Source organism: Limnobacter sp. (genome assembly GCF_036405155.1).
Classification (GTDB): Bacteria; Pseudomonadota; Gammaproteobacteria; order Burkholderiales; family Burkholderiaceae_B; genus Limnobacter.
In genome coordinates this window covers 115343-173013 of record NZ_DASWYD010000006.1, presented here as the reverse complement: position 1 = coordinate 173013, position 57671 = coordinate 115343, and the positions used below count along the sequence as shown (strand labels likewise).

General features: G+C 55.8%; 48 protein-coding genes (2 of these 48 running past the window's edge). 13 read left to right on the top strand and 35 right to left on the bottom strand.

From position 1 onward, the window contains the following. The 3 genes from VGE55_RS07100 to alr form a co-directional block, all read right to left on the bottom strand. Nucleotides 1–436, bottom strand: the 5' end (the start) of a protein-coding gene (locus VGE55_RS07100; protein WP_331131017.1) for an efflux RND transporter periplasmic adaptor subunit. Its footprint begins 740 nt before the window's first position; 436 of the gene's 1176 nt are visible here — the first part of the coding sequence; its start codon is at nucleotides 434–436; its stop codon lies beyond the left edge, outside the window. Nucleotides 437–497: 61 nt separating this feature from the next. Continuing rightward, nucleotides 498–1877: a DNA repair protein RadA gene (gene radA / locus VGE55_RS07095; RefSeq protein WP_331131016.1), complete on the bottom strand. Its 1380-nt coding sequence runs from the start codon at nucleotides 1875–1877 to the stop codon at nucleotides 498–500. Between the two features lie 6 nt (nucleotides 1878–1883). Then, nucleotides 1884–2993, bottom strand: coding sequence for an alanine racemase (gene alr / locus VGE55_RS07090; protein WP_331131015.1), 1110 nt, complete (start codon nucleotides 2991–2993; stop codon nucleotides 1884–1886). Between the two features lie 146 nt (nucleotides 2994–3139). On the opposite strand from alr, the gene lplT reads away from it, so the two are divergent. Then, nucleotides 3140–4420 carry a lysophospholipid transporter LplT gene (gene lplT / locus VGE55_RS07085; protein ID WP_331131014.1) on the top strand — a complete coding sequence of 427 codons (1281 nt, stop codon included), beginning with the start codon at nucleotides 3140–3142 and terminating at the stop codon, nucleotides 4418–4420. A gap of 12 nt (nucleotides 4421–4432) precedes the next feature. Here the strand turns inward: lplT and VGE55_RS07080 are convergent, their stop codons facing one another. The 5 genes from VGE55_RS07080 to ispD are packed head-to-tail and all read right to left on the bottom strand — an operon-like array spanning nucleotide 4433 to nucleotide 7601. Beyond that, nucleotides 4433–5140, bottom strand: coding sequence for a uracil-DNA glycosylase (locus tag VGE55_RS07080; protein ID WP_331131013.1), 708 nt, complete (start codon nucleotides 5138–5140; stop codon nucleotides 4433–4435). After that, nucleotides 5137–5607 carry a ribosomal protein S18-alanine N-acetyltransferase gene (gene rimI / locus VGE55_RS07075; protein WP_331131012.1) on the bottom strand — a complete coding sequence of 157 codons (471 nt, stop codon included), beginning with the start codon at nucleotides 5605–5607 and terminating at the stop codon, nucleotides 5137–5139. Before rimI ends, VGE55_RS07080 begins: the two co-directional genes overlap by 4 nt. After that, nucleotides 5594–6367, bottom strand: a complete 774-nt coding sequence (gene tsaB, locus VGE55_RS07070) for a tRNA (adenosine(37)-N6)-threonylcarbamoyltransferase complex dimerization subunit type 1 TsaB (protein ID WP_331131011.1) — start codon at nucleotides 6365–6367, stop codon at nucleotides 5594–5596. The genes rimI and tsaB overlap by 14 nt, the downstream gene beginning before the upstream one ends. Continuing rightward, nucleotides 6364–6876: a 2-C-methyl-D-erythritol 2,4-cyclodiphosphate synthase gene (gene ispF, locus VGE55_RS07065; RefSeq protein WP_331131010.1), complete on the bottom strand. Its 513-nt coding sequence runs from the start codon at nucleotides 6874–6876 to the stop codon at nucleotides 6364–6366. The genes tsaB and ispF overlap by 4 nt, the downstream gene beginning before the upstream one ends. Then, entirely contained in the window at nucleotides 6873–7601 is a 729-nt protein-coding gene (ispD, locus tag VGE55_RS07060) for a 2-C-methyl-D-erythritol 4-phosphate cytidylyltransferase (protein WP_331131009.1), read from the bottom strand. Before ispD ends, ispF begins: the two co-directional genes overlap by 4 nt. 70 nt (nucleotides 7602–7671) lie before the next feature. Between ispD and mfd the strand changes: the two genes are divergently transcribed. The 3 genes from mfd to serB all read left to right on the top strand — a co-directional run bounded on the left by mfd (nucleotide 7672) and on the right by serB (nucleotide 13150). After that, nucleotides 7672–11139 carry a transcription-repair coupling factor gene (mfd, locus tag VGE55_RS07055; protein WP_414674975.1) on the top strand — a complete coding sequence of 1156 codons (3468 nt, stop codon included), beginning with the start codon at nucleotides 7672–7674 and terminating at the stop codon, nucleotides 11137–11139. Beyond that, entirely contained in the window at nucleotides 11136–12260 is a 1125-nt protein-coding gene (locus VGE55_RS07050) for a tetratricopeptide repeat protein (RefSeq protein ID WP_331131007.1), read from the top strand. Before mfd ends, VGE55_RS07050 begins: the two co-directional genes overlap by 4 nt. A gap of 104 nt (nucleotides 12261–12364) precedes the next feature. Further along, nucleotides 12365–13150, top strand: coding sequence for a phosphoserine phosphatase SerB (gene serB, locus VGE55_RS07045; protein ID WP_414674998.1), 786 nt, complete (start codon nucleotides 12365–12367; stop codon nucleotides 13148–13150). Here serB and VGE55_RS07040 read toward each other — a convergent pair. From VGE55_RS07040 to VGE55_RS07005, 8 genes are all read right to left on the bottom strand, one after another. Next, nucleotides 13147–14328, bottom strand: coding sequence for an acetyl-CoA C-acyltransferase family protein (locus tag VGE55_RS07040; protein ID WP_331131005.1), 1182 nt, complete (start codon nucleotides 14326–14328; stop codon nucleotides 13147–13149). The genes serB and VGE55_RS07040 overlap by 4 nt on opposite strands. Nucleotides 14329–14433: 105 nt before the next feature. Beyond that, nucleotides 14434–15801 (bottom strand): 30S ribosomal protein S12 methylthiotransferase RimO, encoded by a 1368-nt coding sequence (gene rimO, locus VGE55_RS07035; protein WP_331131004.1) that lies wholly within the window; start codon nucleotides 15799–15801, stop codon nucleotides 14434–14436. A gap of 8 nt (nucleotides 15802–15809) precedes the next feature. Next, complete coding sequence (gene phaR / locus VGE55_RS07030; RefSeq protein ID WP_331131003.1) at nucleotides 15810–16391, bottom strand: polyhydroxyalkanoate synthesis repressor PhaR; 582 nt, start codon at nucleotides 16389–16391, stop codon at nucleotides 15810–15812. A 156-nt stretch (nucleotides 16392–16547) separates the two neighbouring features. Beyond that, nucleotides 16548–17291 (bottom strand): acetoacetyl-CoA reductase, encoded by a 744-nt coding sequence (phbB, locus tag VGE55_RS07025; protein ID WP_331131002.1) that lies wholly within the window; start codon nucleotides 17289–17291, stop codon nucleotides 16548–16550. A gap of 55 nt (nucleotides 17292–17346) precedes the next feature. Further along, a complete protein-coding gene (locus VGE55_RS07020) occupies nucleotides 17347–18525 on the bottom strand; it encodes an acetyl-CoA C-acetyltransferase (RefSeq protein ID WP_331131001.1) in 1179 nt (392 codons plus the stop codon). Between the two features lie 37 nt (nucleotides 18526–18562). After that, nucleotides 18563–20428, bottom strand: coding sequence for a class I poly(R)-hydroxyalkanoic acid synthase (locus tag VGE55_RS07015; protein ID WP_331131000.1), 1866 nt, complete (start codon nucleotides 20426–20428; stop codon nucleotides 18563–18565). Nucleotides 20429–20791: 363 nt separating this feature from the next. Further along, nucleotides 20792–21622 carry a polyphenol oxidase family protein gene (locus tag VGE55_RS07010; protein WP_331130999.1) on the bottom strand — a complete coding sequence of 277 codons (831 nt, stop codon included), beginning with the start codon at nucleotides 21620–21622 and terminating at the stop codon, nucleotides 20792–20794. Continuing rightward, entirely contained in the window at nucleotides 21622–22833 is a 1212-nt protein-coding gene (locus VGE55_RS07005; protein WP_331130998.1) for an RluA family pseudouridine synthase, read from the bottom strand. The genes VGE55_RS07010 and VGE55_RS07005 overlap by 1 nt, the downstream gene beginning before the upstream one ends. A 110-nt stretch (nucleotides 22834–22943) precedes the next feature. On the opposite strand from VGE55_RS07005, the gene VGE55_RS07000 reads away from it, so the two are divergent. After that, nucleotides 22944–23795, top strand: coding sequence for an outer membrane protein assembly factor BamD (locus VGE55_RS07000; protein ID WP_331130997.1), 852 nt, complete (start codon nucleotides 22944–22946; stop codon nucleotides 23793–23795). A 51-nt stretch (nucleotides 23796–23846) separates the two neighbouring features. On the opposite strand, the gene VGE55_RS06995 is transcribed toward VGE55_RS07000, so the two are convergent. From VGE55_RS06995 to VGE55_RS06985, 3 genes are all read right to left on the bottom strand, one after another. Then, nucleotides 23847–25814, bottom strand: coding sequence for an ATP-dependent DNA helicase (locus tag VGE55_RS06995; RefSeq protein ID WP_331130996.1), 1968 nt, complete (start codon nucleotides 25812–25814; stop codon nucleotides 23847–23849). A 42-nt stretch (nucleotides 25815–25856) separates the two neighbouring features. Then, nucleotides 25857–26066 carry a YdcH family protein gene (locus tag VGE55_RS06990; RefSeq protein ID WP_331130995.1) on the bottom strand — a complete coding sequence of 70 codons (210 nt, stop codon included), beginning with the start codon at nucleotides 26064–26066 and terminating at the stop codon, nucleotides 25857–25859. Between the two features lie 124 nt (nucleotides 26067–26190). After that, nucleotides 26191–26541, bottom strand: coding sequence for a hypothetical protein (locus VGE55_RS06985; RefSeq protein WP_331130994.1), 351 nt, complete (start codon nucleotides 26539–26541; stop codon nucleotides 26191–26193). A 57-nt stretch (nucleotides 26542–26598) separates the two neighbouring features. On the opposite strand from VGE55_RS06985, the gene VGE55_RS06980 reads away from it, so the two are divergent. Beyond that, complete coding sequence (locus VGE55_RS06980; RefSeq protein WP_331130993.1) at nucleotides 26599–28935, top strand: Tex family protein; 2337 nt, start codon at nucleotides 26599–26601, stop codon at nucleotides 28933–28935. 145 nt (nucleotides 28936–29080) lie between these two features. Then, on the top strand, nucleotides 29081–29551 hold the full coding sequence (locus VGE55_RS06975) for a hypothetical protein (protein ID WP_331130992.1): 471 nt from the start codon (nucleotides 29081–29083) through the stop codon (nucleotides 29549–29551). A 67-nt stretch (nucleotides 29552–29618) separates the two neighbouring features. Here VGE55_RS06975 and zapE read toward each other — a convergent pair whose 3' ends face one another. The 9 genes from zapE to VGE55_RS06930 form a co-directional block, all read right to left on the bottom strand. Beyond that, nucleotides 29619–30710 (bottom strand): cell division protein ZapE, encoded by a 1092-nt coding sequence (zapE, locus tag VGE55_RS06970; protein ID WP_331130991.1) that lies wholly within the window; start codon nucleotides 30708–30710, stop codon nucleotides 29619–29621. A gap of 140 nt (nucleotides 30711–30850) precedes the next feature. Continuing rightward, nucleotides 30851–32287, bottom strand: coding sequence for a dihydrolipoyl dehydrogenase (gene lpdA / locus VGE55_RS06965; RefSeq protein WP_331130990.1), 1437 nt, complete (start codon nucleotides 32285–32287; stop codon nucleotides 30851–30853). A 12-nt stretch (nucleotides 32288–32299) separates the two neighbouring features. Beyond that, nucleotides 32300–33577: a 2-oxoglutarate dehydrogenase complex dihydrolipoyllysine-residue succinyltransferase gene (gene odhB, locus VGE55_RS06960; RefSeq protein ID WP_331130989.1), complete on the bottom strand. Its 1278-nt coding sequence runs from the start codon at nucleotides 33575–33577 to the stop codon at nucleotides 32300–32302. 80 nt (nucleotides 33578–33657) lie between these two features. Then, on the bottom strand, nucleotides 33658–36516 hold the full coding sequence (locus VGE55_RS06955; protein ID WP_331130988.1) for a 2-oxoglutarate dehydrogenase E1 component: 2859 nt from the start codon (nucleotides 36514–36516) through the stop codon (nucleotides 33658–33660). A gap of 870 nt (nucleotides 36517–37386) precedes the next feature. Then, nucleotides 37387–38205 (bottom strand): CDP-diacylglycerol--serine O-phosphatidyltransferase, encoded by an 819-nt coding sequence (pssA, locus tag VGE55_RS06950; RefSeq protein ID WP_414674974.1) that lies wholly within the window; start codon nucleotides 38203–38205, stop codon nucleotides 37387–37389. A 5-nt stretch (nucleotides 38206–38210) separates the two neighbouring features. Next, a complete protein-coding gene (locus tag VGE55_RS06945; protein ID WP_331130987.1) occupies nucleotides 38211–38855 on the bottom strand; it encodes a phosphatidylserine decarboxylase in 645 nt (214 codons plus the stop codon). A 202-nt stretch (nucleotides 38856–39057) separates the two neighbouring features. Next, on the bottom strand, nucleotides 39058–40074 hold the full coding sequence (gene ilvC, locus VGE55_RS06940; protein WP_331130986.1) for a ketol-acid reductoisomerase: 1017 nt from the start codon (nucleotides 40072–40074) through the stop codon (nucleotides 39058–39060). Between the two features lie 41 nt (nucleotides 40075–40115). Next, nucleotides 40116–40607: an acetolactate synthase small subunit gene (gene ilvN, locus VGE55_RS06935; protein ID WP_331130985.1), complete on the bottom strand. Its 492-nt coding sequence runs from the start codon at nucleotides 40605–40607 to the stop codon at nucleotides 40116–40118. A 19-nt stretch (nucleotides 40608–40626) separates the two neighbouring features. Continuing rightward, the gene (locus VGE55_RS06930; protein WP_331130984.1) at nucleotides 40627–42339 is read right to left on the bottom strand and encodes an acetolactate synthase 3 catalytic subunit; all 1713 of its coding nucleotides are present in this window, start codon (nucleotides 42337–42339) and stop codon (nucleotides 40627–40629) included. Between the two features lie 398 nt (nucleotides 42340–42737). Between VGE55_RS06930 and VGE55_RS06925 the strand changes: the two genes are divergently transcribed. The 4 genes from VGE55_RS06925 (at nucleotide 42738) to VGE55_RS06910 (ending at nucleotide 44790) form a co-directional block, all read left to right on the top strand. Continuing rightward, nucleotides 42738–43298 carry an RNA polymerase sigma factor gene (locus VGE55_RS06925; RefSeq protein WP_331130983.1) on the top strand — a complete coding sequence of 187 codons (561 nt, stop codon included), beginning with the start codon at nucleotides 42738–42740 and terminating at the stop codon, nucleotides 43296–43298. Further along, the gene (locus tag VGE55_RS06920; protein WP_331130982.1) at nucleotides 43295–43798 is read left to right on the top strand and encodes a DUF3619 family protein; all 504 of its coding nucleotides are present in this window, start codon (nucleotides 43295–43297) and stop codon (nucleotides 43796–43798) included. The genes VGE55_RS06925 and VGE55_RS06920 overlap by 4 nt, the downstream gene beginning before the upstream one ends. Before the next feature lie 17 nt (nucleotides 43799–43815). Beyond that, nucleotides 43816–44241 carry a DUF3106 domain-containing protein gene (locus tag VGE55_RS06915; RefSeq protein WP_331130981.1) on the top strand — a complete coding sequence of 142 codons (426 nt, stop codon included), beginning with the start codon at nucleotides 43816–43818 and terminating at the stop codon, nucleotides 44239–44241. 78 nt (nucleotides 44242–44319) lie between these two features. After that, nucleotides 44320–44790, top strand: coding sequence for an RDD family protein (locus VGE55_RS06910; protein ID WP_331130980.1), 471 nt, complete (start codon nucleotides 44320–44322; stop codon nucleotides 44788–44790). An 18-nt stretch (nucleotides 44791–44808) separates the two neighbouring features. Here the strand turns inward: VGE55_RS06910 and VGE55_RS06905 are convergent, their stop codons facing one another. The 6 genes from VGE55_RS06905 to VGE55_RS06880 all read right to left on the bottom strand — a co-directional run bounded on the left by VGE55_RS06905 (nucleotide 44809) and on the right by VGE55_RS06880 (nucleotide 55161). Then, on the bottom strand, nucleotides 44809–45816 hold the full coding sequence (locus VGE55_RS06905; RefSeq protein WP_331130979.1) for an aminotransferase class I/II-fold pyridoxal phosphate-dependent enzyme: 1008 nt from the start codon (nucleotides 45814–45816) through the stop codon (nucleotides 44809–44811). After that, a complete protein-coding gene (locus tag VGE55_RS06900; protein WP_331130978.1) occupies nucleotides 45806–47272 on the bottom strand; it encodes a SpoVR family protein in 1467 nt (488 codons plus the stop codon). The genes VGE55_RS06905 and VGE55_RS06900 overlap by 11 nt, the downstream gene beginning before the upstream one ends. 18 nt (nucleotides 47273–47290) lie before the next feature. After that, the gene (locus tag VGE55_RS06895) at nucleotides 47291–48544 is read right to left on the bottom strand and encodes a YeaH/YhbH family protein (protein ID WP_331130977.1); all 1254 of its coding nucleotides are present in this window, start codon (nucleotides 48542–48544) and stop codon (nucleotides 47291–47293) included. An 11-nt stretch (nucleotides 48545–48555) separates the two neighbouring features. Next, a complete protein-coding gene (locus VGE55_RS06890; protein WP_331130976.1) occupies nucleotides 48556–50520 on the bottom strand; it encodes a PrkA family serine protein kinase in 1965 nt (654 codons plus the stop codon). 242 nt (nucleotides 50521–50762) lie between these two features. Further along, nucleotides 50763–52550, bottom strand: coding sequence for an MFS transporter (locus VGE55_RS06885; protein WP_331130975.1), 1788 nt, complete (start codon nucleotides 52548–52550; stop codon nucleotides 50763–50765). Between the two features lie 115 nt (nucleotides 52551–52665). Next, nucleotides 52666–55161: an acyl-CoA dehydrogenase gene (locus VGE55_RS06880; protein WP_331130974.1), complete on the bottom strand. Its 2496-nt coding sequence runs from the start codon at nucleotides 55159–55161 to the stop codon at nucleotides 52666–52668. Nucleotides 55162–55557: 396 nt separating this feature from the next. Between VGE55_RS06880 and VGE55_RS06875 the strand changes: the two genes are divergently transcribed. Next, a complete protein-coding gene (locus VGE55_RS06875) occupies nucleotides 55558–56022 on the top strand; it encodes an SRPBCC family protein (RefSeq protein ID WP_331130973.1) in 465 nt (154 codons plus the stop codon). Nucleotides 56023–56088: 66 nt separating this feature from the next. Then, nucleotides 56089–57144 carry a saccharopine dehydrogenase family protein gene (locus tag VGE55_RS06870; protein WP_331130972.1) on the top strand — a complete coding sequence of 352 codons (1056 nt, stop codon included), beginning with the start codon at nucleotides 56089–56091 and terminating at the stop codon, nucleotides 57142–57144. A gap of 86 nt (nucleotides 57145–57230) precedes the next feature. On the opposite strand, the gene VGE55_RS06865 is transcribed toward VGE55_RS06870, so the two are convergent. After that, on the bottom strand, nucleotides 57231–57671 hold the 3' portion of the coding sequence (locus tag VGE55_RS06865; protein ID WP_331130971.1) for a L,D-transpeptidase Cds6 family protein. It continues 390 nt past the right edge of the window; the window shows 441 of its 831 coding nt (coding positions 391–831); the start codon falls outside the window, past its right edge; the stop codon is at nucleotides 57231–57233.

Genomic DNA, 57671 nt, shown 5'->3' with positions numbered 1-57671 from the left:
CGAGTTGCCGACGGTCCAGCTCCGCTTGGCTAATAAAATTTTGTTCGCGCAGGGTTTTAAACCGGGCCAAGTCGGTTTTGTTCTGCAGGTATTCGGTGTTTGCGGCGGCGAATTGGGCCTGCGCAGCCTGCAAGGCCAGTTTGAGGTCTTGCGGGTCCACTCGGGCCAGAACTTGACCTTTTTTAACACGGTCCCCCACATCCGCCAGCCGTGCAATCAATCGACCACCCACCTGAAAACTGAGGCTGGCGCTGTAACGGGGTTCAATCTGGGCAGGAAAGGTATCCTCCGACTCCGTGCCATCGGCTTTCAACGCCATCACACGCACTGGGCGAATGACTTCAGACGTGTCGGGGGCAGAACGGGAACAGGCGGTCAGCGACAGCGCCAGTGCGGCCATCAACAACCAAGGCTTAACCGGGCAGAGGGGAACCATACTTCACTCTTCATGGTGAGGAATCAGAATCCGGCAATTGTGGTGTCAAATGACCAATTAGTCAAAAACAGTGCAGCGTGTCACGAAGTGCAGACAAGGCCTGCTCAATCCGTTCAACACCAATGACTTGCAAACCATCAATGGCCTGTTTGGGCACATTGCTGGCGGGCACCAGGGCATGGGTAAAGCCCAATTTGGCCGCTTCTCGCAACCGGTCCTGCCCCCGGGGCGCAGGCCTTAGTTCACCCGACAGACCAATTTCGCCAAACACGGCAAGCTCACGCGGCAAGCGTTTGTTTTTCAGGGACGACACCATGGCCAGCACAATGGCCAGGTCGGCTGCCGGTTCGGAAATGCGTACACCGCCCACTGCATTGATGAAAATATCCTGATCAAAAAACTGCAAGCCGGCGTGGCGGTGAAGCACCGCCAGCAACATGGCCAGGCGGTTTTGCTCCAAACCCACCGACAAACGCCGAGGCGCAGGCGAATGCGACGAATCAACCAAGGCTTGAATTTCCACCAGCAAAGGGCGAGCCCCTTCCTGCGTGACCATGACACATGAGCCGGGCACCCAATCCGTTTGTTGCGACAAAAACAGCGCAGAGGGATTGTTGACCCCTTTGAGCCCACGGTCTGTCATGGCGAACACGCCGAGCTCATTCACGGCACCAAACCGGTTTTTGAAGGCGCGCACCAGTCGGAATGAGGATTGGGAATCGCCTTCGAAGTACAGCACGGTGTCCACGATGTGTTCCAAGACGCGGGGGCCGGCCAGGGTGCCTTCCTTGGTGACATGGCCCACCAAAATGGTGGTGATGCCGAGGCTTTTGGCCACACGGGTCAGCTGGCTGGCACACTCACGAACTTGGCTGACCGACCCTGGTGCAGCCGACAGTTCTGCGGTGTACAGGGTCTGGATGGAGTCGATGACCAGCACTTGGGGCTTGATGACTTCGATTTGCGCCAGGATTTGTTCCAGCTGGATTTCGGTGAGAACACTGAGGCTGGCATGTTCAAGGCCCAGGCGCTGGGCGCGCAGCGCAATTTGACCCGCCGATTCTTCACCGCTGACATACAAGGTGTTGGCATGCTGGGCCAGGTGAACCATGGACTGCAACAACAAGGTTGATTTGCCGATGCCTGGGTCGCCGCCCAACAACACCACCATGCCCGGCACCAGACCACCACCCAGCACCCTGTCAAACTCGCCCACCCCGCTGGAAAATCGGGGATACTCCTGGGCCTGAATATCGGCCAGTTTAATAACCTGACTGCTTTGGGCAGCCAGCGCTGTGAAGCGGTTGGTTTTTGCAGTAACCGGTGCAACCACCGACTCCACGACGGTGTTCCAGTTGTTGCATTCGCCACATTGGCCCTGCCACTTGGCAAACACCGCACCACACTCGGTGCATTGGTACTGGCTTTTTGCTTTGGCCATTGGGGCTTAACCTTCAACCACGGTGACCGGCACGCGGGGCGCCAGTGCACACATCAATTCGTAACCAATGGTGCCGGCATGCTCAGCCACCTCGTCAATCGACACCGCTTCGCCCCACAGCTCGACCTCGCTGCCCAACTGCACCTGCGGTGCATCGGTGATGTCGATGGTCAGCATGTCCATGGACACTCGGCCTGCCAACGGCACCCGTTGACCCGCTGCCACCACCGGGGTGCCATCGGGCGCGTGACGTGGGTATCCATCTGCATACCCACACGCCACCACACCAATGCGCGCCGCACGGCTGGCCTGCCAACGGGAGCCATAGCCAACCCGCTCACCGGCAGCAACGGTCTGAATGGCAATCACCTGGCTGCGCAGGCTCATCACAGGCTTCAAACCATATTCCTGAGCTTTTTTGGGGCCCGGGGTGGCGCCGTATATCGCAATACCCGGCCGCACAATGTCGCCTGCCCATTGAGGGCAATTCAATACGCCAGCGGAGTTGGCGAGACTACTCAACCAGTGGGCAGGTTTTAAGCGCATCAACGCCGCATGCTGCGCTTGGGCGCTGGGGTTGGCATCAGCCAACTGCGGGGCATCGGCGTTGGCAAAATGGGTCATGAGCACCGGCACGGGCCAATTCAATGCGCTTGCCAGTGCATCGAGTTGTTCAATGGCCGCAGGCGCAGTCTCGGCTGTAAAGCCCAAGCGGTTCATGCCTGTGTTGATCTTCAAGAAAATACGCGGGGCGTGTTGGGTGTCCCGCCAACGGGCAGCCAAGTCCACCACCGCTTGCAGGTGTGCAGGGTCGTGCACCACCCAATCGAGCCCCAGTGCAACAGCGTGCTCAACATCGGCTGCATCAAAACAACCTTCCAGCAACACGATCGGTTTGGACCACCCCAGTTCCCGCAGTGCAGCAGCACCTGAAATTTCCAGAATGGCCAGGCTATCTGCTGACTGCAACCCCGGTAACAACCTTTCCAGCCCATGACCGTAGGCGTGGGCCTTGACCACCGGCATGCAATGCCAGGCCGGGTTGATGGCCCGGATGCGTTGAAGGTTGTAATCAATGGCCGAGGGCTTGACCAGGGCACGAATGGGACGGGGCATACAGGGAGAACGGCTTGCGCTCGAACTTGTTAAATTGGTCGGACTGTCACACGCAATCAGTGTGAATATGATATAACGCCTCAACATTGTTGAAAGAGCAACGAGACCGCAAGCCAAAGAATATTGGCGCTTGCATCGATCTGTGAATGAAACCTGGCTTCTACACCATCATGGCGGCGCAGTTTTTTTCGTCGCTGGCGGACAACGCCTTGCTGATCGCAGCCATTGCCTTGCTGTTTCAAATCCAGTCGCCGGAATGGATGACCCCTCTGCTCAAACTGTTCTTTGTGGTGTCTTATGTGGTGCTGGCCCCCTTTGTGGGCGGCTTTGCCGACACCCTGCCCAAGGGCAAGGTGATGTTCATCACCAATGCCATCAAGGTGGTGGGTTGCCTCATGATGTTTTTTGGATTCCATCCGCTGGTGTCTTATGCGGTGGTGGGGTTCGGCGCAGCCGCCTATTCCCCAGCCAAATACGGCATTCTCACCGAGCTGTTGCCGCACGACAAACTGGTGGCCGCCAATGGCTGGATCGAAGGATTGACGGTGCTGTCCATTATTCTGGGAACCATGCTGGGCGGTTTTTTGATCTCGCCGTCCACGGCCGAGCACCTCATGCAAATGCACATTCCCGGCATCATCGAGGGCATGAAAACACCCGCCGAGGCGGCCATTTTCGTGATCACCTTTGGCTATTTGATTGCAGCGGTGTTCAACCTGAACATTCCAGACACGGGCGCACGGTATGAGCCCCAACTGAACCACCCCATCATCATGACCCGCAAGTTTTTCGGCTGCTTCAAGCGCCTGTGGTCAGACAAACTGGGGCAAATTTCGCTGGCAGTCACCACCCTGTTTTGGGGTGCCGGCGCCACGCTGCAGTTCATCGTGCTCAAATGGGCTGAAGCGGCGTTGGGCCTGTCGCTGGACAAGGGCGCCATGCTGCAAGGCATTTGTGCATTTGGTGTGGCGGGTGGCGCCATCATTGCGGCGAAAATCATTCCTTTGAAAAAGTCGATGCGCGTACTGCCCATGGGCATCGCCATGGGCCTGGTGTGCATGCTGATGACCTTGGTCCACAACCTTGCATTGGCGGTGGTTCTGATCATTTTGATTGGTGGGCTCAGTGGGTTCTTCGTGGTGCCCATGAATGCCCTGCTTCAACACCGCGGTCATGTCTTGATGAGCGCTGGCCGTTCAATCGCGATTCAAAACTTCAATGAAAACATTTCGGTACTGACCATGCTGGGCATATATGCCCTGCTGATCAGCTTCAATGTCCACGTGAACACTGTGATTTTGCTGTTTGGCGGCTTTGTGATGGCGGCCATGTTCATGGTGATTCTGTGGCACCGCCACAACCAACGGCTGTTTGACGTGGAAGCCCACATTGGCGAAGAACGCCCTGTTGGTATTCACAACCCCTAACACACAATGCTTTCAGGCGTTGTGCTCTGCCATCACCCGTTTCAACAACAACAAATCATCCCAGGACTTTGCCTTTTCCTCGGGACGACGCAGCAAGTATGCCGGGTGGTAACTGACCACCGCAGGGACTTCCTGGCCTTGAATGTTGACCGAATGGACCTGGCCGCGAAGTTGGGAAATGGGTTTGTCGGTGTTCAGCAATGTTGAAATGGCAAAACGCCCCACCAACAACAGCACCTTGGGTTGTACCAGGGCCAACTGCTGTCGAAGGTATGGTTCACACTGCGCAATTTCATCGGCTTCGGGGTTGCGGTTGCCAGGTGGGCGGCATTTCAGCACGTTGGCAATGTAGACATTGCTTTGCCGGTTTCGCCCCATAGACATCAACAATTTGTCGAGCAGTTGGCCTGCTCGCCCCACAAAGGGTTCGCCTTGCGCATCTTCGTCAGCACCGGGTGCCTCACCCACCACCATCAGGCTCGCAGTGCTCACCCCAGCTGAAAAAACAGTTTGCTGACGAGTTTTGCACAATCCGCAAGCCTGGCACTGGGCAACCTGCTGTTGCAACGCAGCCAGGTCAACAGGCAAGCCAGCTGGCTTTGATGGCTCTGTGGGTGGCAGTACAGCATCGGATGCAACCTGCGGTTTGCGAAGTTCCCACACAGGGCCCAAGCCCATGGCATCAAACAGTGCAGCTTTGGAATTCGTCGGTGCATTCATGCGGATATGTCCAGTCCTTGCCCCAGGCGTTTGAACAGCACCAGAGCGTCTTCACGGCCCACACGGGCTGGATAGTAATTTTTGCGAACACCAATCAACTTGAAGCCCTGCTGGTCGTACAAAGCCTTGGCCACCGTATTGCTGGGCCGCACCTCCAACAACATGCCCTCCAGGCCCGCCATGCGGGCGCGGCTTAAACCCCATTGCAGCAGGTGTTTGCCGTAGCCCTTGCCTTGTTGGTCGGCACTCACGGAAATATTCAGCAAATGCACTTCATCCACCACCTGCATCATGACAATGTAGCCCACCAACACATCGTCCAGCAAAAAGCAGTGCAGGTCATACCCAGCCCTTAGCGAATCGAGAAAGTTGCGCGCCGACCAGGGAAACTCATAGATCCGGTTTTCAATCTCGATGACCTGCGGCACATCGTCTTCACGCATGGGGCGTATGCTAAACAAGGCCATGTTTAATCGCCTGTCGTTCAGCCGTTGTTTGCGCCACTTTGTCCCGCACATACAGCGGTTGGCATGCCATGGGTTCGCTGGTTTGTTGATGTAAATAACGCAATCCACCCAATGCGGCGGCCGCAACCGCCGAGGGGCCCGCTGTTGGTAGAACCCAGGCTGGCAACGCACCGAAGCGCTCCGTCAAACCAGCCACCACAGCAGCGTCACACAAGGCCAAGGGCACCACTTGGTGTGCATGGCCAGTCACCCATGAATCCAGATCATCCCAAGCACACAGGGCGGCATGGCCATACAAGCTCACGCCTTGAGCCTGAACATCCACAATACCCACATACAACTCGCCCAATCGGGCATCGAGGATGCAGGGTAGATGCGCAGCATCCACCGGCGTTGAACCGTCCAGACGGGCCTGAGTGGCCATGCACTCAAAACTGGTGACCGGCACAACCGGCTTGTCCAAAGCCACGGCCAAGCCTTGTACAACGCCACAAGCCGTGCGCAAACTGGTGAACCCGCCGGGGCCAATGTCCACGGCCAACACGGTCAGGTCGCCCAAGGCCAGGCCATGCTCAGCCAACGCTTGCGACAGCCTGGGCAACAGCTCGACAGACTGCGCTTTGTAGTCCTCAATGGAAAACTCAAAACAGGTGTTGAAGGCAAAACCCTGAAGACTGTGCTGTGCAGCGTTGGCCTCCGCCTGCTGGACAGCCGACACTTTGGCCACGCCACTGCTGGTGGAAATACCCAGTGCGATCATGCGGGCAAATCCTTGATCATCAGTACAACGGCCTGGGCTTCAATCGCTTCCTTACGACCCAAATAACCCAGCTTTTCATTGGTCTTGGCCTTGATATTGACACACCCTGCATCCAGACCACACAACCGGGCAAGGCTGGCCTGCATGCGGTCCATGTGTGGGGCCAATTTGGGGCTTTGGCAAATCAGGGTGGTGTCTACATTCACCAGTTGATAGCCCTGGCTGGCCGCCAGCGCCAGGGTTTTTTGCAGCAAAACGCCACTGTCTGCACCTTCAAAGGCCGGGTCAGTGTCTGAAAAATGACGGCCAATGTCACCCAGCGCCGCAGCGCCCAGCACTGCGTCAGTCACGGCATGCAGCAAGGCATCGGCATCGGAATGCCCCAGCAGCCCCACTGGCGACTCAATGTCAACACCGGCCAAGACAAGCTTTCGCCCTTCAACCAAACGGTGCACATCATAGCCCTGCCCCACGCGCAGTCGTCGCAGGGCCAACACATCCACACTCATGCCGATTTGCCCTCCAGGCCCAGCAAGGTTGCCACGGTGTGCAAGTCTGCACTGTGGGTGATTTTCATGTTCTCAAGATGGCCTTCAACAATCAAGGGGCTGATGCCCATGGTTTCGATGGCGCTGGCGTCGTCTGTCAGCTGCACGTCTTTGTACAGGCATTCGGTGATGGCCAACGCCAAGGCCTGTGCGCGAAACATTTGGGGGGTTTGGGCCGCCCACAGGGAATCCCTCGGCACGGTCTGTTGTACCACCACCTCGCCATCCTCGGTACGATTCACCTTCTTCAAGGTGTCGGCCACTGGCAAGGCCAGCAGGCCGCCCGCCACATGGGTAGAGGCCTCATCCATCAAGCGCTTCAATGCTGACTGGCTTAGGCCTGGTCGCGCAGCATCGTGCACCAGCACCCAATCGGTATCGTCAATTTTGAATTGTTCGAGCAAGTGTTGCAGGGCATTGAGCACCGTGTTGGCCCGCTCCCGGCCAGCCACTTTCAGCACCTGCACCCGCGGGTGGTCCTCAAACAAACGCTCGGCCTGGGTGTCATCCTTGGACACCACGACATACACCCGCACCACCCGGTCATCGGCCAACATCGCATTCACGCTTCGCTCAAGCACGGTAAGCTCACCCAGCAAAGCATATTGCTTGGGTGTGTCGCCCCCAAAGCGCTTTCCCACGCCACCGGCGGGGATCAATCCAAAATACCTGGCTGGTCTGGCCATCTGTACAGATTCCTGTCGGGCCTGGCCCGCCTTATAATAGCGGCTGACCAAGTCAGCCCCGTTTGTTTGTATGCAGTCGTATTTTACTTCCTCTTTCCAGTTGACCGGGGGCCACAAGTTGAGCTTGGCCCATCCACCAGGCAGTGCAGACGCTTTTTTGTTGGCCCAACTCTGCCTACAGGCCAAGGCTCAGCAACGCTTGTGTGTGGTGGTGTGCGCCAGCACGCACGATGCCACCCGACTGAAAGACGAAATCGCCCTGTTTGCGCCCGAGTTGCGTGCGCACTACCTGCCCGACTGGGAAACCCTGCCCTACGACAGCTTGTCCGCTCACCAAGACCTGGTGTCTGAACGCCTGGCAACGCTGTACCACACGCTCCTGGGCGATCTGGACGTGTTGCTGGTGGCCGCATCCACCGCCATTCAACGCCTGGCACCACCCGCATTTTTGGCGGGCAGCACGTTTTTCTTCAAAACCGGCGACAAACTGAACGAAAAAAAGCTGCGAGAGCAACTCACGGTAGCGGGGTACAACCATGTGTCACAGGTCATGACCCCGGGTGAATATTGCATCCGCGGCGGCATTATCGACCTGTTTGCCACGGGCACGGCGTTGCCATTTCGCATCGACCTGTTCGATGATGAAATCGAGTCCATCAAAACCTTTGATGTGGACACCCAGCGCAGCTTGTACCCCGTGCGTGAAATGCGGCTGCTCCCGGGCCGTGAATACCCCATGGACGAACAAAGCCGTGCGCAGTTCCGCAGCAAATGGCGCGAGCGCTTTGAAGGCGACCCATCTCGCGTGGGCATCTACCGCGACATGGGCAGCGGTGTGGCCTCGGCAGGTATTGAATATTATTTGCCACTGTTTTTCGAAAACACCGCCACGCTGGCCGATTACCTGCCGACCAGTAAAGTGGCCCTGGTTCAACATGGTGATGTAGCCCAAGCCCTACAAACCTTCTGGAGCGAGACCCAAAGCCGATTCGATTTTTTGTCCAAGGACATTGAACGCCCCATTCTGCGCCCCAGCGAAATCTATCTGGGCGCGGATGAATTTTTCAAACGGTTTGAGCATGCTGCCCGGGTGAATTTGTCGGACAGCAAAAATGCATTGGTGCCCGAATATGCAGGCGCGGCGTTGCCCGAGCTGACCGTGGACCGGCGTGCTGAAGACCCGCTGTTCAAGCTGCGAACCTTGATTGAACAGGCCGGTGGTGCAGGCTACCGGCAAGTGGTGGTGACGGCACCCAGTGATGGACGCCGAGAAACCTTGCTTCAGTATTTTGCTGAACATGGCCTGAAACCTGCACAGGCCAACTCGCTACAGGCCGCGCTGGGCGGCGATGCGCATTTTGTGTTGACCACCGCCACACTGGACCGGGGCTTCGCCATTCACCGCGGACTGGAGCGCGTGGTCGCTTTGGTGACCGAGGCCGAACTGTTTGCGCTCACCGCGCGACGCCGTGCGGCACGTCGATCCCAGGAACGGCAAAGCAATGTCGAATCGATGATTCGGGATTTGTCTGAACTCAAGGTGGACGACCCGGTGGTGCACCAGCAACATGGCATTGGCCGTTACAAAGGCCTGACCAGCATGGACTTGGGTGAAGGTGCCTCCGAATTTTTGCACCTGGAATACGCCAACGGCACCAACCTGTTTGTGCCTGTATCCCAACTGCATGTGATTGCCCGCTACAGCGGTGCCGACCCCGAAAATGCCCCATTGCATGCCTTGGGCTCGGGCCAGTGGGAGAAAGCCAAAAACAAAGCAGCCAAGCAGGTACGCGACACGGCCGCTGAATTGCTGAACCTGTATGCACGCCGCGCCCTGCGGCAGGGGCACCAGTTCAAACTCAGCCTGTCGGACTATGAAGCCTTTGTTGAAAAATTTGGTTTTGAAGAAACGGCGGACCAGGCTGCGGCCATCCACGCGGTGATTTCGGACATGACATCCACACGCCCCATGGACCGCCTGGTGTGTGGCGATGTGGGCTTTGGAAAAACCGAAGTCGCCCTGCGGGCCGCCTTTGTCAGCGTGATGGACGGCAAACAGGTGGTGTTGCTCGCGCCCACCACGTTGCTGGCCGAGCAGCATTTTCAAACCTTCTCAGACCGCTTTGCAGACTGGCCCGTCAAGGTGGTTGAACTGTCCCGCTTTAAATCAGCCAAGGAAATTCGCGAAGCGATTGACCTCATCAACGCAGGCAAGGCCGACATCATCATCGGCACGCACAAGGTGCTTAGTGCCGACATTGAGTTTTCACGCTTGGGTTTGGTGATTATTGATGAGGAACACCGATTTGGCGTTCGACAAAAAGAAGCCCTGAAAAACCTGCGGGCCGAGGTGGATGTGCTCACCCTGACAGCCACACCGATTCCCCGTACGCTGGCCATGAGCATGGAAGGCATTCGGGATTTCTCGGTGATTGCCACAGCCCCACAACGGCGACTGGCCATTAAAACATTCGTTCGCCGCGAAACCGACAGCGTGATTCGTGAAGCGGTGCTGCGCGAACTGAAACGCGGTGGCCAGGTGTACTACCTCCACAATGAAGTGGACACCATCGAAAACCGCAAAGAGGCACTGGAGCGCATCATCCCGGAGGCCCGCATTGGTATTGCGCACGGGCAAATGAACGAGCGCGACCTGGAACGTGTGATGCGGGATTTTTACCAGCAGCGCTTCAATGTGTTGCTGTGCAGCACCATCATTGAAACGGGCATTGACGTACCCACCGCCAACACCATTGTGATCCACCGGGCCGACAAGTTTGGTTTGGCCCAATTGCACCAGCTGCGGGGCCGAGTGGGCCGCTCACACCATCAGGCGTATGCCTACCTCATGGTCAATAGCGAAGAAGGTTTGAGCAAAACCGCAGGTCGACGCCTGGAGGCCATCACCATGATGGAAGACTTGGGCAGTGGTTTTTACCTGGCCATGCACGACCTGGAAATTCGCGGCGCGGGCGAGGTGCTGGGCGCCAACCAGAGCGGCAATGTGCATGAGGTGGGCTTCCAGATGTACACCGACATGCTGAACCATGCCGTGCGCAGCCTGCGCGCTGGCAAAGAACCCGACCTGACAGCGCCGCTGAATGCCACCGTTGAAATCAACTTGCACACACCGGCCCTGCTGCCCGAAGACTACTGCCCGGACGTGCATGAGCGCCTGACTTTGTACAAGCGTTTGGCCAGCACCGACGAACTCGATGACATTGCCCTGATTCAGGAAGAACTCATCGACCGGTTTGGCAAACTGCCCGATGCGGCCACTGCACTGCTGGACACCCACCGCTTGCGCATTCTGGCCAAGCCTTTGGGAGTGGCCAAAATCGACAGCTCATCCGAGGCCACGGTGGTGCAATTTGATGCTCAACCCAATGTGGATGCTGGCAAAATCATTCTCATGATTCAAAAAGAAAAAGACATGAAACTGGCAGGCCCCGAGAAGCTGCGTGTCAACCGCAGCATTCCCAAGGTGAGCGACCGGGTTCAATTCATCAAAGGCCTTATCAAACAGTTGAGTGCATGATGCCTGCATACCTCTCTACCCTTTTACGCCACACTTGGGCTGTGCTGCTTTGTGTGGGTTGTGCTCAGGCCTTTGCTCAGGCTCAACCCCTGGACCAAGTGACACAGCCGGCATACACCAACGCCACGGTGGTGAACTCACTGGAACTGTACAAGACCAACCTGCGCAAAGCAGAAACCGGAGACCCGGTGGCACAAACTGCGGTGGGGCTGTCATTGATTGAGGGGGATGTTGTTCCACGCGACCTGAAAGCGGGCCGGGTGTGGCTGGGCAAAGCCGCCACGCAGAACCATGTCGTCGCCCAGTACTACCTGGGCCAACTGCTGATGCTGGATGTGTTGGGTGCCAACCCGGCAGACCTCAACAAACAACTGACAGAAGGCTTGGGCTGGCTACGACGCGCAGCCCGTGAGCAATACCGGCCTGCACAACTGTTGTATTCACAAACAGTGCTGGACAGCAAAGCAGACCAACCGTTTGGGCACAGCAAAGTGGAAGCCGAAAGCATTTTGCTGCAATGTGCCGACACTTACCGCCCTTGCACCTACCATGCCCTGGCCAGGCTCGACAGGGAACCCCTGGACACCACACTGCCCTGCACCGCCAATGAACGGTGCGAAACCATACGCCGCCTGCTGTACAACCTGGCGGCCAGCAACGATGCGCAAGCCATGTTGAGGCTGGCGGGTATTCAAGGCGAGGACAGCACCTACTGGGTGCGCCGCGCAGCCCGCCTGGGCCACCCCCAGGCCAGCCTTGACCTGGCCTTGCAAGTGATCAACGGCCAAGTGCCCCTGCAACCCGAAGACCCTGCATTGGCCAGCCTCTTGAACACCAGTGCAGAACAAGGCGAGGTGCAAGCGATGTACCTGCTGGGGCAATTGCTGTACGAAGGCAAACGCATCCCCCACAACCGCCCGTTGGCCATGCAATGGCTGGAGCGCGCCAGCGCCAAAGGGCATGAGCCCTCCAAGGCCTTGCTGGAGAAAATGCAGGCTGTTACCAAACTGACCCCAGTGCCCGACCCCGCCTTGGCGGACGACGACAACACCGATGCAGCAGTGGTGCAAGTGCCTGTCTTGCTGCAAAGTGGCGGCCAGGCACAAGCGGTTACCGAATAAACATTTCCAAGAGACGACCCATGAATGCCCTTCACATTTCAGCACCCGGACTAACAGATCAGCAGGTTCAGCAGGTGCTGCAATCACTTCATCTGTCGACTGGTATGTTGGCTTCGCAAACCGGGGCTGGTTGGTCACGCCACGCATTGCCCGACACTTTCCAGGCCGACCGCGGTGCGCTTCTGGACGTGGCCAAACAGCACCGATGCGACATTGCAGTGCTTGGGCCCAAGCACACAGCAGATCAATTCAAACTGCTGGCCATGGACATGGACAGCACCTTGATTACGATTGAGTGCATTGATGAAATTGCCGACTACGCCGGCAAAAAAAAGGAAGTGTCCGAGATCACCGAGGCGGCCATGCGTGGCGAGATCAAAGACTTCTCGGAAAGCCTGAACCGGCGCGTGGCTTTGCTGAAAGGCGTGCCGGCCAGCAGCCTGCAAGCTGTGCTGAATGAGCGTCTTCAATTGTCACCCGGCGCGGAGGCACTGATTGCATTTGCCAAACAGCATGGGTGGAAAACGCTGTTGGTCAGCGGGGGCTTCACCTTCTTCACCGATGCCATGAAGACGCGTTTGGGCTTGGACTACACGCGCTCGAACACGCTGGAAATTGTGGATGGTTTACTCACAGGCCGCGTGCTGGGCACCATTGTGGACGCAGATGTCAAACGGGAAACTGTGCTGACTGTTTGCCAGGAACTGGGATGCTCTGCTGAGCAAGCCATTGCCATGGGCGACGGAGCCAACGATCTGAAAATGATGGGTGTGGCGGGTGCCAGCGTGGCATTTCGGGCCAAACCCGCCGTACAAGCGCAGACCGATTTCTGCATCAATGTCGGCGGGCTGGACACCGTGTGCCAGTGGATGACTGGGTCGCTGGCTTAGATGCGTTCAAAGATGGCGGCAATGCCCTGACCGCCACCAATACACATGGTCACCAGCGCATAGCGACCACCGATGCGCTGCAATTCATACAGGGCCTTCACCGTGATGATCGCACCCGTGGCACCGATGGGGTGGCCGATGGAAATGCCTGAACCGTTGGGGTTCACCTTGGCAGGATCCATACCCAGTTCCTTGGTCACTGCACAGGCCTGTGCGGCAAATGCTTCGTTGGCTTCGACCACATCGATGTCTGCCATGGAAAGACCCGCTTTGGCCAGTGCCTTTTTGGTGGCGGACACAGGGCCAATGCCCATGATGGTGGGCTCAACACCGGTGTTGGCGTAGCTCACCAAACGGGCCATGGGCTTTTTGCCCGCTTTTTCGGCAGCACCACGCTCCATCAACAGCACAGCGCCTGCGCCATCATTCAGACCAGAGGCATTGCCAGCAGTGACGGTGCCGTCTTTCTGGAACACGGCGCGCAATTTGGCCATGCCTTCCATTGTGGCATCACCACGAACATGCTCGTCCGTGTCAAACAGCACAGGGCCTTTTTTGCTCTTGATTTCAACTGGCAGAATCTGTTCCTTGAAGTAACCATTGGCAATCGCATTGGCTGCGCGCTGGTGGCTCAGCACAGCCAAGGCATCCTGCTCTTCACGGGAAATGCCAAATTCTTTGGCCACATTTTCGGCCGTCACACCCATGTGAATCACATGGAATGGGTCATGCAAAGCACCCACCATCATGTCGATGCCCTTCATGTCGCCCATGCGGGCACCCCAACGGGCGGCGGGCAAAATGTAAGGTGCGCGGCTCATGCTTTCAGCACCGCCACCAATGGCCACATCGGCGTCGCCCAGCATGATGCTTTGCGCGGCGGTCACAATGGCTTGCAAGCCTGAACCGCACAAGCGGTTCAGAGTCAGCGCTGGGGTGGTTTTGTCCAAACCACCCTCAATGGCTGCCACACGGGCCAGGTACATGTCACGTGGTTCGGAATTGACCACATGGCCAAACACCACATGGCCCACCTGGTCGGCTGGCACACCCGCGCGGGCCACCACTTCTTTCACCACCATGGCACCCATCTGGGTGGGGGAAAAGTCCTTCAGGCTGCCGCCAAAATCGCCCACAGCGGTGCGCACACCGGCCACTACGACTACTTCACGTGTCATCTTGCTTTCTCCGTCTATCGCCGAATGGGTTCGGCTGGTCTCATAACAGGCTCAACCGGTGAGCCCATGGATTGGTTGGTTGTTTCTGAATGTATAAACTGCCGTTCAACGCACGGCCAGGTTGCCCCACAGGTCGTGCTCATCGCAGTCGTCGATTTCAACCGAGATGAAGTCACCCACCTTGGGTCGCAATGCTGGGTTTTCGGGCATGGGTACAAACACATTGCCATCAATTTCCGGGGCATCGGCCGCACTGCGGGCCACAATGCCTTCATCATCAGTTTCGTCCACAATGACTTGCAAAGTTTTGCCAATTTTGGCTTCATTGCGGGCCAGGGAAATTTTTTCCTGCAGTGCCATCAAGCGGGCTCGTCGCTCTTCCTTCACGGCTTCTAGAACCGGATTGGGAAGGTCATTGGCTTTGGCACCTTCCACGGGAGAATAGGCAAACACGCCCACACGGTCCAGCTGTGCTTCTTCAATAAATTCCAGCAGGTGTTCAAACTCCGCTTCGGTTTCACCCGGAAAACCGGTGATGAAGGTGCTCCGCAAGGTGATGTCGGGGCACGCTGCACGCCATGCGCGAATGCGTTCAATGTTGCGTTCACCACTGGCGGGGCGCTTCATGCGCTTCAACACATCGGGGTGTGAATGCTGAAACGGAATGTCGAGATACGGCAGAATCTTGCCCTCGGCCATAAGGGGCACTACCCGGTCCACGTGGGGGTATGGGTACACATAGTGCATGCGCACCCAAATGCCCAGTTGACCGAGCTCTTCGGCCAATTGCTGGAACTGGGTTTTCACCGGACGACCATTAACAAAGTCGGTGCGGTATTTGATGTCGACACCATAAGCTGAGGTGTCCTGGCTGACCACCAGCAGTTCCTTCACACCGCTTTTCTTGAGGCTTTCGGCCTCGCGCAACACGTCGCCAATGGGGCGCGACACCAGGTCGCCCCGCATGTCGGGAATGATGCAGAAGGTGCACCGGTGATTACAACCCTCGGAAATCTTCAAATACGCGTAATGCTTGGGGGTCAGCTTCACGCCGTGGTCGGGCACCAAGTCAATGAAGGGGTCGTGTGGCTTGGGCAAATGGGTGTGCACCGCCTGCATCACTTCTTCAGTGGCGTGGGGCCCAGTCACCGCCAACACCTTGGGATGCAAGGAGGTGATCAGGTTTTTGCCTTCATCACCATTCTTTGCACCCAGGCAACCGGTGACGATCACTTTGCCATTGGCATGAATGGCTTCACCGATGGCATCCAGACTTTCCTGAACCGCACTGTCGATAAAACCGCAGGTGTTGACCACAATCAGGTCGGCACCTTCATAGGTGGGTGCAACCTCATAACCTTCCACCTTCAATTGGGTCAGGATACGCTCTGAATCGACGAGCGCCTTGGGGCAACCCAATGAAACAAAGCCCACACTCGGTGGGCGCTTGGCGGAATTGGCTTTTTCTTGCATGTCGATACTTACTTTTTGGTGGGGTCGGGCTTGGGTCGCGCGGCCCCGGTCAGGTCAACCGGGTTGGGAAATCCAAAATTGCTGAACAGGCTGCGGGTCTGGTTTTGAAACTGGTCCTGCATCTGCACAAACATGTTTTTGCTTTGATCAATGTAGTTGCTCATCATCGACTGGATGACAGGCGTTTGCACACTCATGAACTGGGCCCACAACTCGGGGTTGGCGAATTGGCTGCCATCGGTCACGGATTTGCCCTGGTCCTGAAAGCTGTTCTGAATATCAATGAATGCTTGCAGGTTTTTTTCCAAAAAGGTGCCCATGATGCTTTGCATGGCATTGCCATAAAAGCGGATGATCTGGGCCAGCATGGCCGACGTAAAAATGGGTGCTCCCGCAGTTTCTTCTTCCAGAATAATCTGGAGCAAAATGCTGCGTGTTAAGTCCTCGCCACTTTTGGCGTCCAACACCTGAAAACCTTCGTTGGCCAACACCAGTTGCTTCACATCGCCCAGCGTGATGTAGCTGCTGGTTTGTGTGTCATACAAACGGCGATTGGGGTACTTTTTAATCAGTCGTGTTGTCTCAGCCATGCCTCTTCTCTTCCTTGGTGTTATTTGCCGCTGCACTGCGAGAGACAACGGTTTTATTCTGTATGCAAACAAACACTTGCAAAAAACAAAGCACTGCACGCGCGAGGCACGTGCAGTGCAACATCATACCGCCTTTTTGAGGGCTTGAACCGGGTTTTAACCCATGTGCAGGCCGCCATTCAGGGAAAAGTCTGCCCCGGTGGAAAAACCGGAATCATCCGATGCCAGCCAGGCTACGATCGAAGCAATTTCCTCGGGCGTGCCCAAACGCTTCACAGGAATGGTGCCCACAATCTTTTCCAGCACATCGGGGCGAATGGCGCGAACCATGTCCGTACCAATGTAGCCGGGCGACACTGTGTTCACCGTCACGCCTTTGGCGGCAACTTCCTGTGCCAACGCCATGGTAAAGCCACGCAGGCCTGCCTTGGCAGTGGAATAGTTGGTTTGGCCAAACTGACCCTTCTGGCCATTGACGGAAGAAATGTTGATGATGCGGCCCCAGCCCTGCTCAACCATGCCGCCAATCACTTGCTTGGTCACGTTGAACAGCGAATTCAGGTTGGTGTCGATCACTGCAGACCAATCGTCCCGGCTCATTTTGACGAAGGTGCCATCGCGCGTAATACCTGCGTTGTTGACCAGCACACTCACGGTGCCGTGCTCAGCGCGCACCTTTTCGAATGCCTCCACGGTGCTGTCCCAGTCGGCCACGTTGCCTTCGCTCGCCCACACCTCGAAGCCGGCGCTGCGCATTTCGCCCAGCCACTTGTCTTTGCGCGGGGAATTGGGGCCGCAACCGGCCACCACCTTGAAGCCAGCCTGGCACAGGGTTTTGCAAATGGCGGTGCCAATGCCACCCATGCCGCCGGTTACGTACGCTACTTTTTGATTACTCATATTCACATCCATCCTTGTTTTTTATGTATTCAATGTCTTTGTTGTGTACTGCTGATTAGCGTGACACGGCCAGTGCCACGCCCATGCCGCCACCAATGCACAGTGACGCCAAACCCTTCTTCGCGTCGCGCTTCACCATTTCATGGATGAGGCTGACCAGCACTCGGCAGCCCGACGCACCAATTGGATGGCCCAACGCAATCGCACCGCCATTCACGTTGATTTTGCTGGTGTCCCAACCCATCTCTTTGTTCACCGCACACGCCTGTGCTGCAAACGCTTCATTGATTTCCATCAAGTCCAGTTCGGCGGCACTCCAACCCGCTTTTTCCAGGCAGCGTTTGGAGGCAGGCACAGGCCCCATGCCCATGATGGTGGGGTCCAGACCTGCACTGGCATAGGCCTGAATTTTGGCCAACACCGGCAAGCCCAATTCCTTGGCCTTGGCTGCGCTCATCAACATGACGGCAGCGGCACCATCGTTAATGCCGGAGGCATTGGCCGCTGTCACAGAGCCATCTTTCTTGAAGGCTGGCTTGAGCGCGGCCATTTGATCCAGCGTGGCACCCAGGCGCGGAAACTCGTCGGTGTCAAACACCAGCGGATCGCCTTTTTTCTGAGGAATGCTCAAGGGCAGAATTTCGTCCTTGAATCGCCCCGCCTTGATGGCAGCCTCCGCCTTGTTTTGCGAAGCCACGGCGAATTCGTCCTGCACTGAACGGGAAATGCCAAACTTTTCGGCCACGTTTTCAGCAGTAATGCCCATGTGGTATTGGTTGTAGACGTCCCACAGTCCATCCACGATCATCGAATCCACCAATTTGGCGTCGCCCATGCGAAAACCATCACGACTACCCAACATCACGTGGGGCGCAGCACTCATGTTTTCCTGACCGCCCGCAATCACGATGTCGGCATCGCCGCAGGCAATGGCTTGTGCGCCCAGCATCACAGCCTTCAAACCGGACCCACACACCTTGTTGATGGTGAGTGCCGGCACAGCGGCAGGCAAACCAGCCTTGATCACACTTTGCCGGGCCGGGTTTTGTCCAGAACCCGCCGTCAACACTTGACCCAAAATAACTTCTGAAATCTGCTCACCCTTCACACCGGTTTTTTCCAACAAACCCCGGATGACATGGGCGCCCAAATCAGGGGCAGAAATTTTGGCCAATGTGCCACCAAATTTGCCGATGGCCGTGCGGGCCGCTGCAACAATCACCACATCCGTCATGTTCAATCTCCTTGCGTGTTTCTATTCAAAGTGTGGATTACACCCGCTGCTTCACATAGCGGCCGGGCGCAGGTTCAATAGGCTTGAATTTGGCACTGCCCAGCTTTGCCGGTGCCTTCACTTCGCCATCTTTCAGGGGTTCCAGCCAAGCAGACCAGTCGTTCCACCAGCTACCCGGAACGGCCTCGGCCTTTTCAAACCAGTCATCGGGGCTTTCAGGCAAATCACCGTCGCATACCCAGAAATTGCGTTTGTTCTTCGAGGCGGGGTTGATCACACCCGCAATGTGTCCACTGGCACCCAGCACGAACCGAACATCGCCCGACACCAACTGGCTGGTGGCGTACGCACTGGTCCACGGAACAATGTGGTCTTCACGGGTGGCCAGAATGTAGACTGGTGCATCAATCAAACCCAGGTCCACAGGCTCGCCGCACACCACGGCCTCACCGGCCTGGCTCAACCTGTTTTCCAGGTAGGTGTTGCGCAGGTACCAGCAAAACATGGGGCCAGCCAGGTTGGTGCTGTCGCTGTTCCAGTACAACAGATCGAAAGCCGGGGGCTTTTCGCCCTTCAAGTAATTGTTGACCACGTAGTTCCAGATGAGGTCGTTGGGTCGCAGGCTTGAAAACGCGCTGGACAAGTCTTTGCCCGACATCAAACCGCCTTTTCCGATGCTGTCCTCGCGGGCCTTGACCTGTTCTTCGCTCACGAACACACCCAAGGCGCCCGTGTCAGAGAAGTCCAGCAGCGTGGTCAGGAAGGTGACGCTGTTGATGCAATCTTCACCGCGCTGGGCCAGTGTCGACAATGCAGTGCCCAACAAGGTACCACCCACGCAAAAGCCCAGCACGTTGATTTTGGGCTGCTTGGAAAGCTGTTGAACCAAGTGAATGGCGGTGATCACGCCGTCTTCCACATAACCATCCCAAGAGAAATGCTGGTTCTCTTCAGTCGGGTTTTTCCAGGACACCAGGTACAAGGTGTGGCCCTGTCCCACCACGTAATTCACCAGGGAATTGTCAGGCTGAAGATCAAGAATATAAAACTTGTTAATACACGGTGGCACAAACAGCATGGGAACCTTGCCCACCTTCTCGGTGGTGGCCTGGTACTGAATCAATTGAAAGTAGGCATTCTCAAAAATGACCGAGCCCGGCGTTGTGGCCACATTCTTGCCAACCTCAAAAGCCGACTCGTCGGTTTGGGAAATGCGACCTTTCTGCAAATCTTGAATCAGGTTTTCGAGTGCTTGCCGGAGGCTTTCGCCTTTGGTTTCCAGTAGCTTCTTCTGGGCCTCGGGATTGGTCACAAAAAAGTTGGACGGACTTAGCGCATCCACCAATTGCTCAATGGCGTACCCCACGCGTCGCTTTTCAATGTTGTCATCGGGCACCAGTTCAACCAGTTTCTTGGTGTATTTGGCATTGAGGGAATACAGCGCTGCGGTGAGCTCGTACACACCATGATCGTGCCAATCCGGTGCTGCAAACCGTTTATCACCGGCCAGCCAGGCGTCCAGTGCAGCGGGTTTGGCCGTTGAGGATTCCATGTTCGGCAACCCCGCAAACGCAGAGGCCATTAGTGAGGCAAATTCGGCTGCATATTCTGATTGCACCTGCCCCAGCGAATGCACCGGAATTTGCGACAACGCCTGTTGGCAGGACTGCATCACCGTCTGCATAAACGGTTGTATGGCGGCCAAAGTCATCGGGTTAATGCCAGGCATGGACAGGAAAGACGGCATGCCTTGGAATGTTGGCATGGCAGGCATGCCCGGAAAGCCGGAACCCAGCGATTTGAATGCGTCCTGGACCTGCGACTGCACCTGCTGTTGAAACTGCTCAGCAGCGGGAAATAACTGCCCCAAGACCTCGGCGAAGTCTGTGGATGATTTGTTCACCTTCCTCTCCTTTTTGGAACCTGCGAGCCACGCCCGCGGTTGCTGCCCCATGTGCTGTTGACTGAGGCTTTAATTAAGCTCACTTGAACTTATTTGAGTGTTTACTCTATTTTCATTCATTGTGCACCGCACCATTTTACTTGTCAAATGTTTTATACGGCCTGAATCGTGGCAAGATCCAAGCCAGTGACAACGCACAGCAGGACCCGAGGATGTACATCGTTGCGATTGGATGGATGTATGTGGTGACTTTGATGGCCGCCACCGAAACCAATATTGCGGCAGGCATTGCCACTTTTGTGTTTTACGGCTTGTTTCCGTGCTCGGTGCTGATGTATTTGCTGGGCACCAAATCACGACGCGCTAAACGGAAGGCGATGGAAGCCGACGAATCAACATCGCCTGACGCCCAGCCGGAACCCCCTGCTGCTGCCCCCGCCGATGAGAAAACCAGTTCAAATCCGTGAAGGTGTCGCCACCCACTGATGCGACCACAGTAACCCCTTCGTCAGCCAACAATCGTGTGGCCAAGGTGTACAAATCGCCCAACCATTTGTGGGCATGTGCAGTGGGTTTGAAACATTCAGCCAAGGCAGCGGACCGCTCGACAAAGGCCTGCCGCACCTCCGCGCCAACCTCAAAGGACTGCGGGCCAATGGCAGGCCCCAGCACACACTGAACCTGCGTGAGCGGCACCCCGGCAAGACGAGCGACGCCAACAGCACAGGCCTCCAATACCCCTGCATGCAAGCCGCGCCAACCCGCATGGGCAGCACCCACCGCTTGAAGCTGACCTTGGTGGTCAAAGGCTGCAAACACTGCGGGCAAACAGTCGGCCGTCATGATGGCCAGCGTCACATCGGTGTGGTCGGTGATTGCAGCATCCGCCGGTGGAGTGCCCGTCAACGGATTGGAATCAACCTGCAGCACATCGCAACCATGCACTTGTTTCAACCACTGGATGCGGGCGCCCAAGAACTGCTCCAGTGCGAATCGGCGAACGGCCACCGCTTGGGGATCATCACCGACATGGTCGCCGAGGTTAAAACCAAACAGGGGGTCAACCAAGGCCTGAAAATCCGCGGACTGCAGTTCCAGCGGCTTCAGCAAGCCGCTGGTGGTGACCCACACCTGCACGCCATGCCAGGCGGGTGGCAAGGTGGGCTTTAACAGCAGCGCGCTGGGCAGCGACATTACACCTCCTCCACCACTTCCACGTCGTAGTCGCCGTCGTCGTCTTCCTCGTCGTCCTCGGCGTCCAGCTCGTGCTCAAAGCGCACCAGGACGGACGCCTTGTGCTGGTGGGCCTGTTCCAGAATGGCTTGGTGAACGGCCTCCGAATGGAAATCAATACCAGCCATGTCCCCCAAGGCTTTCAAATCCGCCGGGGCTTTGGCCACAAACTCGGGCCACTCATGGGCATCGAGCGCCTCTTCCCAGTCTTCAACTGGCGTGCCGGGTTCTCGGGCCTCAAACTCGGCTGGATCGGGAAAACTCAGGTGTGTTGCATGCAAAGCCTGCCGCTTGAAAGTGCTGCCATCGGGCAGGGGAATGTCCGACATTCGAAGCGTGGAGTGGTTGCCCGCACCGCGAATTTTATAAACCGGGTCGGCCACCAAGGCAAAACCCGCATGTTGGGCGTGCACGCGAATCTGGTGGGTACGGCCTGTCTCCAAGCGGCACACCATCAACGTGACGGGCACTTCAAGCAATTCTCCGTGCGCAACCGGCATGAAGTGGGTCACTGCCGGTTTGCCGTGGTCGACCACAGCCATGCGCAGGCGGTTGCGTGGGTCCCGCCCCAAGGGTTTGTTCACCGTCACAGGCTGACTGATGCGACCCCAGACCAAGGCCAGATAAACCCGTTTGACGATCCGGGATTGCAGCATTTGCACCAGCTTGACCTGGGTTTCCGAGGTGCGGGCCACCACCATCAACCCCGTGGTGTCGGCATCCAGCCGGTGAACAATGCCCGCCCTGGGGACTGAAATTAAGCCAGGATCCAAGAAATACAGGCCGTTCATCAGGGTGCCTGTCCAGTGGCCTGGTGCAGGGTGCACCACCAAGCCTGCCTGCTTGTTGACCACGGTGTACTCGGCACTTTGACCGACGATGTCCAGACCCAAGTCCTCAGGAACCAACGTTTGCATGTGCTCCAGTACACCCGGGCTTAAAGCAATCACGTCTTTGCCCTGTACTTTTTGATTGCTTTTCTGCACCGGCAGGTCGTTGACCAACACCCGCCCCTGTTTCATCCAGGTTTGCAATCGTGAACGGGAATACTGCGGGAACAGTTCGGCAATCACCTTGTCCAAGCGGTTCCCGCCCAAATGGAGTGGAACCTGCGCCGTCAGCGGGTCTGTCGATGGGGTTGGATCGTGCAATGTGGTGTTTTGGGAAGGCATGGTGCGGAATGGAATCAATCAAATGCTGCGCCACCAGGGCGAGGCCGGGCTTTGCCCGATATAATGCAAAATCGTTGCGACTGAACAGGACACTCGGGTTTGCACACTCTATGAATATTTCCAGACAAGCCCCGCGCGCCTCTTGGCTGCGCACATTATCTCAGGTATTCCTCATTCCTGCCCTGATTTTCATGTTGGCTGCTTGCGGTACAGGCAAACCAATCGACGAAACGGAAGGTTGGAGCCCGGCCCGGCTGTATGAAGAAGCCAAGGCAGAAATGGATGCCGCAAATTACGAACGGGCTATCCAGTTGCTTGAAAAACTGGAATCGCGCTATCCCTATGGCCGTTATGCCCAGCAAGCGCAAATTGACACCGCTTTTGCCTATTACAAAAGCGGCGACAATGCGCAGGCGCTTGCAGCCACAGACCGGTTCATCAAGCTGTACCCCAACCACCAAAACCTGGACTACGTGTATTACCTTCGGGGTTTGATCAGCTTTAACGAAGACAAAGGCATTTTCACACTGCTGTCGGGCGAAGACCAAAGCGCCCGCGACCCCAAAGGCACACGTGCTGCCTTCGATGCGTTCAAGGAAGTCGTCACGCGCTTTCCGGACAGCAAGTATTACGATGACAGCCGTGCCCGTCTTCAATACCTGGTGAATTCACTGGCACAAAACGAATTGCACGTGGCGCGCTACTACTACAAGCGCGGCGCGTATCTGGCTGCCGTCAACCGTGCACAAGAAGTGATCAAGCGATTTGAGCAAACGCCTTCAATTGAGGAAGCGCTGTTCATCAGCCTGCGCTGCTATGAAAAATTGGGCATGACCAAGTTGGCCGAAGACACCAAACGTGTGATTGACCTGAACTTCAAAGACAGCCCTTACTGGAAACAGGAACTCCCCGACCCAAAAAACACGGGCGATGCAAAATGGTGGCAAGTCTGGAAAAATTAAGCGACTTCGTTTAATGGGTCAGCCAATCCAGCAAAACAAGGCCAGTGCGTGTCACTGGCCTTGTCGTTTTTGGCGCATAAAGTCGACCGCAGTGGCCAAATCGCGGGTGCGCCGAAACGGCGGCAAACTGCGCCACAACATTTTTCCATAGCCCTTTTCAACCAGGCGGCGATCACCAATCACCAAGACCCCCCAGTCCTGCTCATCACGAATGAGGCGACCAGCGCCCTGTTTCAGCGCAATGGCGGCGTCGGGCACCGACAGTTCCTGAAAGGCATTGCCACCACGATTTTCAATCAGCTCACTTTTGGCTTGAAAAACCGGGTCGTCGGGCGGCGCAAACGGCAGCTTGTCGATGACGACCAAACGCAGGCCCTCGCCGCGAATGTCCACGCCTTCCCAAAAACTGGCTGCACCCACCAGCACCGGTTTTTCCTGCTGACGAAACTGTTCCAGCAACTCACCCCGGGAGGCCTCGCCTTGCACCATCAGCGTCCACGGCAGCGATTGTTCCTCAATTCGCTGGCGCAGCGTTTCACCCACCAATTTAACCGCACGGTGGCTGGTGCACAGAAAAAACACACCGCCATCGCTGGCTTTCAGCAAGGGCCACAAGCTGTTCACCAACTTTTGACTGAACTGGGCTTCATTGGGGAATGGCAAGTTTTCGGGAACGCAGAGCAAAGCCTGCGATTCATAATCAAAAGGGCTGGGCAGCAGCAATTCTGCGCAATCGTCCAGGCCCACCTGCAAATTGAAATGCTGCAGACTGTCTTTCACGCTGAGGGTGGCACTGGTGAAAATCCAGCTTTTTTGCTGCTCTGCATACAGTTTGGCAAAGGCATTGGACACATCCAGCGGCGAATCACAAAACTGAACGGCATGGTGGCTGATGCTGACCCACTTCACCGATTCCTCAGACTGGGCACTGGACGAGGCGGAAAACCAGTTTTGCCAACGCAAACAGAGGTCGCTGGCACGGCTCATCAGTTTCACCCATGCTTCGGACCGGGGTGACAGCGGGCTGATCATTTCCACCAAAGCCTCCAGACCTTGCGCAAATTGATCACACACCGCAGCCACTTTGGGCAGTGCCATGAACTGGGCACGCGTGTATCGCGCTGAGTCAATTTCGACGCCCACCAAGCGACGGATTTCCTTCAGTTGAGTTTCCAAAGGGCGAAGCACGGCATCCCAGTCCCCCGCATCGGCACTGGAGCTACGACCCTCAATCAACACATCCCGCAAAAATTCCAGGCATTGTGTGGTCGAAATCGCTTGGCCCAGCAAATTCGTGGCAATGTCCGGGAGTTGGTGCGCTTCATCAAACACCACCACATCGCTGGCCGGCAGCAGCTCGGCCACACCACCCTCGCGCAATGCAAGGTCTGCCAAAAACAGGTGGTGATTGACCACCACCACTTCCGCGTCCAACGCCTCGCGTCGAGCCTTGTTCACGAAACACTCAGAGGCATTCGGGCATTCGCTGCCCAAACAATTGTCTTTGTTGGAGGTGACCCAAGACCACACGGGCGAGTCTTCCGGCACCCCGTTACAATCGGCTTTGTCGCCGGACTGGGTTCTACCCAAAAACACCTTCACCTTCTGCAGATGGTCGACCTCGCGCGGCGATGGCAGGCGTGCCTCCCGCAAGGCGCGGTCGAGGTGGAAATGACACACATAATTTTGGCGGCCTTTCAGCAGCGCAATGTTGACCGGCACACCGAGGGCTTCTCGAACCAAAGGAAGGTCCTTGGTAAACAACTGGTCCTGCAGGGTTTTTGTTGCGGTTGAAAGCAACACCCGCTTGCCCGACAACAAGGCCGGGACCAGATAGGCAAATGTTTTACCCGTGCCAGTGCCCGCCTCCACCACCAAGGCGCCCGGGGTTTGAATCACTTGCGAAACAGCCTGTGCCATTTCCAACTGGGCCTGTCGGGCTGAGAAACCTGGCAGACGTTTGGCCAACGCACCCGTTGAAGAAAATGCAGCGAGCACATCGGAGGAGAAATCAAACATTCAAATGGTGGCGATGGGGTGTGGCAAAACCGCTGGTGGCAGTCAAGCAGGAATATCGGGCTCGAGCTGGATTTGCAGCAAGGTGATGGCATCCTTGATTTGCAGTTTCCGCTTTTTCAGCCGTCGAATTTGCAACTGATCAAACCCTGGCTGAGCCATCAACATGTCAATAATCTGGTCCAGATCACGATGCTCCACCTGCAACTCCACAATACGGCGCTGAATGGTGTCTGCATCAATGGTTTGGACCATGGCTGGGGGCTTTTTAATGGGTCAACCGGTATTGTAGCCGACCCCAGGAAACAATGGGAAACACTCGCGATTGGTTTCACTCGAAGGAATGGCCGCCAATCACGCAAGAACGGCGGAATGACCTTTATTCTTTTCCGGATCGGCGTTTGGCGTAGTCATCCAATCGAATCATGTCACCAGCCTGCCCCTGTGTTTCCAAATGGGCCCGCCTCAATTTGGCACCTTCAATTCGCACTTTGTCCAAGCAGTCGGACACAAAAAAACGGTCGTAACAGGCACGGGTTTTCTGATTGATTTCGTAATCCAGGTTGGCCAGTGCCTGGTCACGCGAGGCCATGTAGGCTTTGGCTTGCTCCACCGTTGCTGGCGGCTCTGGATAGGGCGATTGCAACTGAACCCCCGCGCAACCGGAAATGGCCAGAACACAGGTACCCCACAGCACTGCTGTGCGGCCTCGCAAGGGGGTGGTTTTCATGGGATGAAGCTGTGGCACAATGCCCTGCCTGTTTCTGAAAACCATTCAAACCCTCACATGACGACTGTTCAAAATCGGATTATCGCGCAGTTGGCCCAAGAATTGGGCTGCGCAGCCCAACAAATTCAAGCCGCTGTCCAACTGCTCGACGAAGGTGCCACGGTGCCCTTCATCGCCCGCTATAGAAAGGAAGCTACGGGCGGCCTGGACGACGCCGTTCTGCGCGACCTTCAGGAACGGCTGGTGTATTTGCGGGAACTGGAAGAGCGCCGCGCGGTGATTCTGGACAGCATCGGCAGCCAAGGCAAGCTCACCCCCGAGTTGAAAGCAGCTGTAGAAGCAGCCAGCAACAAACAAACCCTCGAAGACCTTTACCTGCCATACAAACCGAAGCGCCGCACCCGTGCACAAATTGCCCGGGAAGCAGGCCTTCAACCCCTGGCCGACGCAATTTTGGCCCAGCAAGACTGCACACCAGAGGCGTTGGCGGCCGACTATTTGAATGCAGAGCATCAAATCAACGATGTGAAAGCCGCGCTGGATGGCGCCAAAGACATTCTGGCCGAACAGTTTTCGGAAAATGCGGATTTGCTGGCGCGACTGCGCAGCCGCCTCACCACCGAAGGGGCCATTCGCGCTGCGGTGGTTGCCGAGAAAGCCAGCGAGGCGATCAAATTTCAGGATTACTTTGAGCACCAGGAACCCCTGAAACAAGTGGCCTCCCACCGCATGCTGGCCATGCTGCGCGGGCGCGAACAAGGCTTCCTCACACTCAAAGTGGACTTGCCCGAAGTGTGGGAGAACGAAAACCCACGCGCAGCCCACCCGTTCGAGACCGAAATCGCCAACCTTCACAAAGTCACGCGCGACGAATCGCCCCGAGGCAAGTTCCTGAGCGAAGTCTGTCGCTGGACTTGGCGAATCAAATTGGCCAGCACACTGGAAAGTGAGGTGATCGCCAACCTGCGCGATGCTGCACAAGCGGATGCCATTGGTGTGTTTGGTAAAAATTTGAAAGACCTTCTGCTGGCTGCGCCAGCTGGTGCCAAAGCCACGATGGGCTTGGACCCCGGCATTCGCACGGGGGTGAAAGTGGCCGTGGTGGATGCAACAGGGCAAGTGGTCGACACCACCACCGTGTTCCCACACGAGCCGCGTCGCCAATGGGACGAGTCCATCGCCGTGCTGGCCGCCTTGTGCATGAAGCACCACGTGGAATTGATTGCAATTGGCAACGGCACTGCCAGCCGAGAAACCGATCAACTCGCCAGCGACCTGCTGGCCCGACACAAAGAATTGAAAGCCACCAAGGTGATGGTGAGTGAAGCGGGCGCCTCGGTGTACAGTGCCTCTGCACTGGCCTCCGCCGAGTTGCCCGAATTGGATGTCAGTTTGCGTGGTGCGGTGTCGATTGCACGGCGCTTACAAGACCCACTGGCAGAACTGGTCAAAATCGACCCCAAATCGATTGGTGTCGGTCAATACCAGCACGATGTCGACCAACGTCAACTGAGCGGACGTTTGGAAGCGGTGGTTGAAGACTGCGTGAACGCAGTCGGCGTTGAAGTCAACACCGCCTCCGAAAGCCTGCTGGCCCGCGTGTCGGGTTTGAACGCATCGGTGGCCAAGGCACTGGTGAGTTTCCGAAATAGCCACGGTCAGTTCAAAAGCCGTGATGACCTGAAAAAAGTACCACGCCTGGGTGACAAAACCTTTGAACAGGCCGCGGGCTTTTTGCGCATTCACGGTGCTGACAACCCCTTGGATGCCTCTGCCGTGCACCCCGAAGCCTACATTGTTGTCGAAAAAATGGCCAGGAAAGCCGGGAAACCAGTCGGTAGCCTGGTGGGCAATAAGGAAGTTTTGAAAACACTCAAAGCGACTGAATTTGTGGATGAGCGTTTCGGCTTGCCCACCGTGGAGGATATTTTGGTTGAGTTGGACAAGCCTGGTCGTGACCCACGCCCGTCGTTCAAGACCGCCAAGTTTGATGACAACGTACACAGCATGGCCGACCTGAAACCTGGCATGTTGCTGGAAGGTGTGGTGACCAACGTGGCCAACTTTGGTGCTTTTGTGGACATCGGTGTTCACCAAGACGGCTTGGTGCACGTGTCTGCGCTGTCAAACACCTTTGTGAAAGACCCGCACAGCGTGGTGAAAGCAGGCCAAGTGGTGAAGGTCAAAGTGCTGGAAGTGGACATTCCACGCAAACGGATTTCGCTGACCATGCGCTTGAGTGACGACCCAGTCAAAAGCACGGGAGCGCAGGTTCAGACCAACCGAGCAGGTGGAAATCAGCGGGATATTCGTCGTGCAAACTCAACCTCAACCCCTGCTCCATCCAACAACGCATTTGCTGCAGCTTTTGCGAAAGCAAAGCGCAATCAATAAAGCGCGACAAGCGCTGTGCCATGGCGGTTTGGGCATGGGGCCATCGAGTCACCAAGGCGGTGCACGGCGGTATTCCGTTCTGCCTTGGTTTCAGGAATAAAAATTGCTGTTCGAGCAACCTCTACCACTCAAGGAGTTGCTCAACATGCAAGGCAGTTCATGGATCACCCAGTCGTATTCCCCACTGAAAACCCCACGCAGTCTACTCAGCGAGTCGCTGCGCTCCAGCGACAGTCCACCACAGTGGAATCACGCCGGGCAAATCACCTCACGAGCCCCATCACAGACGGCATCCAACTTGGCATCTGCACTGGTGACTCAGTCTGGAGTGTGCCCGTTGTTGGCGTCAGACAATCCTGAATTTGCCCTAGAGAATTATCGTATCGCCTGGAAGCTGGACAACCTGAGCAAGAACATGGACGCCTCATCAACGCCCCTTCAACTTGGCCATCTGGGCCCGCAAACCGCTAGGTCACTGGCTCAGTTGGCCCGGACCATCAGCCCCTATATTGACGAAGCATCTCTTCAACATCCACGGTTTGAGCCTCTGAATCAAGCTCAAATGGATCAATATGTTCGAGAGCTCAGCACTGCCTTGAACGGCATGGTGATTTAAACGATCTGTGAAGGGCTTTCATCAGCCCTTTACGCACGTCAACCCGGCCCAGGCTCATCACATGCGCTTACAGTTTGACGGCGCTGCGCTTGGGGGCATCCAGGTATTCAGTGGATTGCATTTCGACAATGCGGCTAACCGTGCGAAAAAACTCATTTGCCATGGCGCCTTCGGTGTACAACTCTTCGGGCTCTACCGCAGCCGACATGATGAGTTTCACCTTGTGGTCGTAAAACACGTCAATCAACCAGGTGAAGCGGCGGGCTTCTGAGGCCATGCCTGCACCCATTTTGGGAACACCACTGAGGATCACGGTTTGGAACTGACTGGCAATTTCCAGATAATCATTTTGTGAACGTGGTCCGCCACACAGTGTCGGAAAGTCGAACCAAATCACGGAACCTGCACGGCGCACTGCACGAATTTTACGGGCCTCAATTTCAAGCACCGGGTTTTCATCGGCCACCTCAGCCAATCGCTCGAATGCCTCCTTCAACTGGCCGTCGGTCGAATCATTCAAGGGCATCAAATACACATTGAGCTGTTCCAGCGTGCGTCGGCGATAATCAACCCCAACATCCACATTGATCACATCCAGCTGTTTGTTGAGCAAATCAATGGCTGGCATGATTCGGTCCCTATGCAAACCGTTTGGATACAGATCATCGGGTTTGTAATTGGAGGTCATCAAAAAAGTAACGCCATTGGCAAACAGGGCATCCAGCAGGCGATACAGAATCATCGCATCTGCGATGTCCGACACGTGGAACTCGTCAAAACAAATAAGACGATAGCGTTTGGCGATTCGAGAGGCCACTTCCAGCAATGGATCTTGCACGCCCTTGAGTTCATCCAGCTCAGCATGCACGCCCCGCATGAACTCATGAAAGTGCAACCGGGTTTTGCGTTGCACAGTCACGCAGTTGTAGAAGCAATCCATCAAAAAACTTTTGCCGCGACCAACCCCACCCCACAGGTACAGACCTTTGGGCACGGCAGGACGATTCAGAAACTTTTTGATGACGCTGCTGCGCGCTTTTTTGTATTCGACAAACTCGTCGTAAAACACCTGCATGCGGTCCACCGCCTTGCGCTGTGCAGCATCAGGCTGATAGCCGCGCTCGGCCAGGGTTTGCGTGTAATAATCGACGACGTTCACGTTTACGGCGTTCAGAATGATTGGGTACAAAAATGGCTGAGGCGAACGCCGTCAGCCGCAAATTGGACAGTGCTGCGAGTGTAAGCCAAAGTGCAGGCCACCAGACCGATTCAATCTAGTGCCTGCACTCCAGGAAGCACTTACATGTTGAGCTGGCGCTTGTCGCAAGCCAAGGCCGCCTCCTTCACCACCTCAGACAAACTGGGGTGTGCGTGGCAAATACGGCCAATGTCTTCCGAAGCAGCCTTGAACTCCATCGCCATCACAGCTTCTGCAATCAAGTCTGATGCATGGCTGTTAATGATGTGCACACCCAACACCTCGTCAGTGACAGCGTCGGCCAGCACTTTAACAAAGCCCTGGGAGTCGCCCTGCCCCAATGCCCGACCATTGGCCACAAACGGGAACTGACCGGGCTTGTAGGCTCGGCCTTCCGCTTTCAATTGCTGTTCAGTCTTGCCAACCCAGGCCACTTCAGGGCTGGTGTAAATCACCCAAGGCACGGTGTCATAGTTGCAATGCCCCGCCTGTCCAGCCAGAATTTCAGCAACCATCACGCCCTCTTCCTCGGCTTTGTGGGCCAGCATGGCACCGCGAATCACGTCGCCAATGGCGTACACACCACTGACCAGGGTTTGGCAATGTGCGTCCACGTCAATTTGGCCGCGCTCATTGGTTTTCAAGCCCACCGCTTCCAGGTTCAAGCCATCGGTGTTGGGCACTCGGCCCACTGATACGATCAGCTTGTCGCAAGCGAGTGACTGGTCTTTGCCATCTGCATCGGTGTAGGCGACAGTCACGCCTTTCTTGGTCACTTTCACATCACCAATTTTCACGCCCAGGTTGATGTTCAAGCCTTGCTTGGTGAAAATTTTGTGCATTTCCTTGGCCACGCCTTCATCGGCTGCAGCCAGGAAAGTGGGCATGGCTTCCAGAATAGTCACTTCCGACCCCAAGCGGCGCCAGACAGAACCCAGTTCCAAACCAATCACACCGGCGCCAATCACACCCAGTTTCTTGGGCACAGCACCAAATTTCAGTGCACCTTCGTTGTCGCACACCGTCACGTTATCAACCGGGATTCCCGGCAAATGACGGGCTTTGGAACCTGTTGCAATGATCACTTGCTTGGCGGTGACCTTCTCTTCACCGGCGGCACCTTTCACCAGCACTTCAAATCCACCATCCACCTTGCCAGAAAAACTGGCCCAACCCTTGAGCTGGGTCACCTTGTTTTTCTTGAACAGGTACTGAATGCCACCCGTCATTTTGGCGACGATGTCATCCTTGCGCTTGACCATTTTGGCGACATCCATTTTGGCGCCAGTCACCGTGATGCCATGGTCCTCGGCATGGTGTGCAATCTTCTCGAACTCTTCGGAAGAAGCCAGCAGTGCCTTGGATGGAATGCAGCCAACATTCAGGCACGTTCCGCCCAGGCGTGGTTCACCCTTGGGGTCGTCGTAGGCATTGCCTTCCACACACGCCACTTTCAAACCCAACTGACCAGCACGGATGGCGGCAATGTAGCCGCCAGGGCCCGCACCGATCACCAATACATCGTATTGCGTACTCATGTGCGGTGCTCCTTACAGGTCCAGCAGCAAGCGGGCTGGATCTTCCAGTGCTTCTTTCATGGCCACCAGGCCCAACACAGCTTCGCGGCCATCGATGATTCGGTGGTCGTAGCTCATGGCCAGGTAGTTCATTGGACGAATCACGATCTCGCCGTTTTCAACCACGGCGCGGTCTTTCGTGGCGTGAATGCCCAAAATGGCAGACTGCGGCGGGTTGATGATGGGTGTGGACAACATGGAGCCGAACACACCACCATTGGAAATCGAGAACGTACCGCCCGTGAGCTCATCCAGGCTCAGCTTGCCGTCCTTGGCTTTTTGGCCAAACTCGGCGATTTTCATTTCGATGTCTGCAATGCTCATTTGGTCGGCGTTGCGCAAAATCGGCACCACCAAACCGCGGGGCGAACCGACCGCAATACCGATGTCGAAGTAGCCGTGGTAAACAATGTCGTTGCCATCCACCGACGCATTCAGCACAGGGTATTTCTTGAGCGCAGCCACAGCCGCTTTCACGAAAAAGCCCATGAAGCCCAGTTTGGCGCCGTGCTCTTTCTCGAACTTGTCTTTGTACTTGGCGCGCAGGTCCATCACTGGCTTCATGTTCACTTCGTTGAACGTGGTCAGGATGGCGTTGGTCTGCTGTGACTGAACAAGACGCTCGGCCACACGGGCACGCAGACGGCTCATCGGTACCCGCTGTTCCGGGCGACCTTCAATCAACGTCGAGGGGTCCAGCGGTGCAGACACTTCTGGCAGCAAGCTGACTGCCTTGGCAGCAGCAGGGGCAGCCGCGGGGGCAGCAGCTGGCTTGGGTGCACTCACGGGGGCGTTCACTGCGGCGATGACATCGCCCTTGGTGATTCGACCATCTTTGCCGGTGCCTGCCACATTGCTGGACGACAGATTGTTTTCCGCCATCATTTTTGCGGCAGACGGCATGGCCACAGCGCCCGATGTTGCCACGGCTGCGGGTGCAGCAGCCGGTGCTGCAGCAGGCGCAGCGGCTGTGGCCGCTGCAGGCGCGGGTGCAGAGGCACCAGCCACAGCCTCTGTGTCGATCTTGGCCAACAATTGGCCAGCCACCACCGTGGCGCCATCGGCGCACAAAATTTCAACAATCACACCGGCCGATGGTGCGGGCACTTCCAGCACCACTTTGTCGGTTTCAATGTCGATCAGGTTTTCATCACGCTTGACAGCGTCGCCTGGCTTTTTGTACCAGTTCAACAGGGTTGCTTCAGCAACAGATTCGGACAGTTGTGGGACCACCACATCTACGATTGCCATGGAATAGTTTCCTTGTAAATTCTTTGTTCACGGGAGGGGCTGCTCCTGCATCCCCTCCATCTCGCCACACGAAAAGTTCGTTACTTCGTCATTACAAAGCCCTTGAGCTTGCCAAAGGCCGCGTCAATCAAGGCCTTTTGCTGCTCATTGTGCTTGGCGTAATAGCCCACGGCAGGAGAAGCCGATGCTGGGCGTCCGGCATAGCCCAAGCGCTGACCTTCTTCCAGGTTTTCCATGATGTTGTGCTGGATCTGGAACCAAGGGCCCTGGTTCTGCGGTTCGTCCTGACACCACACCACCTCGTTAAGGTTGGGGTATTTGCGAAGTTCCGCAGCCAACGACTTGTGCGGGAACGGGTACAACTGCTCGATGCGGACAATGGCGACATCCTTAAGGTTGCGCTCACGGCGGTTGGACACCAGGTCGTAATACACCCGGCCAGAACACAGCACAGCGCGCTTCACTTTGGCCGCATCCAGGTCACCTTGGTCACCAATCACTGTGTGGAAATGTCCTTTGGACAAATCCTGCAGCGTGGAAATGGCTTCCTTGTGGCGCAGCAGCGACTTCGGTGTGAAGATGATGAGCGGCTTGCGGAACAAGCGGATCATCTGGCGGCGCAACAGGTGGAATATCTGTGCCGGGGTGGTTGGCTGGCACACCTGCATGTTGTTCTCGGCACACAACTGCAAGTAACGCTCAATGCGGGCTGATGAGTGCTCAGGGCCCTGACCTTCATAGCCATGCGGCAACATCATGGTCAAACCGGAAGCACGGCCCCATTTCACTTCGCCGCTGGAAATGAACTGGTCAATCACCACTTGTGCACCGTTGGCAAAGTCGCCAAACTGGGCTTCCCAAATCACCAGCGTATTGGGTTCTGCGGTGGAGTAACCGTACTCAAAGCCCAGTACCGCCTCTTCAGACAGCACAGAGTCAATCACCGTGAATGGCGCCTGACCTTCTGAAATATTTTCCAGCGGTACATAGGTACCTTCATTCCACTTTTCACGGCCCTGGTGGTGCAACACCGCATGGCGGTGCGTGAACGTGCCACGACCACAATCCTGACCAGTGATGCGAACGGCGTAGCCAGACGACACCAGTGAGGCAAATGCCAGGTGCTCGCCCATGCCCCAGTCCAAGGGCGCTTCACCTCGACCCATGGTTGCCCGGTCTGTCACCACCTTTTGAACCAAGGGGTGCAGCTTAAATGTGTCGGGTATGGTGGTGATGCGCTCAGACAAGCGACGCAATTCTGCCAGTGGCACTGATGTGTCGGCAGCATCGGTCCACTTCTTGCCCAGGAACGGAGACCAATCCACGGCAAACTTGCTCTTGTAATTGGTCAGCACCGGGTCACGACGGCTGTGCTTGCCTTCGTCCATGGCAGCACGGAAGTCGGAAATCATTTTTTCCACATCGTCGGCCGACAACACCTTCTGCATGACCAAACGCTCTGCGTACAGTGCGCGCGTGCCTGGGTGCTGGCCGATTTTCTTGTACATCAGTGGTTGGGTAACGGCTGGGGTGTCCTGCTCGTTGTGGCCCAATTTGCGGAAGCAGACGATGTCGATTACCACGTCTTGCTGGAACTGCATCCGGAAATCCAGCGCCAACTGGGTCACGAAAATGACCGCTTCAGGATCGTCACCATTGACGTGGAACACCGGCGCTTCAATCATCTTGACCACGTCGGAGCAGTACAACGTCGAGCGGCTGTCGCGGGGGTCAGACGTTGTAAAACCGATCTGGTTGTTGATCACCACATGCACGGTACCACCCGTGCCATAACCACGGGTGTGAACCAGGTTCAGGGTTTCCATCACCACACCTTGGCCGGCAAACGCAGCATCACCGTGCACCAGCACTGGCAGCACTTGCTTGCCGTCTTTGTCGCCGCGACGCTCCTGACGCGCCTTCACGGAACCTTCAACCACCGGGTTGACGATTTCGAGGTGAGACGGGTTAAACGCCAGGGACAAGTGCATGGGGCCACCTGGCGTGACCACGTCCGAGGAAAAGCCTTGGTGATACTTCACGTCACCAGCAGGCAAATCGTCCGCATGCTTGCCTTCAAATTCTTCGAACAGCTGGCCTGGCGCTTTGCCCAAAATGTTGACCAGCACGTTCAGTCGGCCGCGGTGGGCCATGCCGATCACCGTTTCCTGAACACCGTTTTTGCCGGCCCGCTGAATCACTTCGTCCAGCGAAGCGATGAAGGACTCGCCGCCCTCCAGTGAAAAACGCTTTTGACCCACATAGCGTGTGTGCAAATAGCGCTCAAGGCCTTCAGCGGCCGTCAAGCGCTCCAGAATGCGCAGCTTCTCATCGGCAGTCAACTGCGCCGTGCCCCGGGTGGATTCCATGCGCTCCTGCAACCAGCGCTTCTGGGCCGGGTCGCTGATGTGCATGTATTCGATGCCAATGGATCGGCAGTACGTGTCGCGCAGGGACTTCACGATGTCCCGCAGCGTCATCTGGTCTTGGCCAAAATAGGTGTTCGACGCCGAGAAGGTGATGTCCATGTCGGCCTCGGTGAGGCCATAAAATGCGGGGTCTAGCTCGGGGATGTTGGGGCGCTCTTGACGCTTGAGCGGATCAAGATCGGCAAACCGGGAACCGAGGAAGCGGTACGCAGCCACAATGGACTGAACATGCACCTGCTTTTTGGCAACTTCAAGGTCAGCGGACTGGATTTGAGGCTGGATGAAGCCTTTTTTGGCCCGTTGCGCAAAGGACTCAATGACGGGGGCGTGAGCCACATCCCGCTCGTTGACATCGCCATGAGACGACGGGACCATCTGCAGCTGGTCAAAATATGCGCGCCATTTTTCAGATACCGACCCAGGGTTGTCCAGGTAGGCCTCGTACATCTCTTCGACATAGGGCGCATTGCCGCCGAACAGGTACGAATTTTGTCTAGATTGTCGCATCATTTGCGCTTCACCTTTCTCCGAGTTTCTCGTTCAAGATGTGGGGTTCGGACTCGACCGCAGCGACCGCTGTTCGGACCGAATCCCTACACACGTGGGTTCATACACCGCACTCCCCGTCCATTCCTTGGGCTCCTGCCCGGGTTTGGATAGCAAAAAACACCATTGCTGATGTTTTCAGAGTATTTGAGAGAATATCAGATTAGAGAAACACCCCTAAACCTCTTTTTGGGTTCGGGTGTTTTTTTGTGGTGAAAAAGAGGAATTACGGGAAATCACGAAGTTTGCTTACTTGGCGTTGCACTATGGTGGCTCGTCGCAACATCGGGAGCCCGCGCGGGTTATTGGTCCCCCTCAGCAACGCCGGTGCCCGTGCCGAGCGCTCCCCGGAGGAAAAGGTTGCCCTGCTGGCCTCCCCTTCAGCAACACCGGTCGCCCATGCCGAACGCCCCCGAAGGTAAAGGTTGCCCCGCGCCTTCGAACCGGACCGATAACTCGCCACTGCGTGGCTCAAACATCTCGGTCCGTGTATTCGAATGCTGTACGGGTCAAGCCAATCGGGGGGCTGACTGTTCGGCGCCGGGCATACCGGCATTGCTAGGGCTCGGTGCAGGCGGAGGCCTGCGCGGTTCACCTCCCCTGCAGCGACAGTCAGGACAATCTGCAAAACCGTGACGAGCAGGCGCGGTGGGCCAAGCTCAGCGAGCTGGCCCAGAGGTCGATTCCCGACCATGTCTTTTGGAGGGTCGACCTCAGCGATCGCGAGGCCCAGGTTTTGAGCAACAGATTGGCCGTCGCCAAGGGCGAGGTGTACGCCCAGTGGCTCATTCGATGCACCGCAAAGAACCAGCAATGTCAGAAACCAAATTGAGCTTAAAAGTGCTTGTCTTCCTCAATGTCCAGGCCTTTCAACCCCAGCCCCTTCAAACGCCGTACCAGGTACACCACATAGCCGGACAGGCCATACAACACAAACACGCCAAACAGTACCTTGGGTGGGTCTTGCGAGGCCAAGGCAAAGGCCAGCGGAATCAGTGCCAACACCAAAAACGGGACGCTTTTTCGGAAGTGGAAATCTTTGCCACTGAAAAACGGCACCGACGACACCATGGTGACGCCCGCGTAAAAGGTGATGGTCCAAGCCAACCAGTCCAGCTCGGCACCTGCCATTTTGACATCGTCCATTACCCAAACAAAACCGGTGACTAGGGCCGCGGCTGCCGGACTGGGCAAGCCCTGAAACCAGGCCTTGTCCACTTTGGCGGCATTCGTGTTGAATCGGGCCAAACGCAACGCAGCACCGGCCACATACACAAAAGCAGCAACCCAGCCCAGTTTACCCATGCCATGCAAAGCCCATTCATACACAATCAATGCCGGGGCTGCGCCGAAGCTGACCATGTCGGCCAGACTGTCATATTCGGCGCCAAAAGCACTTTGGGTGTTCGTCATGCGGGCTACGCGACCGTCCAGGCTGTCCAGCACCATGGCCGCAAAAATGGCCACTGCCGCCGTGGTGAACTGCTGTCCCATGGCCTGCACAATGCCGTAAAACCCACAAAACAGTGCAGCCGTGGTGAACAGGTTCGGCAACAGGTAAACCCCTTTGTGGGGCTGACCGGCAGGCCTTAACGTGTTGACCATGCCCCGCCGGGGCGCCCCAAACCGGTTTTTATTGCGCTTGAATCGCATAGGGCTTAGGACACCAGTTCGGCCAGAATTGAGGAAGACGCCGACACTTTGTCACCAATCGCAACCTTGGGGACGCAGTCGACCGGCAAGTACACATCCACGCGGGAACCAAAGCGGATAAACCCATATCGCTGGCCCTTTTCAACCGTGTCAGCAGGTTTTACGTAGCAAAGAATGCGTCGTGCAATCAAGCCGGCCACTTGAACGGCAGTCACTGTGGCGCCGCTGTCGGTGTGAATCACCACCGCATTGCGTTCATTTTGCGTACTGGCCTTGTCCAGGTCGGCATTCACAAACAGACCGGGAAAATAATCCACTGTCTTGATTTCGCCACCGATCGGAATGCGGTTGGAGTGCACATTGAACACGTTCATGAACACCGAAATTTTGAGGGCCTCACGCTGGGCATAGGGGTCGTCCGTGCGTTCAACAGCCACAATGCGCCCATCGGCTGGCGACACAACAGCGTTTTTTTGGCTGGGAATGTACCGGGGAGGATCACGGAAAAACTGCAGGACGAACACGAACAGAATCCAGGCCAACAGCGACAGAAAGCTCAAACCAAAAGACTGCAATGCCAGTGCAAGGATGCCAACGATTGCAAGGAAGGGCCAACCCTCACGGGCGATAATCGGGTGGGGATAGTTCATCGTTATTTATTGTGAATGGTGTTGAAGTCGATTTTATAAAGCAAAACACACCCGTGCGGGGTATTTTTGTGCGATTTCACCGATAAGAATCTGAAAGGTGACCTCTACAGATGCAAAGCTGTCACCAACAAAAAACCCCGGACCATGACGGACCAGGGTTTTTTTACAATGACTAGGCGAATGCCCAGCCATCGGTGAACCATCAGTTTTTGGACTGATCGACCAGCTTGTTCTTGGAGATCCAAGGCATCATGGCGCGCAGTTGTGCACCCACCACTTCGATGGGGTGCGCGGCGTTCAAGCGACGACGTGCAGTCATTTCAGGATAGTTGGTACGGCCTTCCAGAATGAAACGCTTGGCGTATTCACCGTTCTGGATGTTGGCCAGACATTCCTTCATGGCAGCACGGGCCTGGTCGGCAATCACGCGTTGGCCAGTCACATACTCACCGTATTCCGCATTGTTGGAAATGGAGTAGTTCATGTTGGCAATGCCGCCTTCGTACATCAGGTCCACGATCAGCTTCAGTTCGTGCAGACATTCGAAGTAGGCCATTTCGGGCGCGTAACCGGCTTCAACCAGTGTTTCAAAACCAGCCTTCACCAATTCAACAGCGCCACCGCACAACACGGCTTGTTCGCCGAACAGGTCAGTTTCGGTTTCTTCGCGGAAGTTGGTTTCGATCACGCCACCCTTGGTGCCGCCGTTGGCAGCCGCATAGGCCAATGCCACATCTTTGGCAGAGCCGGACTTGTCCTGATAAACCGCGATCAGGGAGGGAACGCCGCCGCCTTTCAGGTATTCGGAACGCACGGTGTGACCAGGGCCTTTGGGGGCGATCATGATGACGTCGATGTCGGCACGGGGTACAACCTGGTTGTAGTGCACATTAAAGCCGTGGGCAAACGCCAATGCCGCACCGGGCTTGATGTTGGGGGCCACTTCCTTGTTGTACACCTCAGGAATGTTTTCGTCAGGCAACAGGATCATGACCACGTCGGCTTCGCGAACAGCGTCGGCCACTTCTTTCACTTTCAGGCCAGCACCTTCGGCTTTGGACCAGGAGGCACCACCTTTGCGCAGACCAACCACCACGTCCACGCCGGAGTCACGCAGGTTTTGTGCGTGGGCATGGCCTTGGGAGCCGTAACCAATGATGGAGACCTTCTTCTTCTGGATCAGGGACAGATCCGCATCTTTGTCGTAATACACTTTCATGTCAGTTTCCTTGCGTCAATGTGAGGTTAATGGCTTGCGGATTACACGCGGAGAATGCGCTCTCCGCGACCAATACCAGAGCTGCCTGTGCGGACAGTTTCCAGAATGGCAGTGCGGTCAATCGCGTCCAGGAATGCATCCAGTTTCGACTTGTTGCCAGTCAGTTCGATGGTGTAGCTTTTTTCGGTCACATCAATGATGCGACCGCGGAAGATGTCAGCGGTGCGCTTGATCTCTTCCCGCTCTTTGCCAACTGCGCGCAATTTTACCAGCATCAGCTCGCGTTCGATGTGTGCTCCGTCGGTCAGGTCCACCACTTTCACCACTTCAATCAAACGGTTCAGGTGCTTGGTGATCTGCTCGATGATGTCATCGGAGCCCACCGTCACGATGGTCATGCGTGACAGGGTTTCATCTTCCGTGGGGGCCACAGTCAATGTTTCGATGTTGTAGCCACGGGCCGAGAACAGGCCCACCACACGGGACAAAGCGCCCGGTTCGTTCTCCAGGAGAACGGAAATGATGTGTCTCATGTTTGCGTGTTCCATGTGATTACAGCTCCTCTGAACCCAGCAGCATTTCGGTCAGCCCCTTGCCGGCCTTCACCATGGGCCACACGTTTTCGGTGCGGTCGGTGATGAAGTCCATGAACACCAGGCGGTCCTTGTACTTGCCGAAGGCTTCCCGCAAGGCGGGCTCTACATCGGCGGGTTTGGTGATCTGCATGCCCACATGGCCGTAGGCTTCCACCAGTTTGACGAAATCGGGCAAGGCGTCCATGTAGCTCTCGGAATAGCGTGAGCCGTAATCCAGCTGCTGCCACTGGCGAACCATGCCCAGATAACGGTTGTTGAGGTTACAAATCTTCGGGGTGAAGTGGTACTGGAAGCAGGTCGACAATTCCTGAATGTTCATCTGGATGGACGCTTCGCCGGTAATACAGGCCACCAATGCATCGGGGTTGGCCATTTGCACGCCCATGGCGTAGGGCAGGCCCACACCCATGGTGCCCAAACCACCGGAGTTGATCCAGCGGCGGGGTTTGTCAAACTTGTAGTACTGCGCAGCCCACATTTGGTGTTGGCCCACGTCCGAGGTGATGAAGGCATCACCACCGGTGACCTCCCACAGCTTTTCAACCACGAACTGCGGCTTGATGACTTCGTCGGAGTTGGCGTAGCCCAGGCACTTGCGCTCGCGCCATTTCTCAACCTGCGCCCACCAGCCTTGCAACTTGCCTTGGTCAACGCGGCGGCCGCTTTCATCCAGCAGTTGCATGAGGTCGACCAACACGTCTTTGATATTGCCCACAATGGGCACATCCACTTTCACCCGTTTGGAAATGGAAGATGGATCGATATCGATGTGAATGATTTTGCGCGGAATGGACGCAAAATCCTTGGGGTTGCCAATCACCCGGTCATCAAAACGCGCGCCGATGGCAATCAGCACGTCGCAGTTTTGCATGGCCATGTTGGCTTCGTAGGTGCCGTGCATGCCGGGCATGCCCACGAATTTCTTGTCGGTCGCCTTGAAAGCACCCAAACCCATCAGGGTGTTGGTGACGGGCGCACCCACCCACTCCACCAAGCGGTGCAGTTCGGGGGAAGCATCACCCAACACAACACCACCACCGGTGTAGATCATGGGGCGCTCGGCATCCAGAATCATCTGCACCGCTTTTTTGATTTGACCTTGATGGCCCTTGACCACCGGATTGTAGGAGCGCATTTTTACCGGCTCGCTGTAATCAAACGTGGTTTTGTGGATGGTGATGTCTTTGGGAATGTCGACCAGCACTGGTCCTGGACGGCCAGTGCGGGCAATGTAGAACGCCTCTTTCATGACACGGGCGAGGTCTTTGACGTCCTTCACCAGGAAGTTGTGCTTCACACAGGGGCGAGTAATACCCACGGTGTCGCATTCCTGGAAAGCGTCTTGACCAATGGCGTGCGTGGGCACTTGGCCAGACAGGATCACCATGGGGATGGAGTCCATGTAGGCTGTGGCAATGCCGGTTACCGCATTCGTGAGGCCAGGGCCGGATGTCACCAGACAAACGCCAACCTTGTTGCTTGAACGGGAGTAAGCATCGGCTGCGTGCACAGCGGCCTGCTCGTGACGCACCAGAATGTGCTCGAAGCCATCTTGCTTGAAAATGGCATCATAGATGTACAGCACGGCACCACCTGGGTAGCCAAAAACATGCTTAACACCTTCTTCTTCTAAACATTTGACAACGATTTCCGCGCCTGTGTATTCCATTTTTCAAATCCTGACAAAATCCACGGGACATTGGTCGGATGCCGTCCTGGATCGCATTGCCGTGGGGCACAGGCTTTGGGGAGATGAACAACCTTGTGGGTATGGACATGTCGCAAAGCGCTGGCGATCTCGACCCGATTATGTCGGGCAGGTTGGCCATGGGCTTCTGAAACACGGTTTCAGCGCCCTAGCGCGTCTTTCGCCAAAACAACAAGGGTATGCTGGATGACTAGGACAAATTAAGGGTAGAACGCGATGGTAGCGGTTAACCGCCCTTCGGTCAAGAATTTTGCCCCGTGCTTTGTTATCATCCTATGCGATTTGGTGTTTTCAATTGAACCGGGTCCACAACCGCCCACCCCTTCGGATTCTTCACACTCGAGACTCGACAGAACAACATGGCCAGCACGAGAGAACTTGAAGAATTTCTGCGGGAGGTGACGCCCAGAGCGTTCCGGCAGGCCATGTTTGCCGTGAAAAACGAAGAAAGCGCGCTGGATCTGGTCCAAGACAGTATGATGAAGCTGTCTGAAAAGTACGGTGACAAGCCGGCAGAAGAACTGCCGATGCTGTTTACCCGAATTCTGCAAAACACCATTCTCGACTACCATCGGCGCCAAAAGGTCCGAAACACTTGGACGACCCTCTTTTCCAGCTTTCAAAAGGCTGAAGAGGAGGATTATGACGTCCTCGAGAACCTCTTGGCCCAAGATGACTCTCAACACGAGAGCGCACAGACTGAGGTGGAAACCCAACAAAACATGGCCGCCATTCAAGAGGCCATCGAAAACCTCCCAGAACGTCAACGGCAGGCCTTTCTGCTGCGTTATTGGGAAGAGATGGACTTGGCGGAGACCGCAAAGATCATGGGATGCTCGGAAGGCAGCGTGAAAACGCACTGCTCACGGGCCACGAAAGCGTTGGCTGCTGTGCTCAAACAGCAAGGGTTTAGGTCATGAACGAGGAACGGCTTACCGCGGCACACATTAAGCGGATGTTGGACGAATCGGTTGAAACACTGCCGGCCAACGTGCAGTCACGTCTGAATGATTCCATCGCAATGGCCCTTCAGGCCCACGCCTTGAAAGCAGCCCAAACTGCCCAACACGCCCGCCCTGCTTTCAAAAAGCAATCCACTGGTGGCACTGTTGGCTTTTTTGAAACGGTGTCCAACTGGTTTAATCGCCCTGCCCTGTCTTTGGCGCTTAGCGCAGCATTCGTCGCAATATCGGTTGCTGGGGTTGTAAAATTTGGAACTGACGCTTACAACGCCAAAGTGACCGAAACCGCCGATTTGGATGCAGCCATTTTGTCGGATGACCTGCCCCCCGATGCCTACCTCGACCGTGGCTTTGTGAACTTCACGACCAAACAGCCCAAAGAAGGCCAACTGCCGCCTGATGACGCCATCGATGAATGGATTCAAAAACTGGCGCCTGAAGGTCAGGCGGCCATTTGAACCGGAGCTTGTTCATCATGAACCATACCATTACACGTTTGAAGTGCTGGAGCTTGACCGCTGGTCTGCTGTTCGTGCTGGGGGTTCAAACAACCGATGCCTTGGCTAAAACACCCTGGAATTCACTCAGCCCCAAGCAACAGGAGCTGCTGGAGCCGATGCGCAACGACTGGAACAACATGACGCCTGCTCAACAGGAACGCTGGTTGCATGTGGGTAAAAAATATGAGAACGAAGCCCCGGAACGGCAGAACATCATGCGAGAGCGTGTGAGCACCTGGCGCGAACTGACCCCGCAAGAAAAGGCCGCTGCCCGGGAAAACTACAAAGCGCTGCGTGAAAAACAGCAGGGTGAAAAAAACTCCAGCTGGAATAGCTACCAAACCCTTCGCCCCGAAGAACGGGAAGGCTACCAAGAACGCTCCCGTGGGCGTGGTCGCTAGCAATCACCCCAACAATTCAATTCTCACAAAACATTTCCTCTGCTCAAAACGGGCCACAGGTCAAGCTAAACTTCGTCCATGAATTCACGAATCCTCGACCATGGCTTGATATCCCCCAGCCGTAAACGCCGACTGGCCTGCATGCTGTATGAAACCATGTTGCTGTTCGGCGTGGTGTTTATTGCGGGCTACTTCTTTGACACGCTCACCCAAAGCAAACACGCGCTTTATTTAAGGCATCAACGTCAGGCCTGGCTGTTTTTTGTCATTGGTTTGTATTTTGTGTGGTTTTGGCGGCATGGTGGTCAAACCCTGGCCATGAAGACCTGGCACATCAAACTGGTGAACGCGGAAGGACGTACTGTGGGCTGGGGTCAAGCTTTGATTCGTTATGTGCTGTGTTGGCCTTTGTCGCTCAGTGGCTTGGGTTTTATTTATTCCTTCTTCGACCCTCAAGGCCAATTTGCACAGGACCGCCTGTGCAACACACGCTTGGTCAGCACGAAGGCCCGTCCTCGCGGCATCGAAGAAGCCACGCGCGCGCAGTAGACTTTCCTGCGGAGTTGCTCACCCCTCCTTCTCGGCTTTGTTGGAGTGTTTCTTGAGCGTTTGCAAGGCCAACTCCAGACGCAACCAATCGGCCTCGGTTTTGGGTACCCCGCAACGAATCAACACCCCCTGCTCGGTGGGGTAAGTTCGCACCAAAATACCCGAGCGTTCCAGTTGCTGGGCCCATACCTCGGTTTCTGCATGGCGAAACGCGACAAAATAACCACCTTTGTACAATGCATCATCGACACCAAGCCTGGTAGACCACAATCGCTCGAGACGACCCACGGCCTGCTGCAGGCGCACCCGTTGAGCGCGCCGCCAGGCCTCTGCTTCAAAAAATTGAAGCGCCAGCCACCATTGGGGGGCCGACACAGCCTGTGTACCCACTTCATGGAGCAAAGCAGAGCAGACGGCCTTGGGCGCACAAACGAAGGCGAGGTTGGCACCAGCCAAACCAGAAAATGGCGCCACGGAGCGCAAAACAATGGCTGGACATTCGTCGATGCAGGCGGCATAACTGGGCTCATCGGTCCAGTCCAGGTAAGCCTCATCCAGAATCAACCAGCCACCTTGATGACGCAGCCGATGCGCCAGGGCCTTGACTTGCTCAATGGATATCAACTCACAGGTTGGATTGACCGGACGTGCCAAAATCAAGACATCGCACTCGGGAATTTCCCCCTCCAGGATCATGTCTACGGGCCAATCCAGAACAATGTGACTGGCCCGTCGAAAACGCTTGTCCCATTGGTCAAAACTGGGCTCTGCCAGCACCACACGCATGCTGCCGTACCAAGTCTGAAACAAGCGCGCCAAACCTGAAATGCCGCTTTCAATGCCGGTCACGGCCAACACGGACTCGCAGTCAAAGTACTGACGTGCCCGAGCATGAAAATTTGAACGCAATACATCGGCCTTGGCCCAAATGTCCGCGGGCATGGCAGGAAGCGGCAATTCGTCGGGGGCAACTGAACCCGACAAATCAAGCTTGGCGGGCTTGGCAACCCGCGTCTCAATGAACATCGATGGTTTCCAGGTGAACCGGGAAACCCCACAAACGCTCCACGTGCGCGAGGGTTTTTTCAGCCTCGCCGTCGTTGAGCGGTCTGCCCCGGCGGCTCATGTGGCTTAGGGTCAACGAGCGGTCCGTCATGCGCGCGTAGGAAGTCACCTGAATGTCGGGCACCATGCTTTCCCGGGCGTACTGGTCAGCCAACAGCGTCCGAATGCGTCGGTAGCCTTCGTCGTTGTGGATGCTGTCGATCACCAAATCGCTTTCGCTGGCGTGGTCAGCGATGGCAAACAGGCGGAAATCACGGATGACTTTGGGCGACAAAAACTGCCGAATAAAGGACTCATCTTTGAAATTTCGCATCGCAAAGTCGATGGCCTTCAGCCAGTCACCGCTGCCCGCCAATTCAGGAAACCAGGCACGGTCCTCGTCGGTGGGCTTTTCACACATTCGGCGAATGTCTGCAAACATGGCAAAACCCAAGGCATAGGGATTGAGCGCTCGGTAGCGCCCATCGCGTGAGTCGGGTTGAAACACCACATTGGTGTGTGAGGTTAAAAACTCGAGCATGAATCCGTCGGACACATGCCTTCGGTCGTAGAGCGTGTTGAGCAAGGTGTAATGCCAGAAGCTGGCCCAACCCTCGTTCATGACCTTGGTTTGCCCCTGCGGATAAAAATACTGAGACATTTTCCGCACAATGCGAACCAGTTCGCGCTCCCATTCGCGCAGCTTGGGCGCCTCTTTTTCGATGAAATACAACAGGTTTTCAACGGGCTCAGAGGGGTAATTGTCTTGCTTGCGCTCGATCTTGGCGGCCTCAACGGGCGACACCTTCGCCATGATTTCATCGTACTGCCGACGCTTTTCCTCGGCCAAGTCGTCACGACGGGCTTTCACCGAGGCCTCGGACTCAAACCGGCGCTTGTATCGGTCCACACCAAAATGCTGAATGGCGTGTGCAGCATCCAGCACTTCCTCCACCGCATCAAACCCGTATTTCTCTTCGCACTCCATCACGTATTTTTTGGCGAACACCAGGTAATCAATGATGGCGTCTGCCTGCGTCCATTGGCGAAACAGGTAATTGCCCTTGAAGAATGAGTTGTGGCCATAGCAGGCATGCGCAATCACCAGTGTCTGCATGGTCATGGTGTTTTCTTCCATGAGGTAGGAGATGCATGGGTTGCTGTTGATCACCACTTCATAAGCGAGATTTTGCTGCCCGGTTTCGTAGAGGTGTTCATTCACGGAAAAGGACTTGCCATAGCTCCAGTGCGGGTACATGACAGGCATTGCACCGCTGGAATAGGCGTCCAGCATTTGTTCAGCGCTGATGACTTCAATCTGGTTGGGGTAGGTGTCCAGTTTGTAGGTATTGGCGGCAATGTCATGCACCACCTCGTCGATATCGCGAAGCAATTCGAACGTCCATTCATTGCCAGCGGAATCCAGGCGCTTCACCATGGCTTTGCCTCCCAACGCTCAACGGCCAAATGCCGTTTCCTTTTTTTCAAACAATCCGCGGAATACAGGATAAATATCTCGACGGTTGAACAGCTTGCGCATGGCGAAGTGCCCTGCACACTGCTCTTCAACGGCTTCGAAACTTTCCCATAAATCGGAGGCGCGCGCCATTCCAAACATCGGTGTGGGCATGGTTTCTACGTATGCGTAGTAACGCACATGGGGCATGATGTGCTGGATAAGATAGTCGGTGCTGCGTTTGGCGTCCCGAGAGGTTGCGTCACCATCCGACGCTTGGGCCACATACACATTCCAGGCACTGCCGTGGTAGCGCTTTTCGATGATCTCGTGCATGAGTTGCATGGCTGGCAAGATTTCGGTCCCACCACTTTTTTTGCCATAGAAGAAATCTTCTTCGGTGACTTCCTCTGCTTCATCGGTGTGACGAATAAAGACCAGCTTCACTTCTTCATATTTGCGCGTCAGGAACAGGTACAGCAGCGTGTAAAACCGTTTGGCCAAATCCTTCTTGGCTTCATCCATGGATGCGGAAACATCCATCAGGCAGAACATGACGGCATTGGTGGAAGGCTCTGGATACACAACGCGGTGACGGAAGCGCAAATCCACTTCATCCAAAAACGGCACATAGGGGCGCTTGGAGGGGTCTGGCAAATCGAGGTCCAGTTGGTCGTGGTCTTCGTCCTCATCGTCTTCTTCACGGGGTTCCAGTGCCACCCTGCGCATCAGCGAAGCCTTCATGGTGCGAATGACAGACAAGGCGGTGGGTGCGCCCGAGCGTGTGTAGCCTGCATTGCGGCTTTTGAAGCGTTTGACGGACGAAATTTCCCGCTTGAGCAACTCGGGCAGCTCAAGGTCGTCGAAGTAGAGGTTTAGAAATTCTTCTCGCGACAACACGAAGGTAAAGGCATCTTCCCCACTGCCTTCACCCGGGTCGTTGCCCCCCTGCCCTTGCCCACCCCCTTGTGGGCGCGGAATGTGGTCGCCCGGCACGAAGTCCCGGTTGCCGGGGACCACACGCTCTGTGTCGCCACCCTGACCGTAAACAAACGTTGGCTCTGACACCTCTCGGGTGGGAATGCGCACTTTGACCTTGCCATCGCCACTGACATCGGAAATGGACGATTCACCCGCCACGTCCGACACCGCTTTTTTGAGTTGCGATTTGTAACGGCGAATGAATCGTTCCCGGTTGGGCAAGCTGCGATGCTTGCCGTTCAGCCTGCGATCAATGATGGTTGAATCGCCCATGTCGTGAATCCTTACGACGCTTTCTTCACCCGCAAATGCCATTCCACCAGCAAGCGGACCTGTTTCTCGGTGTAACCCTTGGCCACCATGCGATCCACAAAGTTGTCATGCTTGTCCTGATTTTCCTTGGAACCTTTCGCATCAAAGGAAATGACCGGCAGCAGGTCTTCCGTTTTGCTGAACATGCTGCGCTCAATCACTTCACGCAGCTTTTCGTAGCTGGTCCAAGAAGGCATCACGCCCGCATTGCTGGCTTGGGCCCTCAAGACGAAGTTGACCACCTCATTGCGGAAGTCTTTCGGGTTGGCAATACCTGCAGGCTTTTCAATCCGGTTGAGCTCTTCGTTCAGCGACTCGCGGTCGTAGATCTGGCCTGTGGCTGGGTCTCGGAATTCCTCATTCTGAATCCACTTGTCTGCAAACTGGATATACCGCTCAAACAGGTTTTGACCATATTCGCTGTAGCTTTCCAGATAGGCCGTCTGAATTTCTTTGGCGACAAACTCCGCGTATTTGGGTGTGAGGAAGCTTTTCACAAAGTCCAAATATTTGCGGGTTTGCTCCTCGGGCAGGTTGTCTTTAATCACCTGTTGTTCCAGCACGTACAACAAGTGAACCGGGTTGGCGGCGATTTCATGGTGATCAAAGTTGAACACCTTGGACAACACTTTGTAGGCCCAACGAGTGGACGAGCCTTGCATGCCCTCATCAGGCCCAGCCGCATCGCGATATTCCTGCAAGGGCTTGGCATGGGGGTCGACGTCTTTCAGGTTTTCACCATCGTACACGCGCATCTTGCTGTAGAGGTTGCTGTTGGCCGGCTCTTTCAAGCGGGTCAGAACACTGAACTGCGCCATCATGTTCAAGGTGCCTGGTGCACAAGGCGCCTTCTTGAGCGATGAATGCTCCAACAGCTTTTCGTAAATTTTCACTTCTTCGGACACGCGCAGGCAGTAAGGCACCTTGACGATATACACACGGTCGAGGAAGGCTTCGTTGGTTTTGTTGTTGCGGAACTGCTGCCATTCCGACTCGTTGCTGTGGGCCAAAATAACGCCGTCAAACGGAATCGAGCCAAAACCTTCAGTCCCTTTGAAGTTGCGCTCCTGCGTGGCAGTCAGCAGAGGGTGCAGCATCTTGATGGGCGCTTTGAACATTTCCACGAATTCCAGCAGACCCTGGTTGGCCAGGCACAATCCACCGGAAAAACTGTACGCATCGGGGTCGTCCTGGCTGAATTGGTTGAGCATGCGGATGTCCACCTTGCCCACCAATGCGGAAATGTCTTGGTTGTTTTCGTCGCCTGGTTCGGTTTTGGCAATCGCCACTTGGTTCAGTGTGGAAGGCATCAGGCGGACCACGCGGAACTTGCGCAAGTCGCCGCCAAACTCTTTCATGCGCTTGGTGGCCCAAGGGCTGGCAATCCCTGTCAGGTAACGCTTGGGGATGCCGTACTTGTCTTCAAGGGAAGAGCCAAATTGAGCAGGGTCAAACAGACCCAAGGGACTTTCGTTCACCGGTGAGCCTTTGAGTGCGTAGATGGGCATTTCCTCCATCAAGGCTTTCAAGCGCTCGGCCAACGAGGACTTGGCGCTGCCCACCGGCCCCAGCAGATAGAGCACCTGCTTGCGCTCTTCGAGGCCCTGCGCAGCATGCCGGAAGTAAGCGACGATGTTCTCAATCACCTCTTCCATGCCGTAAAACTCTTTGAAGGATGGATAACGGCGCAGCACGCGGTTGGCAAATAGCCGGGAGAGACGTGGGTCGTTTCGTGTGTCGATGACTTCGGGCTGACCGATTGCATGCAGCATGCGCTCAGCAGCGCTGGCGTAAGTCATGGGCTCAACCTTGCAGAGTTCAAGGTACTCTTCCAGGCTCATCTCGGTTTGTTGAAGGGATGAATATCGGGACTGGAACTGACCAAACAGGTCGTCGCCGCCGGAATTCACAGTTGGTTTGTCAAGCTCAGTGTTCATGGTACCCTCCTGCACAACTCGCTTTCACCGTTCATGCTTTAGCATGATTTGACCTGCGCACGATTTCATTTCGCGCTCAAACTCAATATTCCCATCTGCCGATCAAGTTGCAAAAAACAGGCCACCTCGCCAGTTTGCCAATGCGCTGTTTTGGTGCTCGCTGTGTTGGCATTGTCGCCAACCCTTGCATTCAACCGCGGACTAATTCTTTCAGGTTCACTATCCCCTTTCCAATGCGTCGCTCACATCCCTTGAGCGGGTTGGAGCATTCGTTTACTTAGACGCCAAATCGGCTGGGAAATTGCATGGTCATTCTTCAATTCTTCATGAAATTCGAGAATACCCATGCTGATCCCTTTCTTGGCGAGCACCGCAGGCATGTCATCGAGTCGGTATTGTTTGCGCAGCAGCTCATACATCGGCTTGTCGATGGCAATCGACCGCTCCTCCTGCATGTGTGTTGCAATCTGGCGAATCAATTCCTTTTGCGCATCCACTTCGGACAACTTGGTGAATTCGAGAATGAACCGGCGCTTGCGCAACCACTCGACAAAACCACTGGACTTGAGACGCCCCGACAACACGACTGTCATTTCCAGTGGAAGGCCCGCCATGCGGTACAGATAGTTTTCGTGGAGCAACGTTGGAAACACAATGAGGTGGCCACCGGGGTCGCCGAGATGATCCACATCGGCCAACTGGGGCAAATTTCGGCGCCGCACCTTGAACAACAGCGCTGCGCGCAATACCACATACGGTTGCTTGAACCACCACAAGCCGAGGGCCACTGCATTGAGCGCCGTGACCGCTGAAAACACCCAAACCACCTGACCCCGTGTGGCCAACAAAATGGTGATTGCAAAACCGGCAGACACCACCATGAAGAAGGAGTTGACGATGTTGTTTGCCGACACCACCCGCGACCGGGCATCTTTGGGGGCCAGCGCTTGCATGGTGGAATACAAGGGGACGCTGTAGAGACCAACCCCTGCGCTAATGGCCACAAACAGTAGAAGAATGGCAAGGTTTGGAAGCTGGGAGAAAAACAGCAGCACGCCTTGTTGGCTGCCAACAGACGTGTAAGTGACCAGCACTCCATGCAACAACAGCCCGGCAATGACCATGATCATCAAACCGATCAAGACCAGCCCCATTTCAATCCGTTTGTGGGACAACTTCTCGCACCAGAACGCTCCAATGCCCAGCCCCACGGTGAACGAAAACAACAATACCGTGGCAACACCCGCGCTGGCATTGAACACCGTTTGGGTCAACAAGGGAAATTGAGTGAGGTACGTGGCACCTACAAACCACAACCAGGAAATGCCCAACAGGGATGGCCACACCGCCGACAATCGGGTAGCAAAGCGAACATTTCGCCAAGTCTCGGAGATGACATTCCAGTTGACCACCAGTTGCGGCGAATGCGACGGGGTGAGCGGCATGCGGTGGGCGGACCACACACCCGTCAACGCCACCACAAACCCAAAACCACACACCACGTACACCACCGTGTGGCCAGCATCGGCACTCATCAGGCTACCGGCAGCGATGGTGCCCAGCAAAATGGCCATGAAGGTGGCCGACTCAACCACGGCATTGGCCATGACCAGCTCATGGGGTTTGAGTTGGTCGGGCAAGTAGGCATATTTGGCGGGTCCGAAAAAGGCGGCTTGTGAACCCAACAAGAACACAGCGACCACCAGCAACTCGACTGAATTGAGCAGGAAACCCACACCGGTGATGAGCACGATGAATGGCTCCAGCCATTTGGCCAAGCGCATGACTTTGGTTTTGTCGTATTTGTCAGCCAACTGCCCGCTGGTGGCTGAAAAAATCACGAAAGGCAATATGAACAGACCCGCGATGAGGTTGACGAGCAAGCCTGCCGACCAGTCACCACGCAAGGCGTCATTGTAGGTCACCGCCAGCGTGACCGCGAATTTCAAAAGATTGTCGTTGAACGCACCGAGAAACTGCGTCCAGAAAAAAGCGCCGAAGCGTTTGTCGCGTATCAGTGAAAGGGCCATGCTTTCAGCATAGCGCAAATGGCCTCAAACAGACATAAAAAAAGCCCGGCCAAGGCCGGGCTTTTGAGCGGTTTTTACTACAACAAAGTCGCAGCAAAAAACTTCCTTTTTTAAATCAAGCAGCTTCCTTGTATTCAGACACTGGCTTGGCTTCGATGATCTCATCGGGAATTTGGCCGTTGGTGCGCAGGTATTCCTTGCTGAAGTCATCGGTGAGGATGGCGTCGAAGCGGATGGGTTCGTATTCACGAATGCCCTGAGCCAATTCAGCGGTGATGAGCTTCTTGGCCACCGCATCTTGCAACTGGGCTTCCAGGCCTTCACCAACCACCTTGCCGGAGGATACGGCTTTCAGGAAGTTGCTGTAGCCAGGCTCAATGGAGATCAGCTTGTCAGCGGCTTCCAGAATACGGCCTGTTGGGTCAGAGGAACCTTCACCCACAAACACCTTGTCCAGCAGGCGCTCGGCGAACACATTGCGTTCCATCATCAGGTCAGCAACCTGGGCGTTCAGCGTGTCGCTTGGGCCACGGGTTTTGCCCATGCCAAAGGGGAAGGCCACGAAGTTCAGCAGGCCACCAATCGCTTTCACAGGGAAGTTGCGGTTAAATTCAACAAAGGCTTTGTCGATTTCAGCGATGGAATCTTCAATCGCCCACTTGGCGTGTGCCAGTTCTTCCTTGTTGCGACCATTGGTTTCGTAGTACTTGATCACGGCTGTGGCCATGTACAGGTGACTCAACACATCGCCCAGGCGAGATGACAGACGCTCGCGGCGCTTCAGTTCACCACCCAACACGCCCATGGCCACGTCAGCTGTAAAGGCCAGCGCAGCAGAGCGGCGCTCCAACGCTTTGGCATACACAGCCATTTCACCGGACACTGGGCTCTTGGCCAAACGGTTGCCGGTCAAGCCCAGCACCAGCGCACGCATGGCGCGGTTGAAAATGTGGCCCAGGTGACCAAAGAAAGCCTTGTCGAAATCACGCAGACCTTCAGCCTTGTTGGGGTTTTGGGCGGCTTGCATTTCTTTCAGCACCCAAGGATGGCAGCGAATGGCACCCTGACCGAACACGATCAGGTTGCGCGTCATGATGTTGGCACCTTCCACGGTAATGGCCACAGGCATGGCTTGGTAGGCCTGACCCAGGTAGTTGCGTGGGCCAAGAATCACCGTACGACCACCGTGCACGTCCATAGAGCGCAGGATGATTTCGCGCATCATTTCAGTCATGTGGTACTTCATCATGGCGGTGACCACCGACGGTGCACACTCGGCACAGGCGGTTGCAGTCAACACGCGAGAAGCTTCCAGCTTGTAGGTGAGGCCCCCGATTTTACCGGTGGCTTCCTGAACACCTTCAAACTTGCCAATGGGCAGCTTGAACTGGCGACGAATACGGGCGTACGCGCCAGTGGCGAGGTACATGCCCCAGCCGGACGCTGCAGACAGCGCAGGCAGGGAAATACCACGACCTGCAGACAAACATTCAACCAGCATGCGCCAGCCCTTGCCGGCCATTTCGCGACCACCAATGATGGAAGTCAGCGGAATGTACACGTCGCGGCCAATGATGGGGCCGTTCATGAACACGGCACCGGGGAAGTGACGGCGGCCGATTTGCACACCAGCGGTGTCCGCAGGCAACAAAGCACAGGTAATGCCGTAATCGGTTTTGCTGGCATCGCCCAGCAGACCCTGCGGGTCCTTCAGTTTGAATGCCAAGCCAACCACGGTGGCCACCGGGGCCAGGGTGATGTAGCGCTTGCTGAAGTTCAGCATGATGCCAAGCTCTTCCTTGCCATTGATGTTGCGCTTGACCACAACACCGGTATCAGGAATGGCGGATGCGTCGGAACCCACTTCAGGACCGGTCAGACCAAAGCAAGGAATTTCACGGCCGTCCACCAAACGGGGCAGCCAGTAGTCTTTTTGCTCTTGGGTGCCATAGTGCATGATCAGTTCGCCTGGGCCCAAGGAGTTGGGCACCATCACAGTCACAGAGGCTGTCAGCGAACGGGTTGCAATTTTGGCCACCACGCAGCTTTGCGCGTAAGGGGAGAAACCCAAACCGCCGTGCTCTTTGGCGATCAGCATGGCAAAGAATTTGTTCTTGCCCATGAAATCCCACACTTCCTGGGGCAAATCCTTCAGTTCGAAGGTGATTTTCCAGTCGTCGAGCATCTTGCACAATTCTTCGGTTTCGTTCTCCAGGAACGATTTTTCATCCGCAGTCAGCTCGGTGTACTTGACGTTCATCAGCTTGGACCAGTCGGGCTTGCCACCGAACATTTCAGCTTCCCACCAAGTGTCGCCTGCTTCAAGCGCGTCTTTCTCGGTTTGGCTCATGGCCGGCAGCGCCTTGGAGAAGGCTTTGAAAATTGGAGAGGTCAACACACCGCGGCGCAAGGCAGGCACGTTGAGCACCACAGCCACGGGCACATACAGCACCGCGAAAATGGTCAGACCAACCGGGCCCAAACCACCCAGGGCGTAAAAGCCCAAAGCAGCTGCGCCAACGGCGGCGGTGAAAGTCAGCAGGCTAGCGCCGCTGTAAACCAGGCCTACCAGCACAACGGCTGCGAAAAGACCAAAAAGAACATTTGACATGGTAAATCCCCTTGAATGCCATCAAAGTTACTGGAGCGTAACATGCGCCTTCGGTGAACAACTGTCAACCTCATTGCAGCAAAAATACAGTCATTTTTCTAGAGGCTCGATTCGAAATAATTCAAGTTTTTCTGCTGCATTGCACCAATAAAAACAATCACTTGGCCTATATCACCCGAAAACCCTTGCGTTTCGATCACTTGATGAGTTTTGCATTGCAAAAGACGCACTGTGAACAAACGTCAGGCCGAAGGTGTTGCCCGCAAACCCGCACCGAAGCGTGCCATAGTTGCGCAAAAGCCCTCACCATGCGGCCTAGAACCCGATACACTTCCTACAACGCTCGAGGTGTATCACCCGGACAAGAACAGCCCACAACAAAGCAGAGAGGAGAACATGGCAGTCAACGTGAACGTAAAAATTGAACGCACATTCAATGTGGCCTGTTCAGCCAAAAAAGCCTTTGACCAACTGGCCAATGTGGCCGACACCACTACCCTCTTCCCCAAGCTCGACAAGATTGTTGAATTGAAGGATGGCGTGTGGCGGTGGGAAATGGAAAAAATCGGTGCCGGCGGTTTGTCGCACCAGGTGAAATACACGGTGAAATACACCAACGATGGCGCCACCAAAATTGACTGGAACCCGGCACCTGGCGATGGGAACGCACAGGTATCCGGCGGATGGATCATCACCCCAAAAGGGGACAAGGCCTGCTCAATCGCGTTCCGGTCCAGCGGTGAATTTGAAATGCCGGTGCCCCGCCTGATGAAAGGGATTGCCGAAGGTATTGTGAAATCCGAGTTTGAAGCCCAAGTGGGTACATTCATCGACCGCGTCAAAGCCAAGCTTGAGTCCTGATTCACGGACGACACCCATTGAATCGCCCCGGGACACCTGGGGCGATTTTTGCTTTTAGGAGAAGAAATGCCCTGGATGATTTACGGTGCCAACGGGTACACCGGAGAATTGATTGCCCGCGAGGCAGCCAAGCGCGGCCTGCGCCCTATTTTGGCTGGCCGCAACGAGGCGCGCATTCAAGCCTTGGCAGGCGAACTCAACCTGCCCAGCAGGGCATTCGGTTTGCAAGACGACACTGCATTGTTCGAAGGGCTTCAGGATGTGGACCTGGTGCTGAATTGTGCCGGACCCTTTTCGCAAACAGCCGAACCGATGATGTTTGCCTGCATCCAGAACAAAACGCACTACCTGGACATTACCGGCGAAATTTCGGTGTTTGAGCTGGCTCAAGAACTGAGCTCCAAGGCCCGCAAGGCGAAAATTGTGCTGTGCCCAGGGGTGGGGTTTGATGTGATTCCCACCGATTGCGTGGCTGCCCGCCTGAAGGAAACCTTGCCGGATGCCACCCACTTGACCCTGGGTTTTGACTCGCGCAGCGGCCTGTCGTCCGGCACGGCAAAAACCACCGTTGAAGCCATGAAAATGGGCGGACGCGTGCGTGAAGATGGCGAAATCAAGGCTGTTGGCTTGGGTTACAAAACCCGTGAAATCAATTTTGGAAACGGGACCAAGTTTGCCGTTACCATTCCGTGGGGCGATGTGTCCACTGCCTTCCACAGCACGGGGATTCGAAATGTTGAGGTTTACATCCCCTCCTCGGCAAAGTCGGTGCGAATGATGCGCGCAGCCAATCTGGCTCGCCCCATTCTGGGCCTGGGACTGGTTCAGGGCATTCTCAAAAGCCAGGCTGGAAAGGTCGAAGGCCCCAACGAGGAGCAACGGGGAAAGATGCCAGCTTATGTGTGGGGTGAAGCCCGCAATGAGGCTGGACAAACCGTGGTGGCCCGGGTGAAAACTGCGAATGGCTACAGCCTGACGGTGACCGGCTCATTGGCTGTGGCCAGTTATATCCTGATGGAGAAAAACATTCCGGGCGGCGCCTACACACCGTCCAAACTCATGGGCAGTGACTTTGTTGAGCGGCTGGATGGTTCTGGGAAAATCCAGATTTCGGATGTCTGATTGACCAACACCAAGAGTGTGTAACTGTCGACCAACAAAAAAGCCCGTGCCTTTCAGCACGGGCTTTTTTGTTAAAACGTATTCGATTACTTGCTGAACTCTTCCCGTTCAATTTTCCAACCACCGGCAGACTTGACCAGCTTCAGGGTTTTGTGGCCCACATCCTTGAACTTGTTGGATGCGTATTCCTGCTTGAAGCTCACAGTTGCCATGCTGTCAGACGTCATTTTGACTTGAATATCCGACAAGGTCACGCTGATGGTCTCGGGTGCGGACAGGCGCTGTTTGCGCTGCTTCTCCCAAGCAGAGCGGGTCATTTTGCTGGGCTTGAATGAATCGGCGTAGAAGCCCATGTAACCGGCAACGTCTTTGGACGACCAGGCTGCTGCCCAGTTGCTGAGCATGTCGGCGATGGCCGCGCCGTCACCCACGTCAGCACTTGCAGCGGGCGCAGGGTCCGAGGCCAACAGGTCAGCCGCTGGGACGGCTTCAGCCGGGGCTGCAGCCGGTGCAGCTGCAGCGTCGGT

Coding starts and splice junctions, on each gene's coding strand:
- VGE55_RS07020 (WP_331131001.1), bottom strand. CDS start 18,525: ATGACGGATGTGGTGATTGTTGCAGCGGCCCGCACGGCCATCGGCAAA.
- VGE55_RS06915 (WP_331130981.1), top strand. CDS start 43,816: ATGAACCATACCATTACACGTTTGAAGTGCTGGAGCTTGACCGCTGGT.
- VGE55_RS06880 (WP_331130974.1), bottom strand. CDS start 55,161: ATGTCAAATGTTCTTTTTGGTCTTTTCGCAGCCGTTGTGCTGGTAGGC.
- VGE55_RS06895 (WP_331130977.1), bottom strand. CDS start 48,544: ATGGGCGATTCAACCATCATTGATCGCAGGCTGAACGGCAAGCATCGC.
- VGE55_RS07080 (WP_331131013.1), bottom strand. CDS start 5,140: ATGAATGCACCGACGAATTCCAAAGCTGCACTGTTTGATGCCATGGGC.
- ilvC (WP_331130986.1), bottom strand. CDS start 40,074: ATGAAAGTGTATTACGACAAAGATGCGGATCTGTCCCTGATCCAGAAG.
- VGE55_RS06995 (WP_331130996.1), bottom strand. CDS start 25,814: ATGTTTGATTTCTCCTCCGATGTGCTCGCTGCATTTTCTTCAACGGGT.
- mfd (WP_414674975.1), top strand. CDS start 7,672: ATGCAGTCGTATTTTACTTCCTCTTTCCAGTTGACCGGGGGCCACAAG.
- VGE55_RS06905 (WP_331130979.1), bottom strand. CDS start 45,816: ATGTTCATTGAGACGCGGGTTGCCAAGCCCGCCAAGCTTGATTTGTCG.
- VGE55_RS07010 (WP_331130999.1), bottom strand. CDS start 21,622: ATGTCGCTGCCCAGCGCGCTGCTGTTAAAGCCCACCTTGCCACCCGCC.
- VGE55_RS07005 (WP_331130998.1), bottom strand. CDS start 22,833: ATGCCTTCCCAAAACACCACATTGCACGATCCAACCCCATCGACAGAC.
- VGE55_RS06975 (WP_331130992.1), top strand. CDS start 29,081: ATGCAAGGCAGTTCATGGATCACCCAGTCGTATTCCCCACTGAAAACC.
- rimI (WP_331131012.1), bottom strand. CDS start 5,607: ATGGCCTTGTTTAGCATACGCCCCATGCGTGAAGACGATGTGCCGCAG.
- lplT (WP_331131014.1), top strand. CDS start 3,140: ATGAAACCTGGCTTCTACACCATCATGGCGGCGCAGTTTTTTTCGTCG.
- VGE55_RS06900 (WP_331130978.1), bottom strand. CDS start 47,272: ATGGTGAAGCGCCTGGATTCCGCTGGCAATGAATGGACGTTCGAATTG.
- radA (WP_331131016.1), bottom strand. CDS start 1,877: ATGGCCAAAGCAAAAAGCCAGTACCAATGCACCGAGTGTGGTGCGGTG.
- serB (WP_414674998.1), top strand. CDS start 12,365: ATGTTGGCTTCGCAAACCGGGGCTGGTTGGTCACGCCACGCATTGCCC.
- VGE55_RS07050 (WP_331131007.1), top strand. CDS start 11,136: ATGATGCCTGCATACCTCTCTACCCTTTTACGCCACACTTGGGCTGTG.
- ispF (WP_331131010.1), bottom strand. CDS start 6,876: ATGAGTGTGGATGTGTTGGCCCTGCGACGACTGCGCGTGGGGCAGGGC.
- VGE55_RS06875 (WP_331130973.1), top strand. CDS start 55,558: ATGGCAGTCAACGTGAACGTAAAAATTGAACGCACATTCAATGTGGCC.
- VGE55_RS06990 (WP_331130995.1), bottom strand. CDS start 26,066: ATGGTCCAAACCATTGATGCAGACACCATTCAGCGCCGTATTGTGGAG.
- ilvN (WP_331130985.1), bottom strand. CDS start 40,607: ATGAGACACATCATTTCCGTTCTCCTGGAGAACGAACCGGGCGCTTTG.
- VGE55_RS06910 (WP_331130980.1), top strand. CDS start 44,320: ATGAATTCACGAATCCTCGACCATGGCTTGATATCCCCCAGCCGTAAA.
- alr (WP_331131015.1), bottom strand. CDS start 2,993: ATGCCCCGTCCCATTCGTGCCCTGGTCAAGCCCTCGGCCATTGATTAC.
- VGE55_RS06955 (WP_331130988.1), bottom strand. CDS start 36,516: ATGATGCGACAATCTAGACAAAATTCGTACCTGTTCGGCGGCAATGCG.
- rimO (WP_331131004.1), bottom strand. CDS start 15,801: ATGCAAGAAAAAGCCAATTCCGCCAAGCGCCCACCGAGTGTGGGCTTT.
- phbB (WP_331131002.1), bottom strand. CDS start 17,291: ATGAGTAATCAAAAAGTAGCGTACGTAACCGGCGGCATGGGTGGCATT.
- tsaB (WP_331131011.1), bottom strand. CDS start 6,367: ATGATCGCACTGGGTATTTCCACCAGCAGTGGCGTGGCCAAAGTGTCG.
- ispD (WP_331131009.1), bottom strand. CDS start 7,601: ATGGCCAGACCAGCCAGGTATTTTGGATTGATCCCCGCCGGTGGCGTG.
- VGE55_RS06870 (WP_331130972.1), top strand. CDS start 56,089: ATGCCCTGGATGATTTACGGTGCCAACGGGTACACCGGAGAATTGATT.
- odhB (WP_331130989.1), bottom strand. CDS start 33,577: ATGGCAATCGTAGATGTGGTGGTCCCACAACTGTCCGAATCTGTTGCT.
- VGE55_RS07000 (WP_331130997.1), top strand. CDS start 22,944: ATGAATATTTCCAGACAAGCCCCGCGCGCCTCTTGGCTGCGCACATTA.
- VGE55_RS06945 (WP_331130987.1), bottom strand. CDS start 38,855: ATGAACTATCCCCACCCGATTATCGCCCGTGAGGGTTGGCCCTTCCTT.
- VGE55_RS06985 (WP_331130994.1), bottom strand. CDS start 26,541: ATGAAAACCACCCCCTTGCGAGGCCGCACAGCAGTGCTGTGGGGTACC.
- VGE55_RS07040 (WP_331131005.1), bottom strand. CDS start 14,328: ATGACACGTGAAGTAGTCGTAGTGGCCGGTGTGCGCACCGCTGTGGGC.
- pssA (WP_414674974.1), bottom strand. CDS start 38,205: ATGCGATTCAAGCGCAATAAAAACCGGTTTGGGGCGCCCCGGCGGGGC.
- phaR (WP_331131003.1), bottom strand. CDS start 16,391: ATGGCTGAGACAACACGACTGATTAAAAAGTACCCCAATCGCCGTTTG.
- lpdA (WP_331130990.1), bottom strand. CDS start 32,287: ATGAGTACGCAATACGATGTATTGGTGATCGGTGCGGGCCCTGGCGGC.
- VGE55_RS06930 (WP_331130984.1), bottom strand. CDS start 42,339: ATGGAATACACAGGCGCGGAAATCGTTGTCAAATGTTTAGAAGAAGAA.
- VGE55_RS06920 (WP_331130982.1), top strand. CDS start 43,295: ATGAACGAGGAACGGCTTACCGCGGCACACATTAAGCGGATGTTGGAC.
- VGE55_RS06980 (WP_331130993.1), top strand. CDS start 26,599: ATGACGACTGTTCAAAATCGGATTATCGCGCAGTTGGCCCAAGAATTG.
- VGE55_RS06925 (WP_331130983.1), top strand. CDS start 42,738: ATGGCCAGCACGAGAGAACTTGAAGAATTTCTGCGGGAGGTGACGCCC.
- VGE55_RS06890 (WP_331130976.1), bottom strand. CDS start 50,520: ATGAACACTGAGCTTGACAAACCAACTGTGAATTCCGGCGGCGACGAC.
- VGE55_RS06885 (WP_331130975.1), bottom strand. CDS start 52,550: ATGGCCCTTTCACTGATACGCGACAAACGCTTCGGCGCTTTTTTCTGG.